Here is a 57671-nt window from a genome sequence, read left to right as displayed (position 1 = left end):
AGGAACTTCTGTCACTTTTTTATTACCAAAGCGATCTTTCGTTTCTACTTTTACTTTTTGTTCACCGATTTTCGTTGTATTCGTTTTTTCTACAAAACCTACTACTTCTCCATCTTTCACTTGAACAAAGTCTTTTGCATTTAATTTTTCAGCATCTGTCCCGATTACTACTTTTTGCGGTACTGGCGTTACTTCTTGCAACATATCCATTCTCTCGAAACCTTTATCTGTCACTTTGAAGAATAGTTCTTTTGTCCCTTTTTTTTCACCTTGGCCAGTAAAGTTATTATTTTGATACCATTTCAAGCGATTTGGTTCTGCATGGAATACTTTCACTACATCCCCATACTCGAACTGCATACCATTTACTTGCTTCGCAAAGTTCTTTGAAGTTTCTTGTCCCTCTGCTGTTACATGTTTTTTCTCTTTTCCTTCTCCATCGTATAACGTGATCCCCATGTATAGCTCTTTATTAAAATACTCATGAATTTCTCTATCCATATCAGTTGCATGGAATCTCTTCTCTTCGTGCTTTAAAGTTACAATTGAAGCAATATCATCGTCATATCCTACATATGCAATACTATCTCCATAAACCACTTCTAATGGCACTTCCGTTACTTGCTTATTTCCAAAACGATCTTTCGTTTCTACTTTTGCTGTTTGTTTTCCGACTTTTGATGTAGTTGGTTTTTCTACAAAGCCAATTACTTCTCCTTCTTTCACTTCAACAAAGTTTTTCGCTTCTAGCTTTTCTACTTCTGTTCCGACTACTACTGTTTGTGGCTTTGCTGCTACTTCTTGAAATGATTTTACTCTTTCAAATCCATTTTCAGTAATTTTGAAGAATAATTCTTTTATTTCTTTATTTTTTCCTTCTCCCACATATAAACCTTTTTGATACCAATGTAAACGTGAAGACTCTGCATGGTATACTTTCACCACATCTCCATATTCAAATGCTAATCCATTTAATTCCTTGGCAAGAACTTCTGTATTCTCCAAGCCTTTTACCGCTACATTTTTCTTCTCTCTTCCTTCTGTATCGTACAGTGTGAACTCAAAATACTTTTCATCTTTAAAGTAATCGTGAATTAAATTTTTTGTATTTGTTGCACTAAATTTTTTCGTACCATGATGTAGAGTTACGGTTGACTTCAAGTCTCCCTCCCTAGTATAGTTCAATCCATATACAAGTAGGCTATCCCCATATCCAACATTCACTACAACCGGAATTAAATTCCTATTTCCTTTTCTATCTATAATTTCTACTTTTACAGTTTTTTCTCCAACTTCAGGCTTATCTTGCATAATCACACCTGTTGTCTTTACACCTTCTCCTAAATTCTGTACAAGTTCCTTTGCTTTTTCCTCATCATATGTAGTACCGATTACCACATTTTGTATTTTTTCATTATTTGGCTCGCCATATGGAGCTTCATATACCTCAATTTGTTTTTCACGAATTGGATTGCTATCTGTAGATAACCAAATTTCTTTTTCTAATTTTGGTAAATTTAATTTTTCAATCTTTTCTCTTGTAGCATCATTTGCAATTAATCCCCATTTATCAAAGAAAGGAATTAAATTTTGTCCTGCCACTTTTGACGTCATATAAATAAACATCTGCTTTTTCTCTTCATCAGATTTAGGCATTTCTGTATCATGTAATAAACGATACATTTGATGTAAATTCGGATAGAATTGATCCCCATAAGCTAAACGCAACTGCCAAAACATAACTAATTTCTCAAATTCATCCATCTTCTCTTGTGCATCCGGTTTACCTAAATAAGCAAATGCAGCTTCATAGTGCCCCTCTTGCTCTAACCTTGTTTTATGCCCGAACGTAGTTTGAACTGCCAAAGAATAAATATTAACGGTTACTTCTCCAAGTCCATCCCATAACCAAGTGTCTTGTTGATGTTGATGTCCAACTTCATGCCAAGGCCCCCATCCATCATTAGTTAACTCTTCTAGATTTAGTACTGACTCTAAATTGCCTTTACTATAAGCTGTTCGATAATAAGTCGCATACATATAATCGTCTGTATACCAGTCTTCAACAAAATGAATGGAATGTTTACCTTGATTCGCAACACCCGCACCATCTTTTGATAAACCTGATATCTTATGTTCTATATTAATTATTTCATCGTGCTTCTTTAATAATGCAGCTGGATCTTCTTGCTTCAAATGTTCTGCCACAGTTTCAGGATGCATAGTTAATAAACTATTTTCTCCCTTCATTTCTATTGCATATGGATCAGGGTTCTCTGCCAACATACGCTTCCAATCTTTTGTCGTATGCTTTCCTAAAATAAATAAAGGGTTTGGTGTACCACCTTTTTTCACTTTAACGACTACTTCTCCTGTGTTGTGATAATTATAAAAGTATAATAGTCCCCCATTTGAAGAAGAAATTTTATTCTCACCAGGATTTAAATTAAATTGTTTAGGTTCTTCTTTCTCATAAGAATATGTACCAATATAAGCCTTAATCTGTTGAGTCCCTTCTACTTGAATAACTACTTCTTCACCTGGCCTTACATAAATGCCCGTTGGTTCATAAGGAGAAAAACTTATTTGACGCTGATGCAACTCACGCATCCCTTCTACATCACCTTTTGGCAGCAATTGATACACTCGCTCTTCTTGCTGTTTCTCCTTATCTTCAATCGTCACCTCTGCATACACCTTAGGTAATTCAAGTCCATATGGCGTTAATAACGTAGCTAAACAAACACCAGCTACTAATACCCTACTCGTCTTTTTCTTCGACATAATCTGTGTCCCCTGTTCCTTTATTTAGAGAAACTATCCTATATATCCATTTAATAAAAAATCCTATTATTTTTATAAAAACATTTAATGAATAGACTAACACCTCGCGCACCTGTATCAATTACTACCGCATTCCTCCCTATGTATTCGCTTTCTTACATTGTAAAATTTTTATGTAATATGCCCTCCTCACTTCTCTCTATTTATGATGAGTTCTCTTCGTACATAAAAAGAGAATAGTAAAAGATACACTTTAGTATTGTCATCTATACATCTAAAAATAAAAATAGTAATAGAATCTTACATTTTCTTCATATATGACCATCTATAGGTAGTTTTTCCAACTGAATTGTACACGCTTTACACTTTGTTTGATAGCCTCTCTAATTAGAATAATGTTACAATTTCGTAAATAAAATCCATTTATTGTAACGTTTAGATTTCTCCATATTTTATTATTTTTAAATACTTTTTCAAACGTTAAAATAGTGTTTCACTCGATTAATTATTATCTTGATATATCTTTAAAGAATTCATATGAAAAAGCATTGGCATATACCAATGCTTTTTCATTATCTCTTTTCATTCGGTTTATGCGGTTCATTTGGAGTATATGGCTTATTTGGTTTATTTGGAGCCTCAGCCTTTTTCCAACTTACCGCTAACTCTGGACTTGTTTTTTCTTCACTACGCTCAAGTAATACTACTGCATTTTGAATAGTCGGTGTACCTTTATGCGCAATCCCTTGTAATTTCGTTAAATTTCCTGATACTTTAAAGCTAAATCCACCAGCTGGTGTTTGTTTTGGAATTAAAATGCGGAACTTTTCTCCTACATTAAATTCTGTTTTTGTTTCGCCTTTTTCATTTGCAAATTTCACGCCCGCTGGTGCACCTGTTGCTTGCACTTTATACGTTCCGCTTTTTGCATTTGTTTCTACTGTATATAAGCCTGTTTCAAAGAAATCATTTTTTAAGACTGCTTCTTGTTCTTCTGTAGGAGTTACACTCATCGTAATTTCTTGTAGTTCTTCACTAGCACTTGCTTTTGCAACGATATCTTTCGTTACCTTTTCTACATTTTTATTACGGAAATCTAAATCATTAATATCGATTTGTTTTAACGCATTCCACACTGCAAGCTGCGTTGCGTAATGCGCCTCTCTCCAATCAGATACCCCTAATTCTTGTGGACTCTTTTGTGGATATCCATTCAATAGTACACGATACACATTAATATCCACTTTCCCCATTTCCGGTAAATCTTGACCGCTTGGAGATTTCAAATCTACATTTAAGCAAAAAGCAATTTTGCCATCTGCCGTTTTAATAAGCTCTGTTCGAATTGGCTTCTTCTTGGACTTACTGTAACTCCAATCCATTTGATACTTTGTATGGTCCATCACTTCTGCGAATGCTTTTTGAAGTGGGAATAACACAAATAAAACACTTAAAAACATAGCTAAAAGTTTGAACGATTGCTTTATATTCATGTTTACAGCCCCTTAATAACAAACTTAATACTAAGTAGTATTTATTTAGAAACTATTTTTATGCACAAAAAAAGAGTGCTTTTAAGCACTCTTTTTTCTTACCTTAATCTTAGAAATCGAAGTTATCAGGATCTGGACCAACGCGATGATTTTGATTTAACGCATCGATTTTTTCCATATCTTCTTTCGTTAATTCAAAGTTAAATACATCAGCGTTTGCAATAATACGGTGTTCTTTCGTTGATTTCGGAATTGTGATTACTCCATTTTGAAGATCCCAACGTAAAATAACTTGAGCTGTTGTTTTACCGTGTTTCTCAGCAATCTCTTGTAATGTTTCGTTATCTAATAATTGACCTTGCATTAGTGGTGACCATGCTTCCATTTGAATACCTTGTTCTTTACAGAAAGCTTGTAGTTCTTTTTGTGTTAAACGAGGGTGGTATTCTACTTGGTTAATCATTGGTTTAATTTCTGCATCTTTCATTACATCTTGTAAGTGATGGATTTGGAAGTTACTTACACCAATTGCACGTACGCGCTTTTCTTTATAAAGTGTTTCTAGCGCTCTCCATGTATCTTTATATTTTCCTTCTGAAGGCCAGTGAACAAGATATAAATCTAAATAATCTAGTCCTAATTTTTTTAGACTCTCTTCGTATGCAGCGATTGTTGTTTCATACCCTTGATCTGCGTTCCATACTTTTGAAGTAATAAATAATTCTTCTCTTGCAATACCAGTCGCTTCAATACCTGCACGAATTCCTTCACCTACAGCTTTTTCATTTCCGTAAATTGCAGCTGTATCGATGCTGCGGTATCCTGCTTTAATTGCTGATTTAATTGCTTCTACAAGTTCTGGTCCTTCTTCTACTTTAAATACACCTAAACCGAACCAAGGCATTTCTACACCATTACTTAATACTGTTTTACTTTGTAAGTTTTTCATTTTATTTTCTCTCCTTTTATTTTACTTGATCTCTTTTTTCTAATGTCATGCTCCACGCTGTTAAAATAACAGCGGCTACTACCATAAGACCGCCTACCCAAGCAGTATGGATTAATCCTAACGAATTCGTTACAAGGCCACCTATATAAGAACCTAAAGCGATTCCTCCGTTAAATGCGGCAATATTAATTGCTGAAGCAACATCAACCGCACTTGGAACAAAGCGCTCTGCCAATATAACTACATATACTTGTAGCCCCGGAACATTCATAAATGCGAATAGTCCCATGAAAATAATTGTGATTAATCCAGCTACTTTAAATGGCGCTGTAAATGTTAAAACAAATAATATAATTGCTTGAATAAGGAACATGTAAAATAGCGCTCGAATCGGATTATGATTCGATAATTTTCCGCCGACCATATTCCCTATCGCAATGGCGATTCCATACACTAATAAAATGATAGTGACAGTACTCGCTTCAAACCCTGTTACTTCTTGTAATAGCGGTGATAAATACGTAAATGTTACGAATGTACCGCCGTATCCAAGTGCAGTAATAATGAAAACAAGTAATAGTCTTCCATTTTTAATTAGTTTGAATTGATCACGAAACGATACAGGTACACCATTTTTTAAATTAGATGGGACTAGTATGCTGTTTGCGATAAAAGCAATAATTCCAATTACGACAATCGCCATAAATGACGCTCTCCAGCCAAACTCTTGACCGATAAACGTTCCAATTGGCACACCTGTAATAGTTGCAACTGTTAATCCAGTAAACATAATCGCAATTGCGCTAGCACGTTTATTCTCTGGTACGATTGCAGCCGCAATTGTAGATCCTATCGACATAAACACACCATGTGCAAACGCAGATACAATCCTTGCGATAATTAATACAGTGAAGCTTGTTGCTAATGCCGCAATACCATTACCAATAATGAAAATAACCATAATCCACATTAATAATGTCTTTCTCGACATACTAGCCGTTAACGCTGTTAAAACAGGAGCTCCTACTGCCGCCCCTAACGCATATAGGGAAACAGTTAAACCAGCTGTTGTAACAGAAACATTTAAATCTTTTGAAATCGATGGTAATAAACCGACACTAATAAACTCGGTTGTACCAATCCCAAACGCACTAATTGCTAGCGCTAATAAAGCAAACATACTTCTTCGGTTCGTCTGAACTTCCGAAGATGGTACTGTATATGAACTCAATTGAATTCCTCCTTATTACAAGAAATCCAATCATAATAGTGTGATAAAAAGGCCCTTTTATCTTCTAAAAAATATATTTAATCTCTACAAATGCTATTATGAATGGTTTCATTCTTTTTTTGAAGAACGCACTTTAAAGTACTATAGGCACTAAAAAGTAACATAGTCACTTTTTAGTACCGTACTACTCATTTGCCTCTTACATGTGCTATTATGAAACATATTTAACATGATAAAAAGTACGTACTTTAAAGTGCTATAGGTACTAAAAAGTAACATTTGTATGATTTAACTTATTTTACTCACAAAGGGAGGATTTCATATGAAGAAATACAATATTCCTGTAGAGGCGACTTTAGAAGTTATCGGCGGCAAATGGAAAGTTGTTATTCTTTGTCACTTAACGAAAGGTACAAAGAGAACCAGTGAATTAAAACGTTCCATGCCTGGTATTACACAAAAAATGTTAACACAGCAATTACGTGAATTAGAAGACGACGGCGTTATTCAAAGAAAAGTATACAATCAAGTCCCGCCAAAAGTAGAATATTCTCTTACTGATTACGGTTGGTCTTTAGAATCCATTCTTGATTCTCTTTGTTCTTGGGGCGAATGCCATCTTGAAAAAGAAGGTAACACATCGATGCTAATTGCGGAAGGTGAATAATAGGAAAAAGGAAAAAACGAACATGAATTTGTTCGTTTCTTCCTTTTTTTCTATATATATATGTACATTTCTAACTGAAACAAAATATTTTATACGCTTTCATACCTTGTCAGCACTACGTTATACACTCAATATCAAATAATTAGGAATCATTTTTATGTTAACATAGGTGTATATAGTATATAATATAGGATATATATTATATACACTTTCCGGTAACGGAGCTTTTCCATTATGCGGACAAGCCATGTATCGGACAGTTCATAAATAATAAGTAAGACGTTATGGTTTTAGATTTATGTTTGCAGCTTACTTGCTGTCATAAATTTAAAGGCATTTTATTGTGTTTTGTGAAACTTTGTATAAAGTTTCGTAACCGTTTACTATCTTACTTATCAAAAATAAGAGTATTGCTATCGTAAAGGAGAATTGGAGATGCCAGAAACTATGACTCAAACAAAGCCAGAACAAGAAACTGTACAAATTTCTGCTAGCCAAGGACAACTTGATGTACTTGATCAGTTGTTAAAACCTGAGGTACAAGAATCATTAACAACACTAGTAGAACAGCTTCCAAAATTAACTGAGCTTGTTAACATTTTAACTAAGTCTTATGACTTCGCTCAAACTGTTGCTACTGATGAAGTATTAAAAAGCGACACTGTTGGTGCAATTACAGAGCTTGTAGAACCTGTAAAAGATACAGTGAAAAGCATGGCTGCAACTGCAATCGAAGCGAAAGATCGTGCTGACGAAAGCAACGAAGTTATCGGCCTATTCGGTCTTTTAAAATTATTAAAAGATCCACAAGCACAAAAAATGTTCCGCTTTGTGAACGCATATCTTCAAATTAGTGCAGAACGTAACAATAAATAATTTAACTTATAACAACAATTAGTAAAGACGGGGGATATCATACTATGTCAAAACAAATTGTCATCTTAGGCGCTGGTTATGGCGGTCTTCTTGCCGCTTTAAACGTACGTAAATATTACAGCAAATCAGAAGCACAAGTTACAGTGATTAACCAATACCCAACACACCAAATCATCACTGAACTACACCGCCTTGCAGCTGGTAACGTGTCTGAGCAAGCAGTTGCAATGCCACTTACAAAGCTTTTCAAAGGGCAAGACATCGACCTTAAAATTGCAACAGTTGAGTCATTCTCAGTTGATAGCAAAGAAATCAAATTAGCTGGCGGCACTACTTTATCTTACGATGCACTTGTAGTTGCTTTAGGAAGTAAAACTGCTTACTTCGGTATTCCAGGACTAGAAGAAAACAGCATGGTATTAAAATCTGCTGCTGATGCAAATAAAATCTACAAACACGTTGAAGACCGTATTCGTGAATACGCGAAAACGAAAAACGAAGCTGATGCTACAATCGTAATCGGTGGTGGCGGATTAACTGGCGTTGAGCTAGTTGGTGAGCTTGCTGACATTATGCCTAAACTTGCAAAAAGCCACGGCGTAAATCCAAAAGAAGTGAAACTTCTTCTTGTTGAAGCAGGTCCAAAAATCCTTCCAGTATTACCAGACCACTTAATCGAACGTGCAACTACTAGCCTAGAAGCACGCGGCGTTACATTCTTAACTGGTCTTCCTGTAACAAACGTTGCTGGCAACGAAATCGACTTAAAAGACGGTCAAAAACTTGTTGCTAACACATTCGTTTGGACGGGCGGCGTACAAGGTAACCCATTAATCGGTGAATCAGGTCTTGAAGTTAACCGTGGACGTGCAACAGTTGATGCATACCTACAATCTACTTCTCACAAAGACGTATTCGTTGCTGGAGACAGCGCTGTTGTCTTCGCTCCAGACGGACGTCCATACCCACCAACTGCACAAATTGCTTGGCAAATGGGTGAGTTAATTGGATACAACTTATACGCAGCACTAGAAGGCAAAGCATTAGAAGAGTTCGCACCTGTAAACTCTGGAACACTTGCTAGTCTAGGACGTAAAGATGCGGTTGCTACAATTGGAGCAAGCAATACTCCACTTAAAGGCTTACCAGCATCATTAATGAAAGAAGCAAGTAACGTTCGTTACTTATCACACATTAAAGGTCTATTCAGCTTAGCTTACTAATCTGAATATAAGCCCGAATCATGCCCTGCATGGTTCGGGCTATTTTTATCCGTAATTTTCTCTAACTTATTTATTCGTCAGAAGAATAATATAATCCTTTTAATTATCTAAATTTACTGATTATTTTATGTCCAAATTGTGTATACGAAAAGATGGAAGTATTCTTCCTACTCCCATCCTTTCACACAAACTATTCGCCTAACTTCACAAGGCTGTAGTTCTTCTTCCCTTTACGAATAATAATAAATCTTCCATCAAATGAATTTTCTACAGTAACATCCGTACCCACATCTGTTACTTTCTCACCATTCATAGAAATCGCTCCGTTATTAATATCTTCACGCGCTTGTCGTCTAGATGGTTCAATTCCTAAATCAACTAGCCATTCTACAATGTTTTTGGTCTCTTTTGAAGACTGGAATGTTGGCATTTCTTTAAAGCCTTGTTCAATTTCATCAGCTGTTAACGATTTAATATCTCCGCTAAATAACGCTGCTGTAATTTTCTCAGCTTGCAGGAACGCCTCTTCTCCATGAACAAATTTCGTCATTTCTTCTGCTAACACTTTTTGCGCTTCACGTTTATGAGGTTCCGCTTCTACCTTCGTTGCTAATTCATCAATACGCTCTTTCGTTAAGAACGTAAAGTATTTCAAGTATTTAATTACGTCACGGTCATCTGTATTTACCCAGAACTGGTAAAATTCAAACGGTGTCGTTTTTTCAGGATCAAGCCAAACCGCACCACCTGCTGATTTACCAAACTTCGTACCGTCCGATTTTAATAATAACGGAATCGTTAATCCGAATACTTTCGCCTCATGACCTTCTAACTTACGAATTAAATCTAAACCACTCGTAATATTTCCCCATTGGTCACTACCACCAATTTGAAGTTGAACATCCTCTTTCGTGTATAAATGATGGAAGTCCATCGCTTGCAAAATTTGGTACGTGAATTCCGTGAAAGAAATACCTGTATCTAAACGGCTTGCTACAATATCCTTCGCTAACATGCTATTGATGCTAAAGTTTTTCCCGTAATCACGTAAAAACTCAATAATATTTATTTCATGTGTCCAATCATAGTTATTTACCATCTTCACTTCGCTATTTCCACCAAAATCAAATAGCTTTTTCATTTGTGCTGTTAACGCATCTACATTATGCTGAACCACTTCTAACGTTTGAAGTTGACGCTCTGATTGTCGTCCACTCGGATCACCAATTGTTCCTGTTGCCCCGCCAATTAAAATAACAGGATGATGGCCGGCTAATTGGAATCTCTTCATCATCATAAACGGAATCAAATGTCCGATATGCATACTATCACCAGTTGGATCAACTCCGCAGTATAGTGAAATCTTTTTCTCTTCTACTAGCTTACGTAAGCCTTCTTCGTCAGTCTGCTGATTAACGGCGCCGCGCCATTCTAATTCATCAATAATATTCATCTTTTGTCATCCCCTTTATTTTTTAAAAACAAAAAGTCCCTATGTCTACGATAGACATAGGGACGATTATTCACCGTGTTACCACCCAGTTTGCATAAATAGCATAGCTACTCATACCACTCTTAGCAATAATATCGATTGCTAGTCCGCTTAGCATTACCTAAGATACTCCAGAGTGTAATTCGCAAGTTTGTTTGTGCTAGGTTCCAGCAACCCCTAGCTCTCTCGTTAACAGTGACAAACTGCTACTGGGCTCTTTCAACGTATGTTATTTGTTAAATTATTAGCCATTATATTGAATTGAAAACAAATTGTCAACAATACCCAAATATTATTTTAAAATAATTCATATCTTCATACGTATTTCTTTATTCCTTATCTTCTCCAATAATTCTTACTTCTCGCTCCAACTTCACGCCAAATTTCTCTTCAACTGTCTTTTGTACGAAGTGAATTAAATCGATGTAATCTTGTGCTGTTCCGTTATCAACATTTACCATAAACCCAGCGTGTTTTAAAGAAACTTCTACTCCACCAATTCGCTTACCTTGTAGTCCTGAGTCTTGAATTAACTTACCAGCAAAGTTATTTGGTGGGCGCTTAAATACGCTACCACATGAAGGATATTCTAGAGGCTGTTTTGACTCACGTTTAAACGTTAAATCATCCATTTTTGCTTTAATTTCTTCATGTACACCTTCTTCAAGTTCAAATCTCGCTTCAAGAATAATGTAATGGTTGTTCGCAAATACACTCTTACGATATCCAAATTCAAATGCTTCTTTCGTCAAAGTACGTAGCTCTCCATCACCTGTCATTACGACAGCTTCTGTTAATACAAACGAAATTTCACCGCCGTATGCACCAGCATTCATATATAATGCTCCGCCAACTGAACCTGGAATACCACAAGCAAACTCAAGACCCGTTAAGTTATGGTCTAAGGCAATACGTGATACGTCAATAATTGCTGCACCACACTGTGCTACAATCGTCGTTCCTGTTACAGTAACACCTGTAATATGAATTAAACTTACTGTAATCCCGCGAATTCCACCATCTTTAATAATGACATTCGATCCATTTCCTAAAAACGTAACTGGAATATTATATTCGTTCGCATATTTGATAACTTCTTGAATTTCATCATAATTTGTAGGCGCAACAAAAACATCTGCTTTTCCGCCAACTTTAATATGCGTATGATTCTTTAACATTTCATCTTGTTTAACATGTCCTTCAGGCAATACCGTACTTAAATATTTATAAACCTCTTGCATATTCATTTTACGATTCCTCTATTTCTATATTCATTTTATCCCGTTATACGGGCCCATAATATCCCCACGTACATGAAAGAACCTAAAGTGGTGGATACAGTGTACCCAAAATCAATTCGAGACACCTATAAACCTCTTAATTTATAAGAGGTGCCACTCATATTAAAATATATATTGCATAATAAAGCAACCCAAATGGACTACTAAACTTGACATGTCATCAGAAAGACAACAATTTGTAAAATATGTGACTTTTTCAAAACACTATCCCTCAGTATCTTACTATACCACACAAAAAGAAAGTGGTATTTTTTTGTACTTTTTACTTTATTTACATCAATGAAAAAAGAGCACATCCGACAGAATGTGCTCTTTTTATACTCTTTATATTACTTTTCGTTCTCTTCTTTTTCTTTATCAAACCATAACAGCTCATCGTTATCAACTTCACCATTATAATTGATTAAAATTTCTTCTCCTGCTTTTATATCCTTATAAGCATAGAAGTTAAACGTATGGTTCTCGAAGACAATATCATACGTTGCATTCGGTGTATATGAATGATTGAATAACATACCGTATCCTAAAAGGATTGCCGTATGATTGATTCCATACTCAAATGCGTAGTCAGCAAGTAATGTTTTCTCAATGTGTTCATGCTGTTCATTCGGATAAGAGATAACTGGTGCTGCGTGTATCAACTCACCTTTTTTAATATCACGAGTTGCAAATACACCTCTATTAAATTCTCCATCACTAAGTTCAGAAGTCTTAACTTCGATCATATGCGTCACCTATTTAATTCTTTCTTTGAAGTATTTTAATTCCGCTATTAGCTGAATTTTATCTCCTTAAGCTTGGCAGAAAACGCGCAGAAAAGCAATTAAATTCCTATCAAGTATTCGTTTCAATGAAAAAAGAGCACATCATTCGTGCTCTTTCCAAGCAATATTACTTTTCTAAAATATCTTCTAACAACTTCACTTGCTCGCTAACAGTTTGTAACGTCTTCACTGACGTATCATTTCGATGTTTTTCTTCTTCCACACTCGCTAGCACTTCTTCTGTAGCTGTAGAAGTTTGCTGAATTACGTTAGAAGCATGCGTAACATCCTTTACGATATTCGTTGTTTTAACTTGGAAACTTTCTTGATGAACAACAACCTCTCGCATTACTTCATTAATCGCATCAATAAACTTCCCTAAATCAGTTACATTTGTTAAAACGCTTGCTAACATCTCGTTACATTCTTCTTGTACTCTTTCTGACTTCTCTACCTGCACTTCTACCTTACTTGCTTGATTACTAAACTCCTTCAAAATCCCTTGAATTCTTCCCGCAGAACGATTTGATTCTTCAGCAAGCTTTAACACTTCACTCGCTACAATAGCAAAACCTTTTCCATGCTCGCCTGCCCTCGCAGCTTCAATATTTGCATTTAAAGCTAGCAAACTCGTCTGACTTGAAATATTCGTTATTACATCTACAATTTCATTAATTTGTTTCGATTGCATCATTAAATCTCTAAATATAATTCCAGACTGTGAAACAACATCATTTAAACTTCTCATGTTAGTTTCAAAATTTCTTAGAGTATGTACACTACCTTTTGAAATTTCTAAGCTTTCATCCACACGAGCCGATGCAGTTCTTACTTGAGAGATGATTTGTTCAATATTTCCCTCCATATCATTCAATACTTCTACCGAACGATACATCATCTCTGATTGTGATTGCGTACCAACTGCCACCTCTTCAAAGGCAAAATTAATTTCACTCATCGATTCCATTGACGTGTTCATATTTTGTCTTAAATGATTGAAATTACTATCTAGTTTCACAACTGTTTCTTCAATAAGTCTTTGCGTCTCTTCTAACTCCTGAGCTTTTCTCATTACTTCTTGCTTCTCATCACTTAAACGAAGGAGCAGATTAGAACCAATTTTCGTGACGCCCCACATAGCGATTGTTACAATCGCTAACAAACTTGCGAAATTAGCAGCTTCAGACGAGGCTGTATAAGCAAAAAATTGCTCCGGCCAATAGCTACAAAGGATAAATGTGATCACAACAGCTACCCCGCCAAGAATTAAAATGAGGCGCTCACTTAAGTAAATAAGTGAAACAGCTAATGTAAAATAGACCATTTGAAATACAGCCGGGCTTTCATTAAAAGCTTGTACCATAATGTAAGACATTGTAAGCAACATAAATGTCATGATATATTTATACGCTGATTCCATACTTTTTATAAAAGTAAACAGCGTTCCAAATGCAACGACAGAAATACCACAAATCCAAAACGCTATGGCTCTCTCTGTAAAAATATATCCATAATACCCAATTGCGATTATCCCAAGAAAGAAACTACAAATCGTTATAAACAGTAATAAATGATTTTTCTGTGATTCTTTCTCAAGGTTAGAAAAACAAGTCCTCTTTAACCACTCCATATGAAGTCCCACCTTCTACTTATACATATCAATTACTTCAGTTTAAATACCGCACTTACTGGGTTATGATCGCTATTTTCAAACTTTAAATCTTTCCCTTGTACATTTACAATCTCTACATTCGGTGAAACGATAAAGCCATCAATAATAGTGACGAAATTTTCACCTTCTACATATTTCTTTACATCATCTCTCACAGTCATAACAGACGGATCTACAGCCCACTTAAAGCCACCGTCTGTAAAGTCCTTCGGTAACTCTACTAACCACTCAGGACGCTCTTTCACGAACTTCGGATCACTTAATTGAGCGTTTGAAACTAATTGATTCCAATCTCCGCCCATTATTACGTAATCACCATTTTCATAATGCTTGTTCATATATTCTTTTAAGTACTCTACTTGCTGTTTTCTAATTTTCCCGCCTTCATCATAAGCAGACAAATGTAAATTTACGAGTCTAACATGTTTCCCATTATTAACAGGAATTTTATATTCCACAATTGCTCGATCTAAATCAAACAAACGCTTTGGCCAAGGCTCCATTCCAGGAAGCTGGAACCTCTTCGCTTCTTGAACAGTGTATTTAGAAAACGTACTTAATCCAGCCTCCGCATATCCCATTGGATTTGTTATTGGCACTGGAACCCATTTCGTATCGTAGTTCTTGCCAAATGACGAAACATAATCAGGTAATCCTTTTTTCAGAAATTCATGTCCATTTATATCAAATGAACGAAGTGACTTTATATCAACTTCTTGTAATAGTGCAAAATCACTATTCTCATTTTGTAAAAACGAAAGCATATTCTTTAAATTAGTTTCCGTTTGTTCTTTACTACTTGAACCAGATCCCTTTCCACCATCCATAAAGAAATCTTGGTCCTTATCTAACCCAGCATATCCAATATTAAATGTTGTAACTTTAAATTCATTTCCAGTCGCTAATACGCGCTCCTTATTATTCTCCACCTTCAAGCTTATAATATCAGCAGGCTGTTCTTTAGTAAGTGTCATGTACGCTAGAAATCCTCCTACAATGCCCGCTACTACTAAAACACATATAAATACGATTTTTAAAAATTTCTTCAAATAAATGACTCCTTTTCACGTAAATTTATTTTTCTTTATTTTCAGTCAAATAAAACGAAACGACACACATAAGAAACATTTTATCATAATTAAAACCGTATATCACTATATTTAGTTGATAAGTAATCGATCCCATTTTAATTACTTGAAAAACCTTCATACATCAAAAAAAGAAACGTTACACCCACCTCCTCACTGGAAATTAAACGGTATATTTAGTACACTATATGTAATAATCCTAGGCGATGGAGTTCGCCATAAACGCTGCTTAGCTAATGACTCCTACCAGTATACATACTGGTAGGAGTCTATTTTTTTGAGCAATCTATTTAAAGAGGTGAGAAAATTGATTTATATTATCGTCGGCATTGCCGGTATATTAGGAGCTCTTTCTCGTTATTATTTAGGTCTTAATATCACCACATTTTGGCATCATTCATTTCCATTAGCAACATTACTCATTAACTTAATCGGTTGCTTCTTCTTAGCGTGGCTAACTACTTATATCGCCCGGCTAAACATCTTACCTTCAGAGGTTATCACAGGCATCGGGACTGGATTCATCGGTTCCTTTACGACTTTTTCAACATTTAGTGTAGAAACTGTGCAATTGATCAATCATTCTGAGTGGAGCATAGCCTTCTTATATGTATCATGTAGCATACTTGGTGGCCTCATTATGTCTGGCCTTGGCTATACACTTGGAGATTTCTTAATTAAGAAATCTCTTACGGAAGGTGATTACTCATGATAGAAGCCTTATTAGTCGCAACAGGAGGATTTTTCGGTGCGATTACACGATTTGCAATTAGCAATTGGTTTAAGAAAAGAAATAAAACACAATTTCCACTTGCTACATTCCTTATTAATATAACAGGGGCTTTTTTACTTGGATATATAATTGGCAACGGGGTCACTACAGGTTGGCAACTATTATTAGGTACTGGATTTATGGGTGCATTCACTACATTTTCTACGTTTAAACTAGAAGCTGTTCAACTTCTCAATCGAAAAAATATTAGCACTTTCCTTTTATACTTAAGCGCTACTTACATAATTGGTATCCTCTTCGCATTCCTTGGAATGAAGCTAGGCGGAATATAAAAAAAAAGCGACTCTATTGAGTCGCTTTTTTTCATAAGAAGTATGTTCCGCCATATGGAATGGAAAATATACCAGCTGGATGTACATTGTAATGTACAATTTGCATCGGAAGCTGTGAATACGGCATATACTGATTTTGCATCATTTGTGCAAAATATACTTGTTGTTGCATTTGAATAGCTTGATTCATAGCATGAATTGTTCCCTGTGCCCCAGCCAGCGTAATAGCTGCTCCTACTTGTCTTCCATTATAAAAATGATGGTTCATCATGATTCATCTCACTTATTCTTTTTCTTCCATATGGTATGTTTCTATTTCATAGTGAGTGCTTGGGTCCCTATTAGTAGCACCTAGCTATTTCCCTTTTTCAGCTTTGAAATAATAAATCCAAATAGCAATATACCAATACCACTAAGGAACAATATATAACTTATCGGTACTAGGAAAAAGAAAGGTTCTTCAAGAAATCCATCCGCTCCTACTTTACTGTTTGAAGCATGTATCGTTAAAGAAATAATCGCTAAAATCATGAAAGAAATAGCTACTACGTATTTATTTTTCATCATATACTCTCCTTTAATTCTCACTGATTTTATTACCATCATAATACGCCTGAAATTATTAAAAATCAATAATTATTTATCGTTTTGCAATAAAAATCTTTTTCGCATCACAAAAAAGCTACAGATAATATTTTATCTATAGCTCTTCCAATCAGTTATTTTGTGCCAAAGTATGCCTTTTGGAACATACACATTCTTATCGCATTATGATAGTTACCATCAACGAAAAACTCATCGATAAGCTCACCTTCTACCATAAACCCAACTTTTTTATAAACATGTACTGCCTTTTCATTTTCCTTATCCACAACTAAATAAATCTTATGCATATTTAGTACGGAAAAAGCGTAATCCATCGCTAAACGCGTCGCATCCACTGCATAACCATATCCTTGATAATTCGGATCAATAATGATTTGGAATTCTGTTCTACGGTGAATATAATCGATTTCTACTAACTCAACTAATCCAACCATTTCATTGTCTTTCTCAACGATAAATCGGCGTTCGCTTTGATCATGTATATGTTTATCATATAAGTCTTGCAGCTCCACAAATGCCTCATACGGCTCTTCAAACCAATACGACATAATATGCGCATTATTATTCAGTTCGTGTACAAACTTTAAATCTTCTCGTTCTAATGGACGTAACTTCAATTCCTGATTCATTTCTATAACCTCCAAGTAAAAGAAACCTCTTCACTTAATTTCTCAATTTTTTTCGATTTCAAACGCCCTAATTTCATTGTAAACTTTCAAGCAACTTGAAGGTCAAGATATAAAAAAGTAGTGCAAACTTATGTCTGCACTACTACTCTTTTCTCAAATCTCTCATATTCGATATGTATAAAGCAATAACTAAAACAAGAATTGCTCCTGCGTATAATAACGTCTCCATCGGTTCCTCATGAGACACAATAATCAATCGAATTAAGGCCGTAATTCCGATATAAATAAAATAACGTAACGGGAAATGATAGTTCGATTTAAAATACTTAATAATTAATGCAATGAACTCGAAGTATAAGAAATAGACGATGATACTTTCAACCAATTTATAAGACGTATACTCTTTTGCCGAAAAAATATACTGCACAAACGTAATTGTCTCATTCACTAAGAAAATCGATAACACAATGGATAATATAATTAAAGCTATATTTAATATCCATTGCAAAACACTAGCTATAACATGATCGATATTAAATGACTTCATTTTCTCTTTAGACTCCCCTTCGTATAAGTACTTATTTATTATAGCAAAATTACGATTGGAAAGAAGTTAAATCATATATTCGTCCTTTGTTGTTTCCAGTGTAGGGGAGATTTAGTGTGTGGAGAATTCTGTTTACAACCATACCCGACGAAACATGGAGAAACTCTTTCAAATTACCGTTCGTACATGTCGTACTAATGAGCAATGCATAATCTCGTATAGCATCCTCATGTGCCACTTTTGAAAAATCTTTACAACTTGTACAACGCCAGCCCTTCTTCACTTTAACCATTGGAATAACTAAGCATTTCTCACATTGTACTCCATTTAACAACTCCTCTTTTTCTATTTTATATTGCTCAAGTATATTTTGTTGAAGTGGAGAATGCTCCGTTATTATTTGATGAATGAGCCTATCTACATTATCTATAACTTTTCTCTTATATTTACTTTCAAACCACTTTATTTTATGAGGTAAATTTGCACTATGAATAATTGTATGAAGAAGATTGTCATCTGAAGATTTTATAATGGTACGAGGCGAGCTAATAACAACGAGGGACTCGATTGGAAGACTAGAGGAAAATCCATGTAAGCTTAACCATTTCTTTAATTGTATTTCTTGCCTTTTTATTTGTAAAACTGGATCTGGAAATCCCTCTGAATTTCCTTCTGTTATTCGGATAAGTTGATTAAACTTTGCATCAAACATTAATGTACCTGCTATATTTTTTATCTCAAGAAAAAGAAGAAACTTTGTGGAAATGATAATAGTATCAATTTGAAAGTATTGATCATGATTAGATAAGCGAACATCATGTAAAACACTATACTCTTTCTCAGAAATAAAACTAAGTGGATAATCAATTGCTTGCTCCCCTTTATACCCCGCCATGTGTTTTGCCAAGTTTTCTCCAATTAAATTTCGTTTTGGATGATGTACAGGTAACCTTCTAAGCAGTGCTTCTAACTGTCTTATATAAATCGGCATTTTTCTTTCTTTCACAATCACCTCAAACACCCCTTTACAAATATATCAACGATTTTTTCAATATATCTATCATAACTCACAATATATCAACGATTTTTCCAATATATCTATCACAACTCACAATATATCAACGATTTTTCCAATATATCGATCGGTCGACAATATCTGACACTACCTCACTCCAATCACTCACAGCATATCCTAGAAAAACACCTTCAGCAAAAACTTAAAATCGTATTTCCTCATAAAAAAACCATAACCCGCTCCTCCAGCAAAGTTATGGTTTTTAACCCTGCAATGCCACTCTATCTATAACTTTGCCGTGAAGTCCACAAAATCCATTTGTACTTATAGCAACTTTCACTTTTTTCACACTGAAACTATATACCCCAAAATCGTTTCACAACGTTATTACTTCCGCATAGCTACAATTAGCAATTACATTATTATTAGCGGCTTTCCTTCTTCTTTACAATGTATTTTTTGGATTACTCGTAGGCACTACAGCAAGCTAGCGATTTTTTATAAATATGAACAAATTTTAGGAATTAGTTTATCTTTTTTTAATGTTTTATTTAGAGGCAGTTTATAGTCGGGTATTAACATAAGAAACGTAGCAACTAAGTTCATATATGATGCACTGCTACTATAATCGCTAACCGTACTACTTGAAATCATAAAATAAGGAGACGATAAAACATGAACAAAAAAACAAAAGCACTATCATCCGTACTGCTCGGATTCACATTAGTATTAACAGGGTGTGCTGGTACTAAAGCTGAAGAAAATCACGGGAAACAAAAACAAGAACAAGTTGCTAAAGAAACAAAACAGGAAAACAAATTAACTAAAGGGCAAAAAATGGCTAATATTCTTAGCGAGACAAATTGGCAAGGTACACGAGTGTATGACAAAGATAAGAATGACTTAACAAAAGAGAATGCAAACTTCATTGGTCTTGCAAAGTATGATGCAAAGTCAGGCAGATATGAATTTTTTGATGCTAAAACAGGTGCAAGTCGTGGCGATAAAGGAACCTTCTTTGTCACAAATGATGGGAAGAAGAGAATATTAATTTCAGAATCAATGAAGTATCAAGCTGTCGTTGACATGACAAAACTAAATAAAAATGTATTTACTTATAAACGAATGGGGAAAGACGCTAACGGTAAAGATGTAGAAGTTTTCGTTGAACATGTTCCATATAAAGAAAAAGAACTTTCTTTCACTGATCCGGACAAGCAGCTGAACACGACTACAGGAGATATTGTTAAAAACGTTGATGGAGATAAAATTTTAGGCAGTACCCTTTGGCATGGAACAAAGGTATTAGATGAAGCTGGTAACGATGTAACACAGTTTAATTCGAATTTTATAAGCCTAGCAAAATTTGATGACAAATCTAATAAATATGAGTTCTTCAATAGCGAAACAGGTCAAAGCCGCGGTGATTATGGCTACTTCGATGTTGTACACGAAAATAAAATAAGAGCCCATGTTTCCATTGGAAATAATAAATACGGTGCTGCTCTTGAGCTTACTGAACTAAATAAGAATAAATTTACGTATAAAAGAACTGGTAAAGACCAAGCTGGTAAGGATATAACTATATTCGTTGAACATGAGCCTTATAAAGGTGATATGAAACCACAATTTAGCTTTTAAAAACGTTTGATAAAGATCCTGTACTGAGTTGCAGGATCTTTCTTATTATTCGAAACATAAATCATCTATAAACGAAAAGAAGCATAAGGTAACCAAAACGGCATTTTATGCTTCTTCTTACAAATAGGATAAAAATTGAACCTTAACAACCACTACAGCTCATCAATTACTTTCGTTAGCTTTTGAAGCGCTGATAAAAGATTTGTTAATTCTTCAGGTGATAAACTTGCATAATATTTTTCAGAAACCTGTTGCATATATGCGTCCATTTCTTTTTTATATAACAAGCCTTTCTCACCTAATTCAACTGAAAATGCACGTTTATCTTCTGCATGTTGCCTTCTGAAAATATATCCTTCCGTTTCAAGTTTCACTAACTGTTGACTAATGGCACTTTTCGTCACATTCATTTTTTCAGCTAACTCTTTAGGAGTGGATGATGGGTACCGAATAATTAATGTTAACAACGTATATTGCTGATTATTTAAATTGAAATTCGTATAAGATCTTTCTTTCGTTTCAAGTAATATCCATAGTTCTTCAAGCGTTTGATTGATTTCCTCAGCTATATTTTTATTTATCATACTTCTCTCTCTCACCTTTTCTTCTCCAATTTTTCGGGTTTAAATACTTTTTATATTTTGCCACCACTTCTTTTCCAACAAAGACAGCACCTATCAAAAATAGAATTTCTCCTATTACTATACACCCTGGAATGACAATGGTCTTTACCTGCGTCGAAAGTGAAGTAAATGGTATGATTAAAGCACTTCCCCAAAGTAGAACATATATGATTAAAAGTCCTATTCCAATTTTAAAAAGCAATGGCTTTTTTTGTTTATTTTCGTTTGAAATTATTTCTTTTTCCATTTCAAAACCTCCGAATACATTTTAATTTAGTTTACTTAACTAAACTATATATCAAGATTGATTTGATTGCAAGACTTTAAAATGTATTCACTAAAATTGCGTTTAATTGAATTCCAACCACATATTTTGAAAATAATTTTATTTGTATTCCTAAAAAAAAAACACCTCTTCCGTGGAAAAAGTGTTTTTTTATACTTAATGACTAATACTAGCTGTTGGATATAATGTTGTTCCTCCAATTGAAACTTTTATTTCATTTGTTAATGGAACATTTTGTTCATTAATAATTGTTCTCCACCATTCCCATGCAAGACCTGTACATTCTCTTGCTACAATTTTTATATTTTTTGAGTTCGGTGGAAGAGGGATAACTGTAGAGTAATGAGCCGTTTTGTCTTTTCCGCTACCATCCCACGTTTTATGTGTTAGTACTTCGTTACCCTTTTGGTCAAATGTGAATTCATCCCAAGATACATCAAATTGAGCAACGTAAGCACCGTAATGATCAAGTGTCATTTTAGCACTTGAATATTCTGTAGTTGTCGTCTCAATATAATCTGTATTGTTATGAACAGCAGCAGTTGCATTATCTTTTAAGAAAGTGCTTGTATATGAAATTGGGTATGCTGGATTTTTAAGACTTAATTCAGCATTATCTTTAATGATATTTCGGATTTCATTGAAATCTTTAGTAACAACCTTGTTATGCTCTTTCGCATCTCCGCCTAATACTACAGCAGTAAAGGTACTTTCTTCAAAAATATCTTTATACTGTCCACTTGTTTCAACGCTGTTATTCTTAAGTAAGGCTTTAAAAGCAGCTTGTACATCTTTGCTCTTAGATGTTGTTTCTAATTTTACATAAATCGTTCTACCATAAGCTACATTTGAAACCATAACAGGTGGAGCCGAATTACTTACGCCTTTTCGAGTTAACTCGTCAAAAGTAACGCTATTATCAAAAAGGTCGGATGGATTGTTAGGTAGTTCAGCACTTACCGTATAAAATATTTGCTTATACGCCGCTACCATCACTTTTTTCTCTCCATTTGCAACCGCATTAAAATCAATGTTTAGACTGTTATCAAGATATTTAGCGTTAACATTAAGAGCGCTTGCGATTTGCGATTTACTATAAACCATGGATTCCGTATACTGCATTCTTGCAGGTAACGTATGTGTTGTAGAATACTTTTCATTCCAAGTAGATACTAAATCGTCTACTGCTCCAGCTACATTACCATATGTCGGATTTTGGACAGTGATTGTATTTTCTTTTCTCATGCCCGGTAAGTCTATACTAATATTCAAAGGCTTTCTCTTAGCCACTAATAAACTCGGTTGATTGTCTGCAAAAGCTTTATTTGCAAGTTGTACAGCTCCTGGATACGTGCGATTCACTACAGAATCAATAATTGAAATATCGACTGGTGACGTTGTAAGTGATTTTTTTTCGCGTTCTACTACTACAAATTTACCATTTGAATTGATACTTTCTTTCGGAACAAAACTCTCTACTTTATCACCATTTACAGCTAAAACCTCTTGATTATTATATTTAAGATTTGCTATACCAGTATCAATGTCACTAGCATTTTTGGTTACATCAGTTGCATTACTTGCTTGTGTTTCTGCGAAGGAAATAGATGAGTAATTAATAGTGCATAGACTAACTAATAAACATGCAAGGAACTTTCTTCTTTTAGTGTTTTTCTTAATATTCAGAAAAATCACCCCGTTCTTTTTTTAGTAAAATATAATAATGATTGCTAACTAATAAATTTACATAAATGCTTTTAAAAGTTCTTGAATTAACGGGATTACGCCACCTACAAATTTTAAAACTGCCATTGCGATTTCCATATTATTTCCTCCTTTTTATTGCTACGAAAATGTGATTTATCTTTATGCCCTCATTATAGTGACCCCTTACACTTTTATCAATACACTCTGATATGCAATATTACATATACAAAAAACAAGCTGAATTCTTTTAAAAAATTATACAGAGATATTTTTTTCGTTTGGTACATACTTGAAAAGGTGAAGCATTCTTTTGCATTTTATAAGTAATCACATAAAAAAAGCTGCTGCCTATAAAATACAGACAGCAACTTCAACTAGAGTGACTTGCATAATCTACGCAAGCTACAGTATTTTTTCACATTTTATAACTAATAAACTGCGATCGGCCCATAAGGACCATTAATAATTTCTATTTTTGTTTCAAAAATATCTGTCAAAAGTGTTGAGTCCATAACCTCTTCTACTGTTCCAAAAGCAGCAATTTGTCCATCTTTCATAGCACAAATTTTATCCGAGTATTTAGCTGCAAAATTTATGTCATGCATAACAGTCAAAATTGTTCTTCCAAATTCATTAGCTGCACGTCTTAAATGCTCCATCATTTGAACAGAACGAGCAACATCAAGGTTGTTCAGAGGTTCGTCCAAAAGTACATATTCCGTCTCTTGGCACAATACCATCGCTACATATGCCCTTTGTCTTTGACCACCAGAAAGCTCATCTAAATATCTATTCTCTAAACTAGTTAAATCTAAGAAATCGATATATTTAGAAATGATAACCTCATCTTCTTTAGTCAATCTTCCCTTTGAATAAGGAAAGCGCCCAAATCCAACTAATTGTCTAACTGTAAGCCTAGTTACAAAATGATTTTCTTGTCGCAATATAGTCAAAACTTTTGCTAAGTCTTTCGATTTAGATTCAGAAACATCCATATTTGCTACTTGAATTTGGCCTTCATCCATATCTAAAAGTCTGCCAATCATCAAAAGTGTTGTTGACTTTCCAGCACCATTTGGTCCAATTAAAGAAGTAAAGCCTGCTTTTGGTATTTCAATATCCAAAGGTCCTATTTTTACCTTATCAGTATAGAACTTTTTAACATTATCAATTTTTATCATAAAGCCCTCTTCCTTAAAACTATAGTTAAGAATATGATTCCACCAAATAATTCAATAATAACTGAAACTACACCTTGAGCATGGAATACATGATACATTAAAAAGTATGCGCTCGTCATTATTAAAAATCCTATAGCAAAAGCCATCGGAAAAATATATCTATGATCATAAGTTGACGCTGCCTGATAACTCAAAGTTGCCACTAAAAAGCCGTAGAAAGTAAGTGGCCCAATTAGAGCTGTTGAAATGGACATTAAAATAGCTACTAATACAAGCGTATAAATTACACTAGGTTGGTATTTAACTCCAAAAGAAGTAGCAACATCTTTTCCTAGTGACAAAACATTCAAATTCTTAGAATGAGCAAAAATTAATACCGCTACAATTATGATCATAGGAATTACAATAGGAAAATATGCAGGATCTGCATGATTAACAGAACCAAATAATCTTGCTTGTAAAATATCAAATTCTGAAGGCGCAAGTAGTTTTCTCATGAAAGTTGACACAGAATTTAGCCCGGTACCAATAATAATTCCAACTAAAAGCATAAGTTGTAAATTCCCGTATTTACCGGAAAGTAACCATCCATAAAGTATTAAACTCATGAAGACCATAACAACAACTTGGAATAAAAATGAGCCAATTCCATTAAAATTTATTAACGCACTAGCACCAAAGAAGAATACTGTACTCGTTTGAATTGCTGAATAAAGTGATTCGAAACCTAAAAGTGAAGGAGTAATAATTTTATTATTCGTAATAGATTGGAAAGCAACTGTCGACAAGCTATGGCAAACCGCAGCAATAATCATTGCAACAATAGCTACTATCCTTCTCTTAACGACTGGGATAAAAGAAGGTGAATCTATCGGAACTGGATTGTTATAAACTAAAAGTCCATATGAAGAAAGAAGACCTAAAGCAATCAATGTTATCAGTAAAATCCAATAACGTCTTGCTTCCTTCTTAGACCGAAAAGCGCTAGCTGATCTACTTTCATTATGAAGGCTAGGATCGATTTCGACATTTTCTTTTTTTCTATATTCTAATGTGATCATCGTAGCCTCCTTGGTTTTCTTTGTCTCAATAAAATAGTAATAAACACGACTGCTCCCACTGTTGCAAGTATTAAAGAAACAGGTAATTCAAAAGGCTGTATAATTGTTCGAGAAATGATGTCACAGGCAGTTATTGATCCCATTCCGATCACACAAACCCAAGGTAAATTACTCCTAAGATCATCACCTCTAAACATTGAAACGATATTTGGCACAATTAATCCTAAGAAAGGTAAGTGTCCAATAACTGCTGCAACAATTCCAACTGCAACAGAGATAAGAGCAGTCCCAAAAAGAACAATTCTATTGTAATTAACTCCAAGACTTGTTGCGACATCTTCTCCTAGTCCAGCTAAAGTCAATCTATTAGCATACATAAAAATAAGAAAAGTAATGATAACAATCAGCCATAAATATTCATATCTTCCCACCTGAATGTTAGCAAATGAACCTACAAACCAAGTTTCAATACTTTGCGTCTTTTGAAAAAGGAGTCCTAAAAAAGTAGACACTGCAGAAATTACTGCTCCAAGCATCAATCCAATAATCGGAACAATTAAAGACGAACGAAGCTTAACTCTTCTTAAAAATAGAAAGAAAATCATAGTTCCTATAAAAGAAAAAATGATTGCACCAGTCATTCTTTGAACTAAAGTCGGGGCAGGAAATAATAAATACACAAAAAGCAGGCCTAAGCCTGACCATTCAATAGTCCCCGTTGTAGTAGGTTCAACAAAGCGATTCTGTGTAATGAGTTGCATGACGAGCCCTGCCATCGCCATCGCAGCTCCAGTAAGCATTAATGCAGCTGTTCTCGGAACACGAGTTATGAAAAACATCTCTGTCCCGTCCTCTTGTCCACGTATATCATAAACTCCAGTAAACAGTGATATAATCCCTAAAATTATAACAACTATAACTGCTATTATAAAAGGTTTTGTCCATATTTTATTTTGATTATAAAACTGGGGTTGAGAAATATTCTCAACCCTAGAAATCATATTTTTTGACACTGTTTCGTACCCCTTTACACTACTTAGCTAAAGTTTTTGCCATATTTCCAAATAACTCTATATAAGTTTGAATTGATTCATTTGTGTAAGTATCTTCTGGTGCATAAATAACTTGTTTTTTAGAAACAGCAGTTGTGTTTTGAAGAGCAGGTGATTTAGAAATAACATCCTTAGCAGGTGTTGACTTAGCTGCATCAGATGTTGCAGCATCACGATCTAATACGAAAATCCAATCAGGATTTGTTTGTGCAATAGCTTCAACAGAAACGTCATCACCTTTATGACCTGCAGTAGAATTTGAAACTTCTAACGCTGGAGTCCAACCGAAAATTTCATACATTGGCCCCCAAACACGACCAGAGTGCGGCGCAGCAAAACCAATATTACCACCAGTAACGATAACACTCATAACTTTATCTTTTCCGTTATAAGCAGATTTTGCTTTTTCAATAGATTTATCAAAATCAGCTACTAATTGTTTAGCTTCTTTATCTTTATTAAAGATTTTTCCTAAAGTAACTGTAGAATCTTTAAGTCCTTTTACTAAGTTTTCGCCAGGCTTAGTAGCTTTCTCAGAAACATCAAAATTAAGATCAATAACTGCTGCATTTGGTACTAATTTTTTGATTTCTTCGTAATGGTCAGCAAATCTTTGACCAACGATTACAAGGTCAGGGTTTGCCGCTGCAATAATTTCTAGATTTGGTTCACGGTGATTCCCAATATTTTGAACTTTTTCATCCTTTTTATATGCTGAATCAGCAGGCATGATATCCTTTGGAGCAGCCGCTAATTTAATTCCCCAATCAGATAAAGTTTCAAAAGTTCTGTTATCCAAAGCAACTACATTCTTTGGGTTTACAGGTACTTTAACAGTTCCATGAGCATCAGTGATTTCAACCGTTTTTGGCTTATCACTACCATTATCTTTATTATTAGCCTTCGAAGTTTCTTTACTTGAATCTGAGCAAGCTACTAACATTAAAGTGAAAACTGCTAGAATACTCACTAATTTTAAAAGCATAGATTTTTTCATATGTATACTCCTTATAGTGTAATTTATTTCGAAAATGATGACATCTATAGATTGAATTAGAAGGTAACTTTTATTCAATTGAATCGCTATTGATAATCATTTTCATTTGAACATCCTGTTAATTAGTATAGTCATTAATTCTGTGAAAATCTTGTGAATGGTGTGAATTCATAAAATCAGGCATAGAAAGTAATATGTGAAGTCGGGCGTATTGATTAACCTTTATTCTTCAGAGCGTGTCGATTTTTTTCGAGTAGACACTTTCAGTAGATCTGGTCTCAACTAATGCGAGCTAGAATCGTCCCCTCCACACTACCCAAAAGATGCTCATTAATAGCTAATGTTTTCATAATCCATTGCCTAATAGAAATATTCTTTTTACAGTTTTCATCTATTAATATTTCTCAGAAACTATTTGATTATCACATTTAACAAAAAAACGAGTAAAACTGAATGAAATAGTTTTACTCGTTTTCTATTACCTTATTTTATCATTCAATCATTGAATAGCCTCTGCCGTGTATCGTTTGAATATATCTCTCTTTCTTCTCGCACTTTAACTTTTTCCTTACATACCCAATATATAAGTCTACTACATTTGGATTTACTACTATATTATATCCCCATACTTGATTCAAAAGCATTTCACGGCTCAATATTGTGTTTTTATTCTTGATTAAAAATACAAGTAAATCGTACTCCCGCTTAGTAAGCGAGAGGTTTTTGCCACCTTTTTTCACAATATTGCTAGATGCATCAACAAAGAGATCTTTAAACTGAAAAAAGTTTATCTCCTTTTGCTGGTTACAATCACTTCTCCTTAAAATTGCTTGAACTCTTGCTACTAATTCTTCTTTCGCAAATGGTTTTCTTATATAATCATCTGCTCCTGCTTGTAACCCTGCTACGCAATCCTTACTAGAAATATTGTCAGTCACAATAATGATCGGTGTCGTTTTAACAAGTCGTATTTGTCTGCAAATTTCTGGTCCAGATATACTTAATGAATCCCAATCCAATATGATAATATCCCAATCTTGTTCATATATTATATTTAAACCTTCGTTTTCATTGTGAAGTTTTAAAATGAAGTAGCCTTCTTGCGTTAAACCGCTTACGATTTTCTTTGCTGAAGACCGTTCATTTTTAATCACCAACACCTGCTTCACCGATGGTTCACCTCTACTTCAATATAAATTATTTAGATAAAAAAATTATCCCAAAAAAATAATTTAAGATTTATAAATTTAAAACCCCTAAATAATCCATTAAAACAGTTTATTAGGAGAACTCTATATAATCTTACAATAGGTATGGATAAAAACACAAAACATATAGAGATTTGAATAAAGTGAAATTTTAATGAGACCTCACCAATTGGGCGTTTACGGTCAGCTATAGTATCTATCTGCTTTTCATCAATAACTAGTTCTTCATTTTCTGTTTCAGAGGTACCGCCCGATTCCCATCAACTTAAGCATTTTATAAAACCACAAAATGAAAAAACGGTATTCTTTCTATTACTTTAAATCTAGAAAACAAATCACTTCAATGTTTTCTGAATATTATGGGAGGATGTAAATACTGTGAACACTGTATATTTAGTGTTTAGTTGACCTTATAATAAAAAAAAGCGCGCTAAATTGAATTGAAAGGTGCAAAAACATGATTACAAATCAACAATTAGTAATAAACAATTTGGAAGAAAAATTAAAAGTATTTACTCATACAGTTAGTGGAAAACTTACAAAGGAAGAAGATTTCATCATAGCAAATACAGAAATTCCTACTGATACATTCAATGTTGTATTGCCGAAATCTCCAAATATCAAAAATGCAGTTAAGATTAGACATGGAATCGATAATTTTTCATATAAAAAATATCCCTTTAGTATTTGGATTGATGCTCAGTATTTAACTGAGGATTGGACAAAACTTATGCAAGAATATGACCTAAAAGAAGCGGAACGTAATGTAATGATGAAACTTGACAATACTCTTAATGTTGATCAAAGAATTTCCCATCAACTTATGATTACTAATGTGAAAAATAATGAAGAACTTTTAAAATATATAGACGTATTCATGAGCTTATTTGAGGGTACACCAGAAAAAGATGCATTAGAAAGTTATTTTAATAAGTTTTCACAAGTAAAATTAGGTTCAGAAGTTCAAATGTTTATTGGATGCATAGATGACATGCCTGTAACTACTGGTTTATTAATAGAAAGCAAAGATAGTTATGGTATTTATGATGTGATGACAAAAGAAACATTTAGAGGTAAAGGAATTGGCAGTGAAATGTTTCAATTTCTTCTAAATCAAACAACAGATAAACAAAAACCAGTTGTATTACAGGCTTCAGATGATGGGAAAAATATCTATAAGCGATTTGGATTTATAGATGTCGGAGAAATGGTTGTATTTGAATAAAAGGTTTTCTTATTAAGTTATAGGGTGGAATTGTTGAGCAATATAGATAGGAAATGATCCAACTTTTTATAAAAGAATAAACCAATTGAAAATATTAAGGGCGTGTTTTGAACAAACTTTTTTCAAAACACGCTTTTTTCTTTTTGTTTGTTTATCAAGGTTATTTGCTTAACTTGAACAAACTTTATTCTAAAACAACATGAATTATTAATTAATATCACTTTGAAGAAGCATATCTTTACATAACAAAAAAGAAGCATAAACCTGCACATCATGCAAAGTTATGCTTCCTGTTATACAAAATAAAAAAACCACCAAATATGTATTGGTGGAGACGGTGGGAGTCGAACCCACGTCCAAAAATATCGGCACTTAAGCTTCTACGAGTGTAGTCGATATATTAGCATTTCGCGAACTCTTCGGCCTATCGACAGGCTTCCAAGTTGCTAGTCTGGTTGTTCTCTTCCTTTGTCCTCAGACGGCGAACTCCGGCGTAGTCCACTTAGTTTGAGTCCCTTACCCTACCACATGGACGATGGAGGGAGGAACCTTTAGTGCAATTAAGCAGCTAAAGAAAGATTGTTTTGTTTGCCAATTATAGGCTTTGACGTTTTAACGAGGCCGATCCCCTCGACTCGCAACCTAAGCTCGAACTATCCCTGTCGAATCCGTAACGTCCCCATGATAAAAATGGAGCATACGAAGAAAATATCGTGATAGCTACTAAGAGCTGTTTTTCAATGTGCAACAACCTTACATAAATTATTATAACATACGCGCTCCATTTTACAAATGTAAATATCTGTATTACATCTTTTGGCGATCACGGAACGCGCGTGCAATTTCACGTTTAGCTTCTTTCTCTTTTAAATCGTGACGTTTATCGTATTGCTTCTTACCTTTTGCTAAACCAAGTGCCATCTTTGCAAATCCATTTTTCAAATAAATTCTAAGTGGAACTAATGCGTAACCTGTTTCTTTCGCAGCGCCCGCTAGTTTATCAATTTCTTTTTTATGCAGAAGTAATTTTCTCGTACGAAGTGGATCATGGTTGAAACGATTCCCTTGTTCGTACGTATTAATGTGCATATTATGAACCCATACTTCACCATTATGTACACGTGCAAACGCATCTTTCAAGTTTACGCGTCCAGCGCGAATCGACTTAATTTCCGTTCCTTGAAGGACAAGCCCTGCTTCGTATGTTTCTTCGATGAAATAATCATGAAATGCTTTTTTGTTCTGTGCAATAACCTTACCTGTACCCTTTGGCATATAACGTCCCTCCTCTATTTTTACTATTGTAACAAATGTTAATAAAAAGCGAAAGTGGCTCGCTCAGAATCTTTGGACATTGGAACTCCCGACAGAGAAGCGCTTTTTGCTTCGTCCGAGGGAGTGAAATGGCCAACAGATTCTAGCCACTGTAGCTAGATTCCATCAAAAAGCGAAAGTGGCTCGCTCTCAAGCCACCAAGAAAAAAGAATGGCTTCGCTTTTTATCAAAGCGAAGCCATTCTTTTCTTACTTACGCTTTTTCTTTTTCTTCTTGAATCCTGGTACGTTTTCGAAGAATGCTTTTTTCTTCTTACCGTTACCATCTTTTTTTCCCGGCTGGCTAGCAGAAGCGGATGCAGATGCAGATCCTCTTCCTTTTCCTTTACCACCACGGTCAAATTTTCTACCTGTGCCACGTTCACCGCCGCGCTCATTACTGCGCTCGCTACGTCCACCGCGTTTCTTTCTGCCTGTTCTTGGCTGCTCGATAACGACTGGACGATCTTTGAACTTACGGCGAGGTGTGCCTTTCATGCCAACGATTTCAAAGTCGATTGCACGCTCGTCTTTGTTTACGTTAATAACGCGAATTGTAATTTCGTCACCGATGCGGAATACGTTTCCTGTACGTTCTCCGATCATAGCGAAATGTTGCTCGTCATAACGGTAGTAATCATCCGTTAAATAACTAACGTGTACAAGACCTTCAATTGTATTTGGAAGCTCTACGAATAAACCGAAGTTTGTTACAGAGCTAATCATACCGTCATACTCTTCACCGATCTTATCAACCATATACTCTGCTTTTTTCATCTCATCTGTTTCACGCTCTGCTTCAACAGCACGACGTTCCATATTAGAAGAATGCTCTGCAATCTCAGGTAATTTTTCACGCCATTTTGCTTGCGTTTCGTTGTCGACTTTACCGTTAATAATGTATTCACGAATTAATCTATGAACGATTGTATCCGGGTAACGACGAATTGGTGATGTGAAATGCGTGTAGAACTCAGTTGATAAACCGAAATGTCCTAAGCTATCCGCATCGTAACGCGCTTGCTTCATAGAACGAAGCATTACTGTTGAAATAACTACTTCTTCTGGCTGCCCTTGAACCATTTCAAGAATTTGTTGCAGCGCACGAGGATGTACTTCATTCGCACGCCCTTTTACCGCATATCCGAAGTTCGTTACAAACTCGAAGAAACGCTCTAACTTATCTTCTTTCGGATCTTCATGGACACGGTACATGAATGGTACGTTCATCCAGTGGAAGTGCTCTGCTACTGTTTCATTCGCAACAAGCATAAATTCTTCAATTAACTTCTCTGATACAGAACGATCGCGCATGACAACGTCTGTCGGTTTTCCTTCTTCATCCACTAATACTTTCGCTTCTTTAAAGTCAAAGTCAATTGCACCACGGCGCATACGTTTTTCACGTAAAATTTGTGCCAATTGACCCATCTCTTTAAACATCGGTACGAGCGGCTCATAACGCTTAATTAACTCTTCGTCCTCATCTTCTAAAATGCTTCTTACGTCAGCATAAGTCATACGCTCTGTCGTTTTAATTACACTTTGGAAAATCTCGTGTTTAACAACATCACCTAAGTTGTTGATTTCCATTTCACAAGATAATGTCAGACGGTCTACTTTCGGATTTAATGAACAAATACCGTTAGATAGACGGTGTGGAATCATCGGAATTACACGGTCAACAAGATACACACTCGTCGCTCTTTCCGCTGCTTCTACATCAATTGGAGAACCTTCTTGAACGTAATGACTTACATCCGCAATGTGAACGCCTAGCTTGTAGTTACCGTTCTCAAGTTTCGTTACTGTAACAGCATCATCTAAATCTTTTGCGTCTGCACCGTCAATCGTTACGATCATTTGGTCACGTAAGTCACGGCGATCTTTTAAATCTTCTTCTGAAATCGTTTCTGGTACACTGTTGGCATGTTCCATCACTTCTTCAGGGAACGCTAAAGGCAAGTGATGTTTATGAATGACAGATAAAATATCTACTCCTGGATCATTTTTATGACCTAGAATTTGAATAACTTCACCTTCCGCACTTAAACGATTCTCTGGATAGCTCGTAATTTTTACAACTACTTTATGGCCTTCTACAGCACCCATTGATGCGCTTTTCAATACGAAAATGTCACTTGTCCAGCGTTTATTGTCAGGTATAACAAATCCAAAGTTTTTCGATTCTGTATATGTACCAACTAGTTCTTTCGTTCCACGTTCTAAAATGCGTACAATAGACCCTTCTTGACGTGAACCACTCGATTGGGAACTAAGGCGTGCTAATACTGTATCGCCATGAAGTGCACCGTTTAACTCTGTAGGCGGGATGAAAAGATCATCATCTCCAGTTTTCTTCTCGTCTGGTACAACGAATGCAAAACCACGTGCATGTCCAATTAACTTACCTCTTACTAAATTCATCTTTTCAGGAAGACCGTAACGGTTGCTACGTGTACGAATAACAAGTCCCTTCTCTTCCATCATTACAAGTGCTTTTACAAAATCTTTAAAGCCCTCAGAACCTTCAATTCCAAATGCCTCTTCTAACTCTTGTATCGTTAGCGGTTTATACGCTTCTTCTCTCATAAATAATAACAACTTATCAATATGTTCTTGTGTGATTTCTTCCAAGCAAAAATACCTCCTTTAAAACCTTATATTATTTAGTGTATCCGAAAGATAGGGGATGTATAAAGCGAAACTTCAATACTCCCCTTATGATTTTTACAGTTTTCACAAAAAATTCCTTATGAAAAAAAGAGGCAACTAGATCTTACCAATCTAGTTGCTCCAAGAAGTTATATACATCCTCATGTAGCTCGTCACGTTGTTTATCAAGTGTAATGACATGCGTAGAGTCTTCATACCATTTAATGTCTTTTAACGTAGATTCTACACCGTTATAAATAATGTTAGCACTATCTGTATTAATCATTTCGTCATGACGTGCTTGTACAACAAATGTTGGTGCATAAATCATATCCACATTGTTACGTACATCAGCAATTAATTGTTGTAATGCTTTTAATGTATTCATCGGTGTCTTTTGGAATTCCAACATTTCTTGTTCAATTTGTTCTGGTGATTTTTGCTCACGTTTTTTATATTCGCGGGCATATGCCAATATACCTTGGTACATCGTTTCTTCGCTCTTAATATACATCGGTGCACACATTGGTACTACACCTAAAACCGGTACTGTATAACCTAATTTTAAAGAAAATACGCCGCCAAGTGACAATCCAACAACAGCAATTTTCTCAAAACCTTTATCTTTTAAAAGCTGATATGCCTCCGTTACATCTTGCCACCAATCTGTAGGCCCTGTATGAACAAGCTCTTCTGGTGGTACACCGTGCCCTTTATAAATTGGCGCATGACAAGTATAGCCCTTCTTTTCTAAGAAACGCCCTAACATACGTACATCAGCTGAGTTCCCTGTGAATCCATGTAGTAATAAAACAGCGCGGTCTCCACCCTCAAATGTAAATGGTTTCGGAGATGCTAATTTCATCATGTATTTCTCCTCTTTCTCTTCTGTAATCTAGTCGTATTCTTTCTATATCTAGTGTACCATATTTGTATTTCTATAATCTAATTAGAAACATCTTTCAAATAGCAAAACAAAAAAAGAAGAACCATTAGTACCATTCACTAACGCTTCTTCTTTCAATTCTATAAATTGAAGTACGTAACACCAATTGTTAATACAAAGAACAATACAGCTAAAACAATTGTAATACGGTTTAATACCGCTTCAATTCCACGTGCCTTTTGCTTACCAAATAATTGCTCCGCACCGCCTGAAATTGCACCTGAAAGGCCTGAGCTATTACTAGATTGCATAAGTACCATAACAATCATTAAAATCGATACAATAATAAGTAAAACTGATAATAACGTATGCACTTGGCGTACCTCCTACAAAGATTCAGTTATTGTAACTGTAGCATAAATTCTATAGAAAAGCGAGAGCTATAGAGGCGCTCTCGCTTTTCTTCTATTACATAAACATCATCGCAAATAATGGTCCAAGTAAACATGTCAAAATTGCTGTTAATGTCATTGTTACCGATCCAATAACACCTTCATGTTCGTTATTTTTCATCGCTCTCATAACACCCATAATATGAGAAGCACATCCAAATCCGATACCTTTACCAACTGAGTTTGTAACACGACTCCATTTTAATAAAAGGGGTCCTGTAATCGTTCCAGTAATACCTGCAATAACAACGAAAGCTGCTGTTAAGGAAGGTACACCACCGACTTGCTCTGAAACACTCATCGCAACTGGCATTGTCACCGATTTTGGTAAAGACGATAAGATTAAGCTTTTGTCCGTTCCCATAAGTGAAGCAATCGCAAAATCACTAGCGATTGCAACTGTTGTACCTACTAATACGCCACCAGCAATCGGTACAACATATTTTTGCAGAACATGACGTTGTTTATAAAGAGGAATTGCAAATGCTACAACACCGGGTCCAAGTAGCTTTGCAATCCAGCCACCACCACTTTCCATATAATGTTGATACGGTATATCAAGCACGATAAATAGGAAAGCCATTAATCCAGTTGCTACAAGCATTGGAATGGTGAATGGTGTTGGAAATAATTTATAGATTTTTTTAGATAATTGATATAATAGCACCGTAAAAAGAACCCAACCGACTCCGATTAATATTTGGCTCATCGCGACTCTCTTTCCTTCCTATTCGCAAGATATTGTCCTGTATGTCCTGCGACAATAATAATTAAAAATGTACTCGCTACAACTGTAATGAAAAGAGAAATTCCTTTACTCATAAAAAAAGCACCGTAATTCATTAGGCCAAGCGTTGGCGGAATTAATAAAAACGGCATAATAGCAACGAGTGTTTCTGCTCCTAAATCGAACCATTTCACTGGCAGAACTTTTAGGCTAAGTAAAACAAGTAAGAGGAACATTCCAATCAAACTTCCTGGAATCGGAATATTTAACATTTCTTGCACCCAAGTTCCAACCATATAAAACACGTAAAGAGCAGCAATTTGGACAAGAATCTTTGTAAATTTCATGTTCATCATCCCTCATGTTTATACGATCTTCTGTTAATATCTTTATCATAGTATAAATTGTAAAAAGCTGCAATTTATCAACTTGACAGCAAAAACAGCCTATGTTATACGCTTACAACCTTGATACGACTGCATTTCCAAACGAAAATTACGTCAAAAACCTTGACCTAATATAAAAAGTTTTTATTTTCTGAATTTAAAAGACTATTATTTCAATAAAATAATCTTTTTATTCTTAAACTTACATATATATAAAGTGAAACTTTAATCCATGAGATTCCCCTCATCCTTATTGATTATTAGCCCTCACCAAGCTGGTTTGTACGGGATAAACAAGATAGGTGGTGAACATATGCCCAAAAAAGTTCTCATTTTTTGTGATCCTGGGATTGATGATACGATGGCTCTCCTCTTAGCATTCTTTATCGATGAAATAGAAATCGTCGGTATCGTTGCTGATTACGGCAATGTTCCAAAAAAAATGGCCGTAGAAAATGCTCATTTTTTTAATAACGAAACAAAGAATAGAAATATCAAGATATTCGGTGGTTCAGAACGTCCCCTTACTGGTACCCCACCTGCGTTTTTTACGGATGTACATGGAAAACAGGGGCTCGGTCCAATTATTCCAAAGGTGAATGTGACTAACGGAGAAATGGAGAATTTTTTTGAAGTTATTCCTCTTATTGAACAGTATAAGGATGAATTAATTATTGTGAGTTTAGGAAGACTTACCTCCCTAGCAATTTTGTTTATCATGTGCAAACAGTTAATGAAACAAATTAAATCTTACTACGTAATGGGCGGTGCCTTTTTACATCCTGGTAATGTTACCCCTATTTCCGAAGCAAACTTTTATGGCGATCCTACTGCCGCTAATATAGTCCTTCAATCCACAGCTAACATGTACATATACCCATTAAACGTCACTCAATACTCCATCATTACACCAGAAATGGCAGAATACATTGAGGCAAAAGGAAAAGTTCCACTTGTCAAACCGTTATTTGATCATTATTACTACGGATATTATAAAGACGCCCTACCACATTTAAAGGGGAGCCCCTTCCATGACACAATACCAATACTCGCTTTACTTGATAACTCTATGTTTACCTATCACAAATCACCTATCGTTGTCATGACAGAATCTTATGCACAGGGGGCAAGCATTGGAGAATTTCGCTCTTTAGGAGAATCTAAACCATTTATTGATTGGCCGAGTCATCAAATAGCAATTGATTTTGATTATAACCGCTTCTTCAAACATTTCATGTCACTTATGACGGGTGAACAATTTTAGCATAAAAAAACAGACCGTGATTTCTCACGGTCTGTCGTTTATTTTCTACAATTATCGTTTGATGTTATAGAAAGATTTGATACCATCGTAAACAGCTACTTCGCCTAGCTCGTCTTCGATGCGTAATAATTGGTTGTACTTAGCAATACGGTCAGTACGGCTCATAGAACCAGTTTTGATTTGGCCAGCGTTAGTTGCAACTGCGATGTCAGCGATTGTAGCATCTTCAGTTTCACCAGAACGGTGAGATACAACTGCTGTGTAACCAGCACGTTTAGCCATTTCGATAGCTTCGAAAGTCTCAGTTAAAGTACCAATTTGGTTAACTTTAATTAAGATTGAGTTAGAGATACCTTTTTCGATACCTTCAGCAAGTTTTTGAGTGTTAGTTACGAATAAATCGTCACCAACTAATTGTACTTTATCACCGATACGCTCAGTTAATAATTTGTGACCATCCCAGTCGTTTTCGTCTAAACCATCTTCGATAGAGATGATTGGGAAGTCTTTGCAAAGCTCTTCATAGAAATCAACCATTTCTGCAGAAGTTAAGCCAGTACGTCCTTCGCCTGCAAGGTCATATTTACCAGTTTCTTTGTTGTAGAACTCAGAAGAAGCAACGTCCATTCCTAAGAATACGTTCTCGCCAGCTTTGTAACCAGCTTTTTCGATAGCTTCGATGATTACTTCTAGAGCTTCACGGTTAGAACCAAGGTTTGGAGCGAATCCACCTTCGTCACCTACTGCAGTGTTAAGACCTTTGTCATGTAATACAGCTTTAAGTGCATGGAATACTTCAGCACCCATACGGATTGATTCTTTGAATGTTGGAGCACCAACTGGTAAGATCATGAACTCTTGGAAGTCAACGTTGTTATCAGCGTGAGAACCACCGTTGATGATGTTCATCATTGGAGTTGGTAATTGTTTTGCATTGAATCCACCAAGGTAACGGTATAATGGAAGACCTACGAAGTCAGCTGCTGCGTGAGCTACTGCCATAGATACACCAAGGATAGCGTTAGCGCCTAGTTTACCTTTGTTTGGAGTGCCATCTAATTCGATCATAGCACGGTCAATACCAGCTTGGTCAGTTACATCGAAACCAGCGATTTCTGGAGCGATAATTTCGTTAACGTTGTTTACTGCGTTAACAACACCTTTACCAAGGTAACGAGATTTGTCACCGTCACGTAATTCTACTGCTTCGTGCTCACCAGTAGATGCACCACTTGGTACGATAGCGCGTCCGAAAGCGCCGCTTTCTGTATAAACTTCTACTTCTACAGTTGGGTTACCACGAGAGTCAAGGACTTCGCGAGCATAAACATCAATAATTGTTGACATAATAAATTCTCTCCTTTTTATATAAGCAAATTATTTAATAATTGTTTTACCTGTCATTTCTTTCGGTTGCTCAACACCAAGAAGTGTAAGCATTGTTGGAGCGATATCTCCTAAGATACCATCTTCACGTAATTCTACGTCGTTCTTAGTAACGATGAAAGGAACCGGGTTAGTTGTGTGAGCTGTCATTGGCTCTCCTTCAGAAGTTAATTCTTCATCCGCATTACCATGGTCAGCAGTAATAAGTGCTACACCATCTTTTGCAAGAATCGCTTCTACAACTTTTCCTAAACATTCGTCAGTTGCTTCTACTGCTTTAATTGTTGGTTCCATCATCCCAGAATGGCCAACCATATCACAGTTCGCAAAGTTAAGAATGATAACATCATGTTTATCATTTTCGATTTCATTTACTAAAGCGTCCGTTACTTCGTAAATGCTCATTTCAGGTTTCAAGTCATACGTTGCAACCTTTGGTGAGTTAATTAAGATACGCTCTTCTCCTGGGAATTCAGCCTCACGACCACCGCTAAAGAAGAATGTAACGTGCGGATACTTTTCAGTTTCCGCGATGCGAAGTTGCTTTAATCCCGCTTGCGCAACAACTTCACCTAAAGTGTTATCAAGGTTCATTGGCTTGAATGCCACGTAACCATCTACAGTTTCACTGAAGTGTGTCATACATACGAATTCTGGAATGTGAGGTACTTTTTCACCACGATCGAACTCACGGAAGTCTTCGTTTGTAAATACACGAGCAATTTGAATTGCACGGTCTGGACGGAAGTTATAGAAGATAACTGCATCATCATCATTGATTGTTGCAACTGGCGTGTTATCTTCGTTAACAATTACAGACGGCAATACGAATTCATCATAGATACCGTTCGCATAAGAGTCTTCTACACACTCTTCTGCTGATTTATAAGTAGGGCCTTCACCATTCACCATAGCACGGTAACATTTTTCTACGCGATCCCAACGCTTGTCACGGTCCATGGAGTAATAACGACCAGAGATAGTCGCGAATTGTCCTACTCCTGTTTCTTTAATTACTTCATTTGTTGCATCGATATAGCTTTGTGCTGTTTTTGGTCCAACATCGCGGCCATCTAAGAATGCATGAATGTATACTTTCTCAACGCCTTCTTTAGCTGCTAAGCGAAGAAGAGCAAACATGTGATTCATGTGACTGTGCACACCACCGTCAGAAAGTAAACCGAATAAATGAAGTGCAGTACCTTTTTCTTTTACGCTTTTAATTGCACTTTGGAACGTTTCGTTCTTATCGAACTCACCTTCACGAATTGCAACGTTAACGCGTGTTAAGCTTTGATATACAATGCGGCCAGCACCGATATTTAAGTGACCAACCTCAGAGTTACCCATTTGACCTTCTGGAAGACCTACTGCCTCGCCACAAGCTGTAAGCGTTGTGTGAGGGAATTTGTTCCAGTAACCATCAAAATTAGGTTTCTTAGCTTGTGCTACAGCATTCCCGTAAGTTTCTTCACGAAGTCCGAAACCGTCAAGAATGATTAAAGCTGTTGGCTTTCTCATTTTACCGCCCCCAGAAGACCTAAGAACGAAGCTGGCTCTAAGCTAGCACCGCCAACTAAAGCGCCGTCGATGTCAGATTGTGCCATATACTCTTTAATGTTTTCTGGTTTTACGCTACCGCCGTATTGGATACGAACAGCTTCTGCAGCTTCTGGAGAAACAGCTTCTGCAACAACTTTACGGATGTGCGCACATACTTCGTTTGCATCTGCAGAAGAAGAAGATTTACCTGTACCGATAGCCCAGATTGGCTCATAAGCGATAACAGTTGCTTTAACTTGCTCTTCTGTTAAACCTGCAAGTGCTTTTGTCACTTGACCTGCTACTAGATCAAATGTTTTTCCGCTTTCGCGCTCTTCTAAAGTCTCACCACAACATACGATTGGTGTTAAACCATGTTCAAATGCTGCGATAGTCTTTTTGTTTACTGACTCATCTGTTTCAGCAAACATTTCACGACGCTCAGAGTGGCCAAGTACTACATAGCCAACTTTTAAGTCGCTAAGTGCTACTGGGCTAATTTCGCCAGTGAATGCACCATTTTTTTCGAAGTGCATGTTTTGTGCACCTACTTGTAAGTCAGTTCCTTCAGTTGCTGCTACAAGGCGCTCTAAGAATAGAGCTGGAGAGCAAACTACTGCATCAACAGCTGAAGCTGCTGGGATTTGACCTTTAACTTCCTCTACGAAGCTAACTGCTTCTGATAGAGTTTTATTCATTTTCCAGTTACCTGCGATAATTGGTTTACGCATGCTTTGCACCGTCCTTTTTCTTTGGCTGCTACTTATTTGTCGTTAAGACAAACTACACCCGGAAGCTCTTTACCTTCCATGAATTCTAATGACGCACCGCCGCCAGTAGAAATGTGGCTCATTTTATCAGCCATACCGAATTTTTCAACAGCTGCTGCAGAGTCACCACCGCCGATAACAGAGTATGTATCTTCTGCATCTGCTAATGCTTGTCCTACTGCTTTTGTACCTTCTGCGAATGGAGTCATTTCGAATACACCCATTGGTCCATTCCATACAACAAGCTTAGAATTTTTAATTACATCTGCATAAATTTCACGTGTTTTAGGACCGATGTCCACGCCTTCCCAGTTAGAAGGGATAGAGTCGATACCAACGATTTTAGTTGTTGCAGTTTCAGAGAATTCCTCAGTGATTACAACATCAACTGGCATGTAGAAGTTTACGCCTTTTTCTTTTGCAAGTTGCATAAATTCTTTAGCTAGTTCGATCTTGTCGTCTTCACATAGAGATAGACCAATTTCATGACCTAAAGCTTTAACGAATGTGTAAGCAAGTCCACCACCGATGATTAAGTTATCTACTTTGTCTAATAGATGACGAATTACACCGATTTTATCTTTTACTTTCGCACCACCGATAATAGCTGTAAATGGACGTTCTGGGTTAGAAAGTGCTTTACCAAGTACATCTAACTCTTTTTCCATTAATAGACCAGATACTGCTGGTAGGTAGTCTGCGATACCTGCTGTAGAAGCGTGAGCACGGTGAGCTGCACCGAATGCATCGTTTACGAAGATGTCAGCAAGTGCTGCAAATTCTTTCGCAAGTTCTGCATCGTTCTTTTCTTCGCCCGCATAGAAACGTACGTTTTCAAGAACTAATACGTCGCCTTCGTTCATTGCTGCAACCATTTCTTGTGCAACTGGTCCGAATGCTTCGTCCGCTTTTTTAACGTCTTTACCAAGAAGCTCGCCTAAACGTGCTGCTACTGGAGTTAAACGCATTTCTTCTACTACTTGACCTTTTGGACGGCCTAAGTGACTTGCTAAAATAACTTTCGCACCTTGCTCTACTAAATATTGAATTGTAGGAAGAGCTGCACGGATACGAGTTTCATCTGTAATTTTGCCTTCTTTCATAGGTACGTTGAAATCAACGCGGCAAAATACACGCTTACCTTTTAAATCTACGTCACGAATTGATTTTTTGTTCATTGGATTTCCCTCCGACTACTAGTTAGGATTGACAAAACCCACTCAAAAGCTTAACACATTTGCTTTTAAAACGAAAGAAGAGAGAGAGGGAACAAACCCTCTCCCTCGTTTTGTCATTGATAACTTATATAATTAAGAATTAAAGACCTTTTGAAGTCATGTAAGCTGCTAAGTCTACTACGCGGTTAGAGTAACCAGTTTCGTTATCGTACCAAGAAAGTACTTTAACCATGTTACCTTCCATTACCATTGTAGATAATGCATCGATTGTAGAAGAAGCTGTACATCCGTTATAGTCGATAGATACTAATGGCTCTTCGCTGTATCCAAGGATACCTTTTAATTCGCCTTCAGCTGCTGCTTTGAATGCTGCATTTACTTCTTCAACTGTTACTTCTTTGTCAAGTTCAACAACTAGGTCAACTAGAGAAACGTTAGCAGTTGGAACACGTACAGCGCCACCGTTTAATTTACCTTTAAGTTCTGGTAATACTAATGCTACAGCTTTAGCTGCACCAGTAGATGTTGGGATCATGTTTTCAGCTGCTGCACGAGCACGACGTAAATCTTTGTGTGGTAAGTCTAAGATTTGTTGGTCGTTAGTGTAAGAGTGAATTGTTGTCATCATTCCGCGTTTTACGCCGAATTTTTCGTTTAATACTTTAGCGAATGGAGCTAGACAGTTTGTAGTACAAGAAGCGTTAGATACTACGTTGTGGTTAGCTGCATCGTATTGTTCGTGGTTAACACCCATAACTACAGTGATATCTTCGTCAGAAGCTGGAGCTGAGATGATAACTTTCTTAACTGATCCACCTAAGTGTTTCTCAGCGTCTGATTTTTTAGTGAAACGGCCAGTAGATTCTACTACTACTTCTACTCCGTAGTCGCTCCATGGTAATTGAGCTGGGTCACGCTCAGCGATAACTTTAATTTCTTTACCGTTAACAACGATGCTGTTTTCGTTAGCAGATACTTCTGCATTTAAAGTTCCGTGAACTGTGTCATATTTTAAAAGGTGAGCTAATGTTTTAGCATCTGTTAAGTCATTGATTGCTACTACTTCTACCTCAGAGTTGTTAAGAGCTGCGCGGAATACGTTACGTCCGATACGTCCAAATCCATTAATACCAATTTTAGTCATTTGAATTTCCTCCTTGGGGGATTATATTAAAGGGTAAAACCCTTTGTTAACTGTTTTGCTGCACCTTCATCTGTAATTAGAATTGAAGTGTGCCCTTGTTTAATTACAGCCTGTATTGCTTTTGCCTTTGAAGAACCTCCAGCGACTGCAACAACGTGAGATACATTTTGTAAATCCTCTAGTTGCATACCAACTGTTCTTACTTTATGAACAACATTTCCTTCTTCATTAAAGTAGTAACCGAAAGCTTCGCCAACTGCTTCGCTTGCCTGAATCTTTAACCAATCTGCTTCTGAAGTACTTCTGCGACGTGCCATTGTTAACGCATCACCTATTCCATGAATGACGATATTGGAAGATCGAATCAACTCAAGAACTTCTTTCACGGAAGGCTCTGTCACAATAGACGCATATGCTTCGCTGCTAACATGATCTGGAACATACAATAAGCGATAATTACTCATCGTATTTTGCGCCATCTTGGCACAAATGGTATTGGCTTCTAATTCAACACCTTCTCCAATTCCACCACGTGCTGGGACAAATAGCATATGTAAATCTTTGCAATCAAGTTGCATCATGTCCGCAGCAGCAGCTAGCGTAGTTCCTCCAGCCACAGCAACGATATTATTCGCTGTCAGACGGTCTTTTATACAAGTCACACAAGCACGGCCCATCTCCAGTTTGACCCAAGGTGATTCATCACTATCACCAGGGACAACGAAAACTTCATCCAAGTCTAATGTTTCCTTAAGTTGCTTTTCTAAAACCTTTAACCCGGAAATTTCTTTCATAAAGTCTTCCAAAGCAAGAACTAAAGTTGTTCCTTCTTCTGTCAAAGTCATTCCAGAAGAAGCGACGTGAACTAAGTTTTGTTCTTTCAAAACTTGAACTTCACTTCGCAATACTCGTTCTGTCATACCGAGACTTGCTGATAAGTTTCTTCTTCCAATCGGCTGCATGAGCCTAATGTATTGAAGAATTTGCATTCTCGTTTGCATAACAGGTAGCAGATCAGGTAATAATTTTTTTGTATTCTGAATCCATGAGCGCATATCTTTTCTCCTCACTACATCGGTTCATTTTCCCTCGTGGTCACTTTACGTCCCGTAGTGACATTTTGTGTCCCACATAGGTTAAAAAAATAATCCCTGCTACGTGTATTATTGTAACAGGAGATAGAAACTTATTCAACTCTTAACTGCATTCTTTATATAGTTTATTATGACACCTTTGTGAATGTTACCATATTCTACTTGTTTTCCGTCCATTTCTACAACCGGAATCATTAAGTGATATTTTTCTAAAAGGTCATTATCTTCATATATATCTATTTCCTCGATTTGAAAAGAATATTCACATTGTACTTCCTGTAAAACTTGTTTTGCCTTCACGCAAAGGCCACAATCTTTTTTAGTATACAGTACAACTTTCATCTTCTTCACCTATCCGATCGTTTTTCGTAATGACGAAGCTGGGATATGCATTTGTTCTCTATACTTCGCCACCGTTCTTCGAGAAATAACAATTTCATGCTCTTCTTCTAATAATTTTGAAATCTTTTGATCTGAAAGTGGCTTTTTCTTATCCTCTGCCCCAATTAGCGTTTGAATAAATTGTTTTACACGTTTTGTAGAAACTGCTTCATCTTCAGTCGTCGAAACGGCATTGCTAAAGAACGATTTCATCTCAAATAAACCGTGTGGTGTTTGCACATATTTATTTCGCGTCGCACGACTAATTGTCGATTCATGCACACTTAACTCTTCCGCTACCTCTTTTAAAGCGAGAGGTCTTAAATACTCTGGACCTTTCCAGAAGAAATCACGTTGTTTTTCCATAATAATAGTCATTACTTGCAGCAATGTCTGTTTTCTCTGCTTCAAACTGCGCATAATCCACTGCACATGCTGATACTTTTCTGATACGTAAGATGCTACTTCACTTTCACTATTATTAAGAAGCGCACTATATTCAGAATGAATTTCAATTCTCGGCATATTTCTCTCATTCATTTGTAAAACGAGGCGATCGCCATCTTTTTTCACCGCCATATCAGGTACAATGTAAAGTGGTTTATCTGAAGAAAACGCAAGACCTGGTTTTGGTTGTAATGACGTTATACAATTTACCGCACTCTGCAATTCCTCATTACTACACTTCAACACTTGAACGAGCTTTCGCCAATCTTTCTTCACAAAATAAGCGAAATGATCTTCTACAACCTCTTCTGCTAATCCATTACGTCTTTGTAAGCGCTTCAATTGTAAGGTTAAACATTCCTGAATATTACGCGCCCCTACCCCTGCTGGCTCCAGTGATTGGACAAGCTCTACAGAACGGTCGACTACATGAATATGTGCAGAAAGGAGCTCTGCTAACTCTTCATTCGTTTCTTGTAAATATCCATTTCCATCCATGTTCATAATAATGAAAGAAGCTACTTTTCGCTCTTCTTCATCTATTTTATAATACTGTATTTGATTTAATAAATGTTGCTGAATCGTTGTAGAATCCACACTGTAGATCTCCATCTGATTCTCGACTTGTTTGCTGGTACTTTTACTGTTGTTAGAGCTCTTTTTCTTCTCCCTCTCAAAACCACCTAACTCAATAAGGGGATTCTCTAACGATTGCTCATACAAAAACTCCGATAATTCTTGTACATTATACTGGAGCATTGTAATCGCTTGCCTTAACTCTTGTGTCATTGCCAAACGTAAGCTTTGTTCTTGTAAAAGACTTGCCTTCAAACTAATCTCCCCCTTGTTTCTATTGTACAATAAGTTTGGTAAAAGGAGAATGCTATCACAGACACCCATTCCAAAATATTATTAATTTATATGTATTAATGAGATTTACAACTTACAACCGAAATTTGAATAATATTGAAAGAAAATAATAACGTTTATTTTTAACACTAAGTACTAATAGTAAATATTAATACAAGATATTAAAATGGGCAATAAAAAAAGAGAAGATCCCATCTTCTCTTCCACTAATCAACTATTTTTCAAAAGCTGAAATAACTTCAAGCTCTTACCGCTTCGCAAAATACCCTTTGGATATACTTTCGCAGCAAATAAAGAAATCAGGCTAATACTACTTAACAGAACCAATATAGACGCTGCAATTTCAATACCACTCACAGACCCATTAATAATCCTAACTATCATACTAATTGGAGCTGTAAACGGTACATATGATGTCACCCTTGATACTAGCCCTTCAGGGTTATCAAGCACTACTAATAACTCCACCACTAAGCTCCCCATCAATATAAGAGTAATTGGCATCGTTGTTCCAGATAATTCTTCTGGCCTGCTTACCATAGAACCAAACACTGCGAAAAGTGCCGCATAAACGAAGTAACCGAGAACAAAATATAACAAGAAATATGCAGCGTGCTCACCTGTAATCATATTTACATCAATATTCACTCCAAAAAACGAATCCGATACTTTAAAAATTCCAGATTTAATATATAGCGCCATACTAAAGAAGAAGATAAATAACTGTGTCAAACTAGCAAGACCGACTCCTAAAATTTTCCCGAAAACCATATGGACAGGAGATACTTTTGTGACCATCACTTCCATAACACGTGAGGCTTTCTCTGATGCAACTGCTGTCGCGATAGCATTTCCATATGAAGTGATTGCTAAGTACATAATCGCTACTAATAAATATACTAGTAAAAATGAACTTGTTTCTTCATTATTTAAGTTTTGTTTTGTCGCTTGCACGTTCATCGTCAGTGATTTCACAGCCTCTTCTGATAACTGCTGCTTAACTACCGCACTTTGAAAATACTGATTTTGTACAAATACCTGTGCACTTTGAATCAACTTAGGATTATCTAGCTTCATAAAGTAATCTAATACTGGTTCAGCACCCGCACCCTCTTTTAATATAAAGAGCGCTTCGACTTTCTTATCTAACAATTCTTGCTTATATTGATTTAATTTTGTTTTATCTCCCAAAGACCAATCCCATTCTGGAAGAGCTTTACTAAGATTAGATTGATCCACCGTAACATTAGGTACTTCAGAAATAAATACAACCTTTGCTTTTTCTTTCTCTCCAGAAAACTTTTGTACTAAAGTTGGAAAAGAGAATAAGAATATCCCTCCTCCTATTAATAGCAATGTCATCCCAATAAATATTTTCGTTCTCACACGGTCCCAGTACGTTTGCCCTAAAACAATCCAGAAATTCCTCATTACTTATGCACCCGCCTTTTCAACAAAGATTTGATGTAAAGAAGGTTCTTTAATAGAAACATCTCGGATATATTGTTTAGTTTTAATATCTTCAAGCAGCGAAAATGCATCCTCTCCATCATTAACTTTAATCATGAACGTACGATTAACTTTTTCAAAATTGAAATTCTTCTCCTTAAGAATAGGTTCAATATCCCCTTCCGTTTGCAACGTCATATATTTATATTGATAACTTTTCTTAATATCTGACAAGGCACCCGATAATACAAGTTGACCGTTTTTCATAATACAAATTTCCTCACAGAACGTTTCTACACTGTCCATTTGATGACTACAAAAAATAATCGTTTTTCTTTGCGCAATTAACTCGAGCACAACATTTTTTAACATCTCTGCATTTACAGGATCCAATCCACTAAATGGTTCATCTAGTATGATGAATTCCGGATTATGTAATATCGCTGAAATCAATTGGATTTTTTGTTGATTTCCCTTTGACAATTCCTCTGTTTTCTTCTTTAAATGTGGTGTCATTTCTAATTTTTCTAGCCATTGTAACGCATGCCTTTTTGCAAGATTAGCTGGCATTCCTTCTAACTTGCCGAAATACACCAATTGCTCCACTACATTCATTTTCGGGTATAATCCACGCTCTTCTGGTAAATAGCCAATAGATAGGTCTTTCTTTGAAAAAGGGCGATTATTCCATAGAATTTGGCCGCTATCCGGTTTGATTAAATCTAAGATCATACGAATCGTTGTCGTCTTACCAGCACCATTTCGGCCCAGCATCCCTAAAATTCCACCTTCTTCTACACGTATATTTAAATCATTAACGGCTTTATATTCACCAAATGTTTTATTTAATCCTTGAATTTCAAATGCCATCCATAACAGCTCCTTTTAGCTTTTTACGAAATAAATAACCGCCATTCCTAATACAATCCCGCCTACCATCAACAAAAACTTTTTCATAACTATTTCCTCCTTCATTGACTTGTTAAGTTGTATCTTTATCATAGACTTCTTTCTGATGCTATTGCCCGCAATCCGTACTGTATTTACCGTAAAAAAAGCGAACCACTCTTATGTGGTTCACCGCAATTTCAACAGATGAAGTTGATTGTATGAAAACTTCTTAAATGTTATTATAAAAATATTCAGAAATTAAATGATGTACCTACAAAGAGAGGTGTCCAAACCGTTGCAGATACAACGTAACTTCGTTTTCATTTCATGTGTAACTATCCTGTATTTTTGTTTACAAGGCTATATCTTATATAAAATAAACCAACCATATAGCGGCGTTCTTATTTCTAAAACAGACTCAGCTACATACACAATAGCAAAAATTAAATCCTCCGGTTGGGCTTTTCATACAGACTTAAAAGAAGGAGATATAATCTATTCAATTAATAAAGAGAAACCTCATTTAGGAATACTTCCTGGATATCAAAACCAATCACTAAATGCATCTGAAATACAAGTTAAAAAAGACGATATCACTCAAACTTATAAAGGAACAGAACATTTCATTGATTATCGTGACAAAATCATTTCTGTATACTTCCCCTTCCTACTCGCTTTTATTTGTTTAGGGTTATCTATTTTTCTTTATACCAAGAAGCCTTTGAACCGAGAAACATTCTTTTTGATCACGTTTCTATTCATGACTTCCTCAAGTCTTCTAATTGCAGTTGAATCTGGTAAAGGTGATTTTATCGCCCTCATTATTTTAAGTATTGTATTTCAAGGTACACCTATGTCTCTCATTTTATTATTGAATGAATTATTCAAGAAAAAACAACTATACGTCATTTCTATGAGATTTCTAAAAATCGACATTGCAATTGGCATCATTTTACTATCACTCTCTATTTTAATGATGTTCATTCCATTTCCCGTAGTTAATACCGATGGATTAGAACTAATTTACCTTTCAATAAATATTATCTTTTGCATATATTTTTTAATCCGTGCCTATATCAAATATCACAATACAGTACATAAACCATTTTTAAAATTAATGCTCACGATTCATTCCATTGCCTTCTTTCCGTTCGTTACACTCTATGCCCTTCCAGATGCAATATTCAGTACACCGATTCTCTCAGCAGATATTGGAGCTATGTTCCTAATCGCTCTTCCAATCGGTTATTTTTATTTAGTAGCGACGAAGCAGATTTTTGATATAGATTTTGTATTTGATCGTTTACGGTATTACGCATTTCTGTCATTAATCCCAACTCTATTAATTGCAATCATTACGAGCTGGAGCATTTATTACAAAGACAATTTTCTCTCTCGACTACTGCAAAGTTTTATTATTATTTTCCCGTTAAACATTCTATTTCTCATATTAAAAGAAAGATTAGATTTTACATTCCGTAATCACCTCTTTCGGACTAAAACAAACTTATACGTAAACATTGAACAGTTTACCGCACAGCTATCATCTATTATGAAAACAGAAGAGTTAGAGAAAAAATTCACTAATGAAATCGTTTCGATGTTGAAACCTTCTTTTGTTCAATTTGTTCAATATGATATGAAAGACAACACATATACACAATGCAACGGATATGGACAAACGAAAGATTTCACACTTTCTAAAAAGAAAAAATGGAGTATGGCAGCATTACTAATTAATGATTTATTAGAGGATGATGGATGCATCGGTATTTACTTATACTCTACTAAACATATAAAACACTACATCTGGATTGGAACAAAAGTGAATAATATTAAATATAATACGCATGAAAAATCATGGTTCATCACTGTCACGACATACGTCCGTCTTATTTACGAAAACTTGTATACCATTAATGAAATTATTCATTCTCTAGAGCAGGAGAGTTTAGAATCCAAAACAAATTCTGCAAGCTTATCACGCCTACTCTTTCAAATTTCTGAACAAGAAAGGCGCCGACTTGCTTCAGATTTACACGACTCTGCATTACAAGATCAAATTGTATGGTACCGCAAACTAGACTCTTTACTAAAAAACAAATCCGTTCCACTAGAATTAAAAAATGAACTGAAAAAAATCCACTTCGGTATGCACGATGTAATACAACAAATTCGCGACACATGTAATGAATTGCGTCCATCACTTTTATCAGATGCTGGTTTAATTGGTGCATTAAGAGAATTGCTAGCCCAAACACAATTACGTGTGCAGTTTCAAATTCAATTTGATCATGAATCAATTCAAGAGCATCATTACGATTTTGACAAAATTTTATCTTTATATCGTATCATTCAAGAACTACTAACAAACGCAGATAAACATTCCGAGGCAACCATCGTATCGATTTTTTTATGGGAAGAGAATAACTGTATTTTCCTAGACTACCGAGACAACGGCAAAGGTTTTAATATAGACACTCCCTACTCTCCTAAGCAGCATATGGGGCTTTCCGGTATAAAAGGAAGGCTTCAATCAATTGGTGGAGAAATACATATAGTATCCGAAGCTAAAAAAGGACTTCAAATAAACATTACAGTTCCGAGGTGGTAAATAATGATTCGAGTATTAATTGTAGATGATCATCAAATTGTAGGCGAAGGAACAAAGAGCATGATTGAATTAGAAGAAGATATGCAAGCAGAATATATTTTAAATGAACAGGAAGCACTTATAAAAAGTGATGCTACACCTTTTGACGTATACCTCTTGGATATGAATATGCCCAATTGTAGTGGTATTGAACTCGCCCAGAAAATATTACATATTCAAACAGATGCGAAAATCATTTTATATACAGGTTTTGAATACGTATCCCAATTCAATTTATTAATAAACTCTGGTATCAGCGGAATTATTAGTAAATCAGCTTCTCAGCAAGAGCTATTAATGGCAATTCGTGCAGCTGTAAACGGATATACTTTACTTCCTATTTCGTTATTACGTCAACTACGTACAGACGATATAACGACTCAACAACTTGAAAATAAAACCGCTCTTCTTACACAAAAAGAATTAGAAATCTTAGAATCCGTCTCTAAAGGAAGTAGCAATAAACAAATTGCTGATGAACTGTACATGAGTTCAAGAGCTGTAGAATACAACCTAACAAAAATCTTCAAAAAATTAAAAGTAGGATCACGCTCCGAAGCTTTAACAGAAGCAATGAGACAAGGCATTTTGAAAGTACACATATAAAATGAGACTTCCATCAGTTTGTTTTGTTTAACCCTCAAATAATGAGATAAATAAAAAAGTCCTAACCTACAAAACGTAAGTTAGGACTTTTTGACGCGCCCAGAGGGATTCGAACCCCCGGCAGACGTGGTACCGGAAACCACCGCTCTATCCGACTGAGCTATGGGCGCATGATTATAGAAAACACTTCATTTTCTTCTCATAATAATAGCAATAAAATCCATCTAAATCAATAAAAATATCCCCATAATACCTTATGCATCCTAGCTAAAAGCATATAAAATCTATTCCACTCCTAAATTTTCCAATCATAAATTCACCCTAACTCACAAATTATAATCTTTGAATTGATATTCCAAAGGGGGCTTCATTCAATGACTGTAATTACAAAATTAAAGCAAACTGTTTCTGGATTAAAAAGTGCACAAGCTAGCTTAGAGGGATTCGCTCTTGATACGGATAACCAACAAGCTAAGCAACTTTTCCAAACAGCTGCGCAGCAAACACAAACGATTATCGATTCTTTAAACCCACGCGTTGAAGAAGTCCAACAAGAAGAACCACAATACTCACAGCAATAACGAATCAGTCTTGCTGTGAAATAGAAAAAGGATGATATGCAGTCATCCTTTTTCTATCACATTACATATTGCAATAGAAATGGAATGATAATTATGCGAAAACTCGGCCTCATAACCGCATTATTTGCACTTCTATTTAGCTCTTTTACCGGATGTGATAATAGTCCTTTAGATAAAAAAGTGAAAGAAGAAGCAAAAAGAACGGAGAAAGAAAAAGGTCCAAAGTTAACAAAGACGAGTACGGAATCCTTTAATCAATCTATATCACAAGGAGCGAAAAAAAGAGCTCTCGCTATGGATGAAATTATAAAAAGCACAGCAGTAAATTCAAATTTAGATCTCTACATAGCAGTTACACCTGAGCATCACGAAAGGTTTGGATTAAAACCTCTTCGTAAAAAGCTTCAAAAGCAGCTAAGTGATGAGCATCCTACTTTCGATGTTCGTGTCAGTACAGATAAAAAAATCTTTATGTTACTCGAAAAACTCGAAAGAAAAATTAAGGAAAAAGAAGTATCTAAAGATGAAATTAATAAACAATTAAAATTCATTGGTAAAAAAATGGAGTCTAACACTTAACGCTTTTTAAAAGAAAAGGAAGGATTGCAATGGCTAGTAAAGATAAAAACTTAACCCCTGTACAACAGGAGTATAAAAAATTCGAACAAGAACGCGAACCGAAACGACCTGTCTTAAAAAATTGTATAAAAGCCTTTTTCGTCGGTGGTTTTATTTGCTTCACCGGACAACTCATTTCTACTTTTTACATCACATATTTTGATTTCACTGAACGCTCAGCAGGCAATCCAACAGTCGCAACTCTCATTTTCATCTCCATGTTACTAACTGGATTTGGTATATATGATCGTTTTGGACAGTTTGCCGGAGCAGGTACAGCTGTACCTGTTACTGGATTTGGTAACTCTGTTATTGCCGCATGTATTGAGCATCGAACGGAGGGATTTGTCCTTGGCGTTGGCGGCAATATGTTTAAACTAGCTGGTTCTGTTATTTTATTTGGTGTATTTTCCGCTTTCGTCATCGCACTTATTAAAACTATTCTCGTTCAATGGGGAGGGCTATAAATGTTACAAGGACACCGAACGTGGGTATTTGAAAACAAACCAGTCATTATCTCAACAGGGGTTGTCGGTGGACCATTTGAAGCAAAGGGGAACATCCCAGAAGACTTCGATATCCTTCATGAAGATTTATGGCTCGGACAAGATTCCTATGAAAAAGCACATAAAATTTTATTCGAAGAAGCTTGTAGTCGCGCTACTGAAAAAGCAGAGCTTCGTAAAGATGATATTCAATTCGTACTCGCAGGAGATTTAATTAATCAAATTACTCCAACAAGCTTTGCTTGCCGCACACTGGGCACTCCTTATCTCGGATTATTCGGGGCTTGCTCTACTTCTATGGAAGGTTTAGCACTTGGAGCAAGTATCGTAAATGCAAAAGGTGCAAAATATTTATTAACTGGAGCTTCAAGCCATAATACTGCTGTAGAAAAACAATTCCGCTATCCTACCGAATACGGTGGACAAAAGCCGCCTACTGCACAGTGGACAGTAACCGGAGCAGGAGCCGCTATTTTAAGCGATACTGGCCATGGTCCAAGAGTAACATCTGCAACGATTGGGCGAGTTGTTGATATGGGATTAACGGATCCGTTTAATATGGGAGGCGCAATGGCTCCAGCTGCAGTTGATACAATTGAAGCCCATTTACGTGAACGCCAAATTGATGCCTCTTACTACGATTTAATCGTAACAGGTGATCTCGGACATGTAGGACGCGAAATTGCTTATGACTTACTACATAAACACGGAACGAAAGTAACGAGCGAACAATTTCAAGATTGCGGAATTATCATTTATAGAGAAGGACAACCTGTCATAGCTGGTGCTAGTGGGCCTGGATGTTCCGCAACAGTCGTGTACGGTCATTTATTAAACCGAATGAAAAGAGGAGAGTTCAAAAAAATACTTGTCGTTGCGACAGGCGCTTTACTATCTCCACTTACATTCCAACAAGAAGAAACGATTCCGTGTATCGCTCATGCCGTTTCGATTGAATTTGGAGGTGCAACGCAATGATTTTTTTCTGGGCTTTCGTCATTGGCGGACTCATATGTGTAATCGGCCAACTTATGTTTGATGTCGGCAAACTAACACCCGCTCATACAATGGCAACACTCGTTGTTGCTGGAGCTATATTAGATGGATTTAATTTGTATGAGCCATTAATTGATTTCGCTGGAGCCGGGGCAACTGTACCTATTACAAGCTTTGGTAATGCCCTCGTTCATGGCGCAATGGAAGAAGCTGCAAAACATGGCATCGTTGGCGTTATTACCGGCATGTTTAAAGTAACGAGCGCCGGTGTATCAGCAGCTATTATTTTCGGCTTCATTGGAGCATTACTATTCAAACCGAAAGGATAAGAGGTATTTATATGACTGTTATCGCTAGCGTAAAAACTTGCCTTGCTAGTGTAAGGGGCGCCCAAGCAAGTTTAAGCTCCCTTTCATTAAATTCACAAGACGAAGAATCAAAACGCGTATTTCATGAATGTATGTTAGAAATGGACAGCGTCATCGCTGATTTAAAGGATAGAATTTCAGTATTAGAACGTGAAGAACCTCAATATAAAGGGTTTTAAGTAGACTGGAGGAAACGACTATGTCTCACCTGCCGGAATGGACACTTGTCATTCTTCGCTCTGTATTCATATTAATTATTTTATTCGCTATTACGAAATGGTTAGGGAAAAGACAAATCTCTCAGCTTTCCTTTTTTGAATACATAGCCGGAATGACGATTGGTGACATCGCTGCCCAAGTATCTACAGGGCTCGATTCAAAATTTTTTCACGGCGTCTTTGCGATACTCATTTTCGCTGTGGTACCTTTTTTAACAGGAATCCTCTCTTTAAAGAACAAAACAGCTCGGGACTTCTTTGAAGGGAAATCTACCGTATTAATAAAAGACGGAAAGATACTCGAAGATAACTTGAAGAAAGAAAAATATACGAGTGACGAATTACTGGAACTTCTCCGTGGAAAAAGTGCGTTCAGCGTAGCTGAAGTCGAATTTGCTGTCTTAGAACCAAGCGGAGAATTAAATGTATTATTAAAGAAAGATTCCCAGCCACTTACAGCAAAAGACATCGGTTTAAAAGTACCAAACGAGAAAGAACCACAAACTGTTATTATGGATGGAAATGTACTAGATGAACCTCTTTCAGCAAGCGGACATAACCGCGCTTGGCTACATTCAGAATTAGAAAAACTCGGTGTTGTTATTGAAAATGTCTTCCTCGGGCAAGTGGATTCATACGGACAACTTACTATCGACATTTACAATGACAAACTCCAGATGCCTTCTCCTCAAAACAAACCTTTATTATTAGCATCTTTAAAAAAATGTCATGCTGATCTTGAACTATTTTCCTTAGAAACAAAGTCGAAATCAGCAAGCGAAATGTATAGTAAAAACGCGAAACAAATCGAAAAGATTTTAAATAAAGTAACCTATCTTTTAAAAGACTAATTATCGAAAGAACGCTTCAGTTAAAAGGCGTTCTTTTCTTTTTTCTCCAGTTTTCATAACGTTTAAATTTATGTAATTCGGTTATGATGTTGAAGATACATAAGCAGGGAATTTCGAAAACATAGCGAATATTTCATGGTACAACTACATATTTTTTTGATTTAAAGTGGTTTCGTTTGACCTTTATTGACCATAATTGTATTATAAGACTAAGAAAGCTTTATAAGGAGGAAATAACAGATGAATTTAATTCCTACAGTAATTGAACAAACAAATCGTGGAGAACGCGCTTACGATATTTACTCTCGACTATTAAAAGACCGCATCATTATGCTTGGTAGTGCAATTGATGACAACGTAGCTAACTCAATCGTTTCCCAGCTTTTATTCTTGGAATCTCAAGATCCAGAAAAAGATATTCACATCTACATCAACAGCCCTGGTGGTTCTATCACAGCGGGTATGGCAATCTATGATACAATGCAGTTTATTAAACCACAAGTATCAACAATCTGTATCGGTATGGCTGCATCTATGGGTGCATTCTTACTTGCAGCAGGTGAAAAAGGAAAACGTTATGCACTTCCAAACAGTGAAGTAATGATTCACCAACCACTTGGTGGAGCACAAGGTCAAGCGACTGAAATCGAAATCGCTGCAAAACGTATCCTATTCTTACGTGAAAAACTAAACCAAATTCTTGCTGACCGCACTGGTCAACCACTTGAAGTACTACAACGCGACACAGACCGCGACAACTTCATGACAGCAGAAAAAGCTTTAGAATACGGTTTAATCGATAAGATCTTTACAAATCGTTAATAACTAAAAGCAGAAGCGGCTCGTTTAGAATCGCAGGGCGATGGAGCACCTGATTCCGAGGCGCTTTTTGCCTCGAATGAAGGGGCGAAACGACCGGAGATTCTAGCCGCTGGAGCTAGATACAACTAAAAGCGAAAGCGGCTCGTTCAGAATCGCAGGGCGATGGAGTCCCTGATTCCGAGGCGCTTTTTGCCTCGAATGAAGGGGCGAAGCGACCGGAGATTCTAGCCGCTG

Annotated in this window: 56 protein-coding genes, 1 tRNA gene, 1 other RNA gene, 1 riboswitch and 1 other annotated feature (1 of these 60 running past the window's edge); of the genes, 18 read left to right on the top strand and 40 right to left on the bottom strand. The window is 36.1% G+C overall.

The window, feature by feature from the left end; translation table 11 throughout:
* The 4 genes from ACTFP3_RS26075 to ACTFP3_RS26060 form a co-directional block, all read right to left on the bottom strand.
* Nucleotides 1-2784 carry the 5' portion of a putative mucin/carbohydrate-binding domain-containing protein gene (locus ACTFP3_RS26075; protein WP_440011651.1) on the bottom strand. The gene continues 1626 nt to the left of window position 1, outside the view, so only the first 2784 of its 4410 coding nucleotides appear in the window; it begins with the start codon at nt 2782-2784; its stop codon lies beyond the left edge, outside the window.
* Between the two features lie 572 nt (nt 2785-3356).
* The gene (locus ACTFP3_RS26070) at nt 3357-4277 is read right to left on the bottom strand and encodes a thioester domain-containing protein (protein ID WP_440011649.1); all 921 of its coding nucleotides are present in this window, start codon (nt 4275-4277) and stop codon (nt 3357-3359) included.
* A 109-nt stretch (nt 4278-4386) separates the two neighbouring features.
* Complete coding sequence (locus tag ACTFP3_RS26065; protein WP_000793568.1) at nt 4387-5226, bottom strand: aldo/keto reductase; 840 nt, start codon at nt 5224-5226, stop codon at nt 4387-4389.
* Between the two features lie 16 nt (nt 5227-5242).
* Complete coding sequence (locus ACTFP3_RS26060; RefSeq protein WP_176399953.1) at nt 5243-6406, bottom strand: MFS transporter; 1164 nt, start codon at nt 6404-6406, stop codon at nt 5243-5245.
* A gap of 373 nt (nt 6407-6779) precedes the next feature.
* Here ACTFP3_RS26060 and ACTFP3_RS26055 point away from each other — a divergent pair, with 373 nt between their 5' ends.
* From ACTFP3_RS26055 to ACTFP3_RS26045, 3 genes are all read left to right on the top strand, one after another.
* Nucleotides 6780-7124, top strand: coding sequence for a winged helix-turn-helix transcriptional regulator (locus ACTFP3_RS26055; protein WP_000760481.1), 345 nt, complete (start codon nt 6780-6782; stop codon nt 7122-7124).
* A gap of 435 nt (nt 7125-7559) precedes the next feature.
* Nucleotides 7560-8000, top strand: a complete 441-nt coding sequence (locus tag ACTFP3_RS26050; protein ID WP_001115309.1) for a DUF1641 domain-containing protein — start codon at nt 7560-7562, stop codon at nt 7998-8000.
* Between the two features lie 44 nt (nt 8001-8044).
* Nucleotides 8045-9223, top strand: a complete 1179-nt coding sequence (locus ACTFP3_RS26045; RefSeq protein WP_006918768.1) for an NAD(P)/FAD-dependent oxidoreductase — start codon at nt 8045-8047, stop codon at nt 9221-9223.
* A gap of 190 nt (nt 9224-9413) precedes the next feature.
* On the opposite strand, the gene tyrS is transcribed toward ACTFP3_RS26045, so the two are convergent.
* The 5 genes from tyrS to ACTFP3_RS26020 all read right to left on the bottom strand — a co-directional run bounded on the left by tyrS (nt 9414) and on the right by ACTFP3_RS26020 (nt 15501).
* On the bottom strand, nt 9414-10676 hold the full coding sequence (gene tyrS / locus ACTFP3_RS26040) for a tyrosine--tRNA ligase (RefSeq protein WP_001021096.1): 1263 nt from the start codon (nt 10674-10676) through the stop codon (nt 9414-9416).
* 55 nt (nt 10677-10731) lie between these two features.
* Nucleotides 10732-10947 (bottom strand) — a binding site (T-box leader).
* A 97-nt stretch (nt 10948-11044) separates the two neighbouring features.
* Nucleotides 11045-11962 (bottom strand): UDP-N-acetylmuramate dehydrogenase, encoded by a 918-nt coding sequence (gene murB / locus ACTFP3_RS26035; RefSeq protein WP_001057102.1) that lies wholly within the window; start codon nt 11960-11962, stop codon nt 11045-11047.
* A 383-nt stretch (nt 11963-12345) separates the two neighbouring features.
* A complete protein-coding gene (locus ACTFP3_RS26030) occupies nt 12346-12741 on the bottom strand; it encodes an SET domain-containing protein (RefSeq protein ID WP_000573649.1) in 396 nt (131 codons plus the stop codon).
* Nucleotides 12742-12907: 166 nt separating this feature from the next.
* Nucleotides 12908-14410, bottom strand: coding sequence for a DUF4077 domain-containing protein (locus tag ACTFP3_RS26025; RefSeq protein WP_000455083.1), 1503 nt, complete (start codon nt 14408-14410; stop codon nt 12908-12910).
* Nucleotides 14411-14442: 32 nt separating this feature from the next.
* Nucleotides 14443-15501 carry an endonuclease/exonuclease/phosphatase family protein gene (locus ACTFP3_RS26020; protein ID WP_086412647.1) on the bottom strand — a complete coding sequence of 353 codons (1059 nt, stop codon included), beginning with the start codon at nt 15499-15501 and terminating at the stop codon, nt 14443-14445.
* A 232-nt stretch (nt 15502-15733) separates the two neighbouring features.
* Nucleotides 15734-15793, top strand: a riboswitch (Fluoride riboswitch).
* Nucleotides 15794-15847: 54 nt separating this feature from the next.
* On the opposite strand from ACTFP3_RS26020, the gene crcB (ACTFP3_RS26015) reads away from it, so the two are divergent.
* Entirely contained in the window at nt 15848-16252 is a 405-nt protein-coding gene (gene crcB, locus ACTFP3_RS26015; RefSeq protein WP_000639315.1) for a fluoride efflux transporter CrcB, read from the top strand.
* Nucleotides 16249-16605, top strand: a complete 357-nt coding sequence (gene crcB / locus ACTFP3_RS26010; RefSeq protein WP_000568587.1) for a fluoride efflux transporter CrcB — start codon at nt 16249-16251, stop codon at nt 16603-16605. The genes crcB (ACTFP3_RS26015) and crcB (ACTFP3_RS26010) overlap by 4 nt, the downstream gene beginning before the upstream one ends.
* A 31-nt stretch (nt 16606-16636) precedes the next feature.
* Here the strand turns inward: crcB (ACTFP3_RS26010) and ACTFP3_RS26005 are convergent, their stop codons facing one another.
* The 5 genes from ACTFP3_RS26005 to ACTFP3_RS25985 form a co-directional block, all read right to left on the bottom strand.
* Nucleotides 16637-16876 carry a DUF3947 family protein gene (locus ACTFP3_RS26005; protein WP_326035819.1) on the bottom strand — a complete coding sequence of 80 codons (240 nt, stop codon included), beginning with the start codon at nt 16874-16876 and terminating at the stop codon, nt 16637-16639.
* 80 nt (nt 16877-16956) lie between these two features.
* The gene (locus tag ACTFP3_RS26000; RefSeq protein ID WP_326035818.1) at nt 16957-17208 is read right to left on the bottom strand and encodes a DUF3955 domain-containing protein; all 252 of its coding nucleotides are present in this window, start codon (nt 17206-17208) and stop codon (nt 16957-16959) included.
* 116 nt (nt 17209-17324) lie between these two features.
* Nucleotides 17325-17840 carry a spermidine N1-acetyltransferase gene (gene speG, locus ACTFP3_RS25995; protein ID WP_001071091.1) on the bottom strand — a complete coding sequence of 172 codons (516 nt, stop codon included), beginning with the start codon at nt 17838-17840 and terminating at the stop codon, nt 17325-17327.
* Nucleotides 17841-17982: 142 nt separating this feature from the next.
* A complete protein-coding gene (gene psiE, locus ACTFP3_RS25990) occupies nt 17983-18387 on the bottom strand; it encodes a phosphate-starvation-inducible protein PsiE (RefSeq protein WP_000834708.1) in 405 nt (134 codons plus the stop codon).
* A gap of 49 nt (nt 18388-18436) precedes the next feature.
* Complete coding sequence (locus ACTFP3_RS25985; RefSeq protein WP_002184034.1) at nt 18437-19393, bottom strand: nuclease-related domain-containing protein; 957 nt, start codon at nt 19391-19393, stop codon at nt 18437-18439.
* Nucleotides 19394-20077: 684 nt separating this feature from the next.
* Between ACTFP3_RS25985 and ACTFP3_RS25980 the strand changes: the two genes are divergently transcribed.
* Nucleotides 20078-21043, top strand: coding sequence for a DUF4822 domain-containing protein (locus ACTFP3_RS25980; protein ID WP_197323711.1), 966 nt, complete (start codon nt 20078-20080; stop codon nt 21041-21043).
* Nucleotides 21044-21195: 152 nt separating this feature from the next.
* Here the strand turns inward: ACTFP3_RS25980 and ACTFP3_RS25975 are convergent, their stop codons facing one another.
* The 8 genes from ACTFP3_RS25975 to ACTFP3_RS25940 all read right to left on the bottom strand — a co-directional run bounded on the left by ACTFP3_RS25975 (nt 21196) and on the right by ACTFP3_RS25940 (nt 29119).
* Nucleotides 21196-21627: a MarR family winged helix-turn-helix transcriptional regulator gene (locus ACTFP3_RS25975; RefSeq protein ID WP_000608841.1), complete on the bottom strand. Its 432-nt coding sequence runs from the start codon at nt 21625-21627 to the stop codon at nt 21196-21198.
* Nucleotides 21617-21913 (bottom strand): transporter suffix domain-containing protein, encoded by a 297-nt coding sequence (locus ACTFP3_RS25970; protein ID WP_000409981.1) that lies wholly within the window; start codon nt 21911-21913, stop codon nt 21617-21619. The genes ACTFP3_RS25975 and ACTFP3_RS25970 overlap by 11 nt, the downstream gene beginning before the upstream one ends.
* 195 nt (nt 21914-22108) lie before the next feature.
* A complete protein-coding gene (gene alo, locus ACTFP3_RS25965) occupies nt 22109-23647 on the bottom strand; it encodes an anthrolysin O/cereolysin O family cholesterol-dependent cytolysin Alo (protein ID WP_326035816.1) in 1539 nt (512 codons plus the stop codon).
* Between the two features lie 440 nt (nt 23648-24087).
* Nucleotides 24088-24840 (bottom strand): iron ABC transporter ATP-binding protein, encoded by a 753-nt coding sequence (locus ACTFP3_RS25960; protein WP_000590071.1) that lies wholly within the window; start codon nt 24838-24840, stop codon nt 24088-24090.
* Nucleotides 24837-25901: an iron chelate uptake ABC transporter family permease subunit gene (locus ACTFP3_RS25955; RefSeq protein WP_440011645.1), complete on the bottom strand. Its 1065-nt coding sequence runs from the start codon at nt 25899-25901 to the stop codon at nt 24837-24839. Before ACTFP3_RS25955 ends, ACTFP3_RS25960 begins: the two co-directional genes overlap by 4 nt.
* On the bottom strand, nt 25898-26914 hold the full coding sequence (locus tag ACTFP3_RS25950; RefSeq protein ID WP_000042077.1) for an ABC transporter permease: 1017 nt from the start codon (nt 26912-26914) through the stop codon (nt 25898-25900). Before ACTFP3_RS25950 ends, ACTFP3_RS25955 begins: the two co-directional genes overlap by 4 nt.
* A 19-nt stretch (nt 26915-26933) precedes the next feature.
* On the bottom strand, nt 26934-27950 hold the full coding sequence (locus tag ACTFP3_RS25945) for a siderophore ABC transporter substrate-binding protein (RefSeq protein ID WP_000749447.1): 1017 nt from the start codon (nt 27948-27950) through the stop codon (nt 26934-26936).
* Between the two features lie 491 nt (nt 27951-28441).
* The gene (locus ACTFP3_RS25940; protein ID WP_000815816.1) at nt 28442-29119 is read right to left on the bottom strand and encodes a response regulator transcription factor; all 678 of its coding nucleotides are present in this window, start codon (nt 29117-29119) and stop codon (nt 28442-28444) included.
* 496 nt (nt 29120-29615) lie between these two features.
* Here ACTFP3_RS25940 and ACTFP3_RS25935 point away from each other — a divergent pair, with 496 nt between their 5' ends.
* The gene (locus ACTFP3_RS25935; protein ID WP_016123739.1) at nt 29616-30383 is read left to right on the top strand and encodes a GNAT family N-acetyltransferase; all 768 of its coding nucleotides are present in this window, start codon (nt 29616-29618) and stop codon (nt 30381-30383) included.
* A 326-nt stretch (nt 30384-30709) separates the two neighbouring features.
* Here ACTFP3_RS25935 and ssrA read toward each other — a convergent pair.
* From ssrA to ACTFP3_RS25900, 7 genes are all read right to left on the bottom strand, one after another.
* Nucleotides 30710-31064, bottom strand: a transfer-messenger RNA (tmRNA) gene (ssrA, locus tag ACTFP3_RS25930).
* Between the two features lie 126 nt (nt 31065-31190).
* Nucleotides 31191-31658, bottom strand: coding sequence for an SsrA-binding protein (smpB, locus tag ACTFP3_RS25925; RefSeq protein ID WP_001123919.1), 468 nt, complete (start codon nt 31656-31658; stop codon nt 31191-31193).
* A gap of 248 nt (nt 31659-31906) precedes the next feature.
* Nucleotides 31907-34333, bottom strand: coding sequence for a ribonuclease R (gene rnr / locus ACTFP3_RS25920; RefSeq protein WP_088350879.1), 2427 nt, complete (start codon nt 34331-34333; stop codon nt 31907-31909).
* 142 nt (nt 34334-34475) lie between these two features.
* A complete protein-coding gene (gene estA, locus ACTFP3_RS25915) occupies nt 34476-35216 on the bottom strand; it encodes a carboxylesterase (RefSeq protein ID WP_000761986.1) in 741 nt (246 codons plus the stop codon).
* 161 nt (nt 35217-35377) lie between these two features.
* Entirely contained in the window at nt 35378-35611 is a 234-nt protein-coding gene (gene secG, locus ACTFP3_RS25910) for a preprotein translocase subunit SecG (RefSeq protein WP_000557264.1), read from the bottom strand.
* A 94-nt stretch (nt 35612-35705) separates the two neighbouring features.
* The gene (locus tag ACTFP3_RS25905) at nt 35706-36398 is read right to left on the bottom strand and encodes an LrgB family protein (RefSeq protein WP_000078309.1); all 693 of its coding nucleotides are present in this window, start codon (nt 36396-36398) and stop codon (nt 35706-35708) included.
* Nucleotides 36395-36763 (bottom strand): CidA/LrgA family holin-like protein, encoded by a 369-nt coding sequence (locus ACTFP3_RS25900; RefSeq protein WP_000673222.1) that lies wholly within the window; start codon nt 36761-36763, stop codon nt 36395-36397. The genes ACTFP3_RS25905 and ACTFP3_RS25900 overlap by 4 nt, the downstream gene beginning before the upstream one ends.
* A gap of 352 nt (nt 36764-37115) precedes the next feature.
* Between ACTFP3_RS25900 and ACTFP3_RS25895 the strand changes: the two genes are divergently transcribed.
* Nucleotides 37116-38066, top strand: a complete 951-nt coding sequence (locus ACTFP3_RS25895; protein ID WP_440011642.1) for a nucleoside hydrolase — start codon at nt 37116-37118, stop codon at nt 38064-38066.
* Between the two features lie 51 nt (nt 38067-38117).
* Here the strand turns inward: ACTFP3_RS25895 and eno are convergent, their stop codons facing one another.
* From eno to ACTFP3_RS25845, 10 genes are all read right to left on the bottom strand, one after another.
* Entirely contained in the window at nt 38118-39413 is a 1296-nt protein-coding gene (gene eno / locus ACTFP3_RS25890; protein ID WP_000103954.1) for a phosphopyruvate hydratase, read from the bottom strand.
* 30 nt (nt 39414-39443) lie between these two features.
* Complete coding sequence (gpmI, locus tag ACTFP3_RS25885) at nt 39444-40973, bottom strand: 2,3-bisphosphoglycerate-independent phosphoglycerate mutase (RefSeq protein ID WP_001231152.1); 1530 nt, start codon at nt 40971-40973, stop codon at nt 39444-39446.
* A complete protein-coding gene (gene tpiA, locus ACTFP3_RS25880; RefSeq protein ID WP_001231038.1) occupies nt 40970-41725 on the bottom strand; it encodes a triose-phosphate isomerase in 756 nt (251 codons plus the stop codon). Before tpiA ends, gpmI begins: the two co-directional genes overlap by 4 nt.
* Nucleotides 41726-41757: 32 nt before the next feature.
* Nucleotides 41758-42942 carry a phosphoglycerate kinase gene (locus ACTFP3_RS25875; protein WP_001036350.1) on the bottom strand — a complete coding sequence of 395 codons (1185 nt, stop codon included), beginning with the start codon at nt 42940-42942 and terminating at the stop codon, nt 41758-41760.
* A 139-nt stretch (nt 42943-43081) separates the two neighbouring features.
* Nucleotides 43082-44086, bottom strand: coding sequence for a type I glyceraldehyde-3-phosphate dehydrogenase (gene gap / locus ACTFP3_RS25870; RefSeq protein WP_000161236.1), 1005 nt, complete (start codon nt 44084-44086; stop codon nt 43082-43084).
* A 26-nt stretch (nt 44087-44112) separates the two neighbouring features.
* On the bottom strand, nt 44113-45141 hold the full coding sequence (gene cggR / locus ACTFP3_RS25865) for a gapA transcriptional regulator CggR (RefSeq protein WP_001258190.1): 1029 nt from the start codon (nt 45139-45141) through the stop codon (nt 44113-44115).
* A gap of 135 nt (nt 45142-45276) precedes the next feature.
* The gene (locus ACTFP3_RS25860) at nt 45277-45522 is read right to left on the bottom strand and encodes a glutaredoxin family protein (protein ID WP_000869730.1); all 246 of its coding nucleotides are present in this window, start codon (nt 45520-45522) and stop codon (nt 45277-45279) included.
* A 9-nt stretch (nt 45523-45531) separates the two neighbouring features.
* Entirely contained in the window at nt 45532-46839 is a 1308-nt protein-coding gene (gene rpoN, locus ACTFP3_RS25855; protein ID WP_000647955.1) for an RNA polymerase factor sigma-54, read from the bottom strand.
* Nucleotides 46840-47088: 249 nt separating this feature from the next.
* Nucleotides 47089-48309, bottom strand: coding sequence for an ABC transporter permease (locus ACTFP3_RS25850; RefSeq protein WP_440011639.1), 1221 nt, complete (start codon nt 48307-48309; stop codon nt 47089-47091).
* Between the two features lie 3 nt (nt 48310-48312).
* Nucleotides 48313-49197 carry an ABC transporter ATP-binding protein gene (locus ACTFP3_RS25845; RefSeq protein ID WP_000863491.1) on the bottom strand — a complete coding sequence of 295 codons (885 nt, stop codon included), beginning with the start codon at nt 49195-49197 and terminating at the stop codon, nt 48313-48315.
* A 283-nt stretch (nt 49198-49480) separates the two neighbouring features.
* Here ACTFP3_RS25845 and ACTFP3_RS25840 point away from each other — a divergent pair, with 283 nt between their 5' ends.
* Complete coding sequence (locus ACTFP3_RS25840) at nt 49481-51832, top strand: sensor histidine kinase (RefSeq protein ID WP_440011637.1); 2352 nt, start codon at nt 49481-49483, stop codon at nt 51830-51832.
* A gap of 3 nt (nt 51833-51835) precedes the next feature.
* Nucleotides 51836-52477: a response regulator gene (locus tag ACTFP3_RS25835; RefSeq protein ID WP_000621765.1), complete on the top strand. Its 642-nt coding sequence runs from the start codon at nt 51836-51838 to the stop codon at nt 52475-52477.
* Nucleotides 52478-52571: 94 nt separating this feature from the next.
* On the opposite strand, the gene ACTFP3_RS25830 is transcribed toward ACTFP3_RS25835, so the two are convergent.
* Nucleotides 52572-52647, bottom strand: a tRNA-Arg gene (locus ACTFP3_RS25830).
* A 204-nt stretch (nt 52648-52851) separates the two neighbouring features.
* On the opposite strand from ACTFP3_RS25830, the gene ACTFP3_RS25825 reads away from it, so the two are divergent.
* The 8 genes from ACTFP3_RS25825 (at nt 52852) to clpP (ending at nt 57437) form a co-directional block, all read left to right on the top strand.
* Entirely contained in the window at nt 52852-53058 is a 207-nt protein-coding gene (locus ACTFP3_RS25825; protein WP_000216166.1) for a DUF1657 domain-containing protein, read from the top strand.
* Nucleotides 53059-53151: 93 nt separating this feature from the next.
* Nucleotides 53152-53637 carry a YhcN/YlaJ family sporulation lipoprotein gene (locus ACTFP3_RS25820; protein WP_001228545.1) on the top strand — a complete coding sequence of 162 codons (486 nt, stop codon included), beginning with the start codon at nt 53152-53154 and terminating at the stop codon, nt 53635-53637.
* Nucleotides 53638-53666: 29 nt separating this feature from the next.
* Entirely contained in the window at nt 53667-54143 is a 477-nt protein-coding gene (gene spoVAC / locus ACTFP3_RS25815) for a stage V sporulation protein AC (RefSeq protein WP_440011635.1), read from the top strand.
* Nucleotides 54144-55160: a stage V sporulation protein AD gene (spoVAD, locus tag ACTFP3_RS25810; protein WP_000938972.1), complete on the top strand. Its 1017-nt coding sequence runs from the start codon at nt 54144-54146 to the stop codon at nt 55158-55160.
* Entirely contained in the window at nt 55157-55507 is a 351-nt protein-coding gene (gene spoVAE / locus ACTFP3_RS25805; protein ID WP_000575919.1) for a stage V sporulation protein AE, read from the top strand. The genes spoVAD and spoVAE overlap by 4 nt, the downstream gene beginning before the upstream one ends.
* An 11-nt stretch (nt 55508-55518) precedes the next feature.
* Entirely contained in the window at nt 55519-55725 is a 207-nt protein-coding gene (locus tag ACTFP3_RS25800; protein ID WP_000215909.1) for a DUF1657 domain-containing protein, read from the top strand.
* Nucleotides 55726-55745: 20 nt separating this feature from the next.
* Nucleotides 55746-56615, top strand: coding sequence for a DUF421 domain-containing protein (locus ACTFP3_RS25795; protein WP_000018924.1), 870 nt, complete (start codon nt 55746-55748; stop codon nt 56613-56615).
* A gap of 240 nt (nt 56616-56855) precedes the next feature.
* Entirely contained in the window at nt 56856-57437 is a 582-nt protein-coding gene (gene clpP / locus ACTFP3_RS25790; protein ID WP_001049162.1) for an ATP-dependent Clp endopeptidase proteolytic subunit ClpP, read from the top strand.
* The last annotated feature ends 234 nt before the right edge of the window (nt 57438-57671 follow it).

This window comes from Bacillus cereus group sp. MYBK5-2 (assembly GCF_051915685.1).
Lineage (GTDB): Bacteria > Bacillota > Bacilli > Bacillales > Bacillaceae_G > Bacillus_A > Bacillus_A cereus.
Note: the sequence above shows the minus strand (reverse complement) of the source record. Positions and strands in the feature narration are given on the sequence as shown.

Excerpts from the sequence above, each read along its gene's own strand:
- estA (WP_000761986.1), bottom strand. The coding sequence starts at position 35,216 with ATGAAATTAGCATCTCCGAAACCATTTACATTTGAGGGTGGAGACCGC.
- ACTFP3_RS26060 (WP_176399953.1), bottom strand. The coding sequence starts at position 6,406 with ATGTTTGCTTTATTAGCGCTAGCAATTAGTGCGTTTGGGATTGGTACA.
- ACTFP3_RS25980 (WP_197323711.1), top strand. The coding sequence starts at position 20,078 with ATGAACAAAAAAACAAAAGCACTATCATCCGTACTGCTCGGATTCACA.
- smpB (WP_001123919.1), bottom strand. The coding sequence starts at position 31,658 with ATGCCAAAGGGTACAGGTAAGGTTATTGCACAGAACAAAAAAGCATTT.
- ACTFP3_RS25820 (WP_001228545.1), top strand. The coding sequence starts at position 53,152 with ATGCGAAAACTCGGCCTCATAACCGCATTATTTGCACTTCTATTTAGC.
- ACTFP3_RS25900 (WP_000673222.1), bottom strand. The coding sequence starts at position 36,763 with ATGAAATTTACAAAGATTCTTGTCCAAATTGCTGCTCTTTACGTGTTT.
- ACTFP3_RS25845 (WP_000863491.1), bottom strand. The coding sequence starts at position 49,197 with ATGGCATTTGAAATTCAAGGATTAAATAAAACATTTGGTGAATATAAA.
- murB (WP_001057102.1), bottom strand. The coding sequence starts at position 11,962 with ATGAATATGCAAGAGGTTTATAAATATTTAAGTACGGTATTGCCTGAA.
- ACTFP3_RS26030 (WP_000573649.1), bottom strand. The coding sequence starts at position 12,741 with ATGATCGAAGTTAAGACTTCTGAACTTAGTGATGGAGAATTTAATAGA.
- ACTFP3_RS25935 (WP_016123739.1), top strand. The coding sequence starts at position 29,616 with ATGATTACAAATCAACAATTAGTAATAAACAATTTGGAAGAAAAATTA.
- tyrS (WP_001021096.1), bottom strand. The coding sequence starts at position 10,676 with ATGAATATTATTGATGAATTAGAATGGCGCGGCGCCGTTAATCAGCAG.
- psiE (WP_000834708.1), bottom strand. The coding sequence starts at position 18,387 with ATGAAGTCATTTAATATCGATCATGTTATAGCTAGTGTTTTGCAATGG.
- ACTFP3_RS26045 (WP_006918768.1), top strand. The coding sequence starts at position 8,045 with ATGTCAAAACAAATTGTCATCTTAGGCGCTGGTTATGGCGGTCTTCTT.
- ACTFP3_RS25795 (WP_000018924.1), top strand. The coding sequence starts at position 55,746 with ATGTCTCACCTGCCGGAATGGACACTTGTCATTCTTCGCTCTGTATTC.
- spoVAD (WP_000938972.1), top strand. The coding sequence starts at position 54,144 with ATGTTACAAGGACACCGAACGTGGGTATTTGAAAACAAACCAGTCATT.
- ACTFP3_RS25960 (WP_000590071.1), bottom strand. The coding sequence starts at position 24,840 with ATGATAAAAATTGATAATGTTAAAAAGTTCTATACTGATAAGGTAAAA.
- ACTFP3_RS25975 (WP_000608841.1), bottom strand. The coding sequence starts at position 21,627 with ATGATAAATAAAAATATAGCTGAGGAAATCAATCAAACGCTTGAAGAA.
- clpP (WP_001049162.1), top strand. The coding sequence starts at position 56,856 with ATGAATTTAATTCCTACAGTAATTGAACAAACAAATCGTGGAGAACGC.
- ACTFP3_RS25850 (WP_440011639.1), bottom strand. The coding sequence starts at position 48,309 with ATGAGGAATTTCTGGATTGTTTTAGGGCAAACGTACTGGGACCGTGTG.
- gpmI (WP_001231152.1), bottom strand. The coding sequence starts at position 40,973 with ATGAGAAAGCCAACAGCTTTAATCATTCTTGACGGTTTCGGACTTCGT.
- ACTFP3_RS25860 (WP_000869730.1), bottom strand. The coding sequence starts at position 45,522 with ATGAAAGTTGTACTGTATACTAAAAAAGATTGTGGCCTTTGCGTGAAG.
- ACTFP3_RS25835 (WP_000621765.1), top strand. The coding sequence starts at position 51,836 with ATGATTCGAGTATTAATTGTAGATGATCATCAAATTGTAGGCGAAGGA.
- spoVAE (WP_000575919.1), top strand. The coding sequence starts at position 55,157 with ATGATTTTTTTCTGGGCTTTCGTCATTGGCGGACTCATATGTGTAATC.
- ACTFP3_RS25945 (WP_000749447.1), bottom strand. The coding sequence starts at position 27,950 with ATGAAAAAATCTATGCTTTTAAAATTAGTGAGTATTCTAGCAGTTTTC.
- ACTFP3_RS26070 (WP_440011649.1), bottom strand. The coding sequence starts at position 4,277 with ATGAATATAAAGCAATCGTTCAAACTTTTAGCTATGTTTTTAAGTGTT.
- ACTFP3_RS26000 (WP_326035818.1), bottom strand. The coding sequence starts at position 17,208 with ATGGTAATAAAATCAGTGAGAATTAAAGGAGAGTATATGATGAAAAAT.
- speG (WP_001071091.1), bottom strand. The coding sequence starts at position 17,840 with ATGAATCAGGAATTGAAGTTACGTCCATTAGAACGAGAAGATTTAAAG.
- ACTFP3_RS26055 (WP_000760481.1), top strand. The coding sequence starts at position 6,780 with ATGAAGAAATACAATATTCCTGTAGAGGCGACTTTAGAAGTTATCGGC.
- ACTFP3_RS25970 (WP_000409981.1), bottom strand. The coding sequence starts at position 21,913 with ATGGAAAAAGAAATAATTTCAAACGAAAATAAACAAAAAAAGCCATTG.
- ACTFP3_RS25905 (WP_000078309.1), bottom strand. The coding sequence starts at position 36,398 with ATGAGCCAAATATTAATCGGAGTCGGTTGGGTTCTTTTTACGGTGCTA.
- ACTFP3_RS26065 (WP_000793568.1), bottom strand. The coding sequence starts at position 5,226 with ATGAAAAACTTACAAAGTAAAACAGTATTAAGTAATGGTGTAGAAATG.
- ACTFP3_RS25800 (WP_000215909.1), top strand. The coding sequence starts at position 55,519 with ATGACTGTTATCGCTAGCGTAAAAACTTGCCTTGCTAGTGTAAGGGGC.
- tpiA (WP_001231038.1), bottom strand. The coding sequence starts at position 41,725 with ATGCGTAAACCAATTATCGCAGGTAACTGGAAAATGAATAAAACTCTA.
- ACTFP3_RS26005 (WP_326035819.1), bottom strand. The coding sequence starts at position 16,876 with ATGATGAACCATCATTTTTATAATGGAAGACAAGTAGGAGCAGCTATT.
- gap (WP_000161236.1), bottom strand. The coding sequence starts at position 44,086 with ATGACTAAAATTGGTATTAATGGATTTGGACGTATCGGACGTAACGTA.
- ACTFP3_RS26050 (WP_001115309.1), top strand. The coding sequence starts at position 7,560 with ATGCCAGAAACTATGACTCAAACAAAGCCAGAACAAGAAACTGTACAA.
- ACTFP3_RS25875 (WP_001036350.1), bottom strand. The coding sequence starts at position 42,942 with ATGAACAAAAAATCAATTCGTGACGTAGATTTAAAAGGTAAGCGTGTA.
- ACTFP3_RS25825 (WP_000216166.1), top strand. The coding sequence starts at position 52,852 with ATGACTGTAATTACAAAATTAAAGCAAACTGTTTCTGGATTAAAAAGT.
- crcB (WP_000568587.1), top strand. The coding sequence starts at position 16,249 with ATGATAGAAGCCTTATTAGTCGCAACAGGAGGATTTTTCGGTGCGATT.
- ACTFP3_RS26025 (WP_000455083.1), bottom strand. The coding sequence starts at position 14,410 with ATGGAGTGGTTAAAGAGGACTTGTTTTTCTAACCTTGAGAAAGAATCA.
- ACTFP3_RS25955 (WP_440011645.1), bottom strand. The coding sequence starts at position 25,901 with ATGATCACATTAGAATATAGAAAAAAAGAAAATGTCGAAATCGATCCT.
- spoVAC (WP_440011635.1), top strand. The coding sequence starts at position 53,667 with ATGGCTAGTAAAGATAAAAACTTAACCCCTGTACAACAGGAGTATAAA.
- ACTFP3_RS25840 (WP_440011637.1), top strand. The coding sequence starts at position 49,481 with ATGATGTACCTACAAAGAGAGGTGTCCAAACCGTTGCAGATACAACGT.
- eno (WP_000103954.1), bottom strand. The coding sequence starts at position 39,413 with ATGTCAACAATTATTGATGTTTATGCTCGCGAAGTCCTTGACTCTCGT.
- ACTFP3_RS25895 (WP_440011642.1), top strand. The coding sequence starts at position 37,116 with ATGCCCAAAAAAGTTCTCATTTTTTGTGATCCTGGGATTGATGATACG.
- cggR (WP_001258190.1), bottom strand. The coding sequence starts at position 45,141 with ATGCGCTCATGGATTCAGAATACAAAAAAATTATTACCTGATCTGCTA.